Genomic DNA, 54,957 nt, shown 5'->3' on the forward strand with positions numbered 1-54,957 from the left:
TCGCTCCCACAGGGGATCGAGTTGATCAGTGGATCTTCGGCCAAACCGAGATCAAATGTGGGAGCGAGCTTGCTCGCGAAGGGGCCGGCACAGCCAATATCTCCAGAGACTGACACACCGCTTTCGCGAGCAGGCTCGCTCCCACAGGGAATCGAGTTGATCAGAGATCTTCAACCGAACCGAGATCAAATGTGGGAGCGAGCCTGCTCGCGAAGGGGCCGGCACAGCCAATATCTCCAGAGACTGACACTGCGCTTTCGCGAGCAGGCTCGCTCCCACAGGGAATCGAGTTGATTAGAGATCTTCAACCGAACCGAGATCAAATGTGGGAGCGAGCTTGCTCGCGAAGAGGTCGGCACAGCCAATATCTTCAGAGACTGAAACTCCGCTTTCGCGAGCAGGCTCGCTCCACAGGGGATTTGTGGTGGCCGTCAGCTCGCGTGGGTGTTGAGGATGCTCGCCACCTGCTGCGGCTGGCAGTTCAGGTACGGCGACGACTTCAGCCAGCGCTGATCCGGGTACCACGAAAACATGAACTGGCCATTCTTCAGGCGATCAATCACTTGCTTGGCAATCTGCGGCCGCACTGCCGGGCAGCCTTGGCTGCGGCCGATGCGCCCCTGTTTCTTGCTCCACAACGGGTTCACGTAACTGGCGGCGTGAATGACGATCGCGCGATCGCGGGCCATGTCATTGAAACCTGGCTCCAGACCGTCCATGCGCAGCGAATAACCGTGGGTGCCGCTGTAGCTTTCCTGGGTGCGGAACAGACCGAGACTGGATTGATAACTGCCTTCGACATTGGAAAACTGCGTGGCGAAGTTTTCCCCGGAGTTGGAGCCGTGAGCAACCAGATCGCGCAGCACCAACCTCTTTTTACTGAGGTCGAAAATCCACAGTCGGCGTTCGGTGGACGGTTGCGAATAGTCGATGATCGCCAGGTGGCGGGACGGTTTGGCACCGTTGTTGACCGCGCATTGCATGGCGTTCAACGCACCTTTCAGCGCCTGGGGATTGAGTTCTGGCGCGGCGTGCGCGAGGCTGGTGTAGAGAACCGGCGATGGTTTGCCGGCAGCAAAAACTGGACTGGACACCACGACAAGGGTCGCGGTGGTCAACAGAAGTCGGCGCAAAAACGTCAACATTTTATAAAGTGTCCTCACTTGTTACTTATTTGGCACTTTGGCTCCTGACTCCCAGTCAATACCCGCAAGCCCGTCGATCGAGCCTGACTGTTCAGCGCACCTGATGTAAGGTTGGCCATCATCAAGACGGCCATGGATTGGAGTAAAGCAGTTGTTCAAAAAGTACGCATGCTACTTGAGCATTTGTTTGCTCGCTGCGCCGTTTGTCGCTTGTGCCGATGAGCCGCTGCCGCCGCTGGAGACCTTGCCAACGCCCCCGGCCGAGATGCCGGTCGAACCGCAAAGTCCGTTGCAGGCGGTTTTGATCAGTCTGGCGCAGTCGTGTCCGGCCATTGCCGCCCACCTCAACGGCCCGGCGCTGGCGCAGTTGCAGGCCTTCTACCAGCAGCAGGACTGGATGCCGGTGTGGGCCAGCGAATCGGCACGTTTGCCGGCTTTGCAGGCGCAATTGCAGCTGTTGGCCGATGATGGCCTCAATCCAAAACGTTACCCGATCGCGACTGTCGCGCCGCAGGACGGCGAGTTGTGTGCCGACATCGACATCAGTCGCAACTACCTCCAGGCCCTGCAGGATTTACATTACGGTCGCCTGCTGCAATCGCACTTCGAACCGTTGTGGCACGCCGACGACGCCCCGCGTGACCGACAGGCGGAATTGTTGGCCATCGCCGTTCCGGGGCTGCACGACATTCCTGCCGCGTTCGATCTGGCCCGTCCGCGTCTGGCGCAATATCAGGACCTGCGTCAGCTTTATGCGGCGCAACGGCTCAAAGCCTTGCCGCAATGGCAATCGGTGGGCAACGGGCCGCTGCTGCGCCCGGCCATGGAAGACAAGCGCGTGCCGGAACTGGCTCAGCGGCTGTACAGCGAAGGCTATCTGACCCATGCCATCGGTACGCCGGGCAATGCTTACGACGGCGTGCTGGTCGACGCCGTGAAGAGTTTTCAGGCCAACCATTCGTTGCAGGCTGACGGCGTGGTCGGGCCGGGAACGATTGCCGAACTCAACATCAGCCCGCTGACCCGTCGCGAACAGTTGCGGGTCAACCTCGAACGCTTCCGCTGGATGGCCCAGGACCTGGAACCCGATGGCCTGCTGGTCAACGTCGCCGCTGCCGAGCTGACGCTGTATCAGGGCGGTGTAGCCGTGTGGCAAACACGCACTCAGGTGGGCCGCGCCGAGCGCCAGACGCCGTTACTCAAGTCCCGGGTGACGCGCCTGACCCTGAATCCGACCTGGACCGTGCCGCCGACCATCTGGAAAGAAGACAAGTTGCCGGAGATCCGCAAGGACCAGACCTTCCTCAGCCGCCAGAACCTGCAAGTGCTCGACGCCAACGGTCAGCCGCTGGCGGCAGCGGACATCGACTGGGACAACCCCGGCAACATTCTGCTGCGCCAGGACGCCGGGCCGCGCAATCCGTTGGGGCAAATGGTCATCCGCTTCCCCAACCCGTTCTCGGTGTACCTGCACGACACGCCGAGCAAGGCGCTGTTCGAAAAAGGCCCGCGCGCCTTCAGTTCCGGCTGCGTGCGGGTCGAACACCCGATGCAACTGCGTGATCTGCTCCTCACCCCGGCGGAAAAGGCCCGCACCGAAACCCTGCTGGCCACCGGCACCACCCACGAATTTCGTCTGTCGGCGCCGGTGCCGATCCTGATGACTTACTGGACCGCACAGGTCGACAGCAGCGGCCGTGTGCGTTATTCGCCGGACATCTACAGCCGTGACAGCGCCTTGCTCGCCGGGCTTGATCGCGCGCATTGAGCCTCAGCGGGTGTTTCTGTTCCAGAACACCCGCGCCAACCACGCATCGACACTCAATTTGCCCGCCCCGGCGAACACCAGTGGCAGCAGCGCCGCGAGGTAAATCGCCGGCAGCTTGAAGTTGCCGAAGCCTTTGTTAGTGATCGCATACCCCTGCGCCAGCTCGCTCAGTGACGACCAGTCAGCGGGCCAGTGCACGGCGGCGGTGGCGACGACGGTGACCACGATCAGCGAAATCGCCGAAATGCGCGTGCCGAACCCGAGCAGAATCGCCAGCGCACAGATCAGTTCGGCCCACATCGACAGCTCCCAGTTCAGCGTCGCCGGCAGGTGATCGAACGGGAAGGGGAATTTGTCCTGGATGTCTTCGAACCAGTTCTGCCCGTTGAATTTCTCCAGTCCGGACTCGAAGAATTCCCAGGCGACGAACAGGCGCAGCGTCAGTGGGGCGAGCCAGGTACCGGCGCGGTCGAGGTTCAGGTGCAGGTGTTTGACGGTGGTGGAAAGGGTGGTGGTCATGGTGCAGCTCCGGTGAATTGAATGAAATCGACCGGGGCATTTCAGCGTCGGGGTGTATCGGGGATGTGTCGGCGGGGTGGCAGATTGTGCTTTTGGTGTGTCTGCGGCTTCGGGGTATACAGTGCGATACAGTCAAAAGCCCCTCACCCTAACCCTCTCCCGGAGGGAGAGGGGACTGACCGTGGGATATTGAAGAGGTACGCCGACGTGAGAGTTTTCTTCTGAATCCATAATCGACTCAGTCTTTCAGGTCGATGTATAACGCCAGACACCCCGATCGGCTCCCTCTCCCTCCGGGAGAGGGCTGGGGTGAGGGTGACAAGGCTGGACGCGCCCCCAAAGCCCAGTCAGCATGACCAAAAAAATGGACCACCCCACATGCGACGACTTCCCTCACTGGCCGCCCTGCGCACTTTCGAATGCGCCGCCCGTCACGCGCATTTCGGCCGGGCAGCCGCCGAACTCTGTGTCACCGACAGCGCCGTCAGCCATCAAATCCGCCAGCTGGAAGAACAACTCGGCGTCTCGCTGTTCATCCGCGAAGGCCGACAAATCCGCCCGACCATCGCCGCCGGCCGCCTGATGCAAAGCCTGCAACAGGCCTTCGAACTGATCGGCGAGGCCTGCGATGAATTGCGCGATCCGTCCTCGCTGGCCGTGCTCAGGCTGGCCGTCACCGCCGAACTCGCGCAGAAGTGGCTGATGAGCCGCCTCACCGATTTCTACGCGCGCTATCCGCACATCACCTTGCACCTTTACGAACAACCGATCGACGCCAGTGCGCCGGGCGAAGACATCGACCTGGCGATCACCTACGGCACCGGCCCGGTGGACAGCAGCGCCTACTTCGTCCGTCCGCTGCCAGCCCTGCAGTTCTTCCCGGTATGCAGCCCCGGCCTGTTCAACCAGGGCACCTTGAAAACGCCGAAGGATCTGGCCCGCCACTGCCTGCTGCACGACGATCAGGACGGCAAGACCTGGACCGCTTGGCTGACCAGCCACGCCGGCGATCAACGCCCGCAGCGTCAGTTGTATTTCGCCCACGCTGGACTGGCGCTGGAAGCAGCGGCGCAAGGGCAGGGGGTGGCCATGGGCGACAACCTCACCGCCCAGGAGGATTTACAAAGTGGCCGGCTGGTACGGCCCTTCGCCTCCAGCATGACAGCCCTCGGCCAGTACGCACTGGTCTGCGAGCGACTGCGGCTGGAGCGTCCGGCGGTGGCGCAGATGCTCGAATGGTTCAACGATCAACTGGTCGATTGATGAGTTGAATTCAACTGTTCCGTAATAATCATCGTTGGCGAGCGCGCCGCCCGTGCCCTTAGCCTGTGGTCATTCCAATCCCATCGCGAAGACGAGGTTTGACCATGGCACGTTTGCTCGACTCCACCCCCAAACACGACGGCTTCCGTCTGCCCGGCGAATTCGAAGCCAAGTCCGGCTGCTGGCTGGGCTGGCCGGAACGCACCGACGTGTGGCGCAACGGCGCGAAACCGGCGCAGAAAGTCTGGGTGCAGATCGTCACCGCCATCTCCCACAGCGAACCGGTCACCGTGTGCGCCTCGGCCGCGCAATTCGCCACGGCGCGCCGGCAGTTGCCGCCGCAAGTGCGCGTGGTCGAGATGACCTGCAACGACACCTGGTTCCGTGACAGTGGCCCATGCTTTGTGGTCAACGACCAGAGTGGTGAAGTGCGCGGCGTCGATTTCGAATTCAACGCCTATGGCGGCCTCGACGGCGGGCTGTATTACCCGTGGGACAAGGACGACCAGATCGCCAGCAAGATTCTCGAGATCGAGCGTTTCGACCGCTACCGTGCGCCGCTGATTGCCGAGCTGGGCGGCATCCAGAGCGACGGCCAGGGCAGCATCCTCACCACCGAACAATGCCTGCTCAACCGCAATCGCAACCAACATCTGGGCAAGGACGAAGTCACCCGGCGCCTGACCGATTACCTCGGCGCCGAGCAAGTCATCTGGCTGCCACGCGGCTGCAAGTTCGACGAAACCGACGGCCATGTCGACGACCTCGCCTGTTTCGTGCGTCCAGGTGAAGTGGTGCTGCAATGGACCGACAACCGCGACGATCCGCAGTGGGAAATCTACCAAGAGGCTTACGATATCCTGCGCAGCACCCGCGACAGCCGTGGCCGCGAGCTTATCGTGCACAAGCTGCCGCAACCGGACGTGCTCGAGTGGACCGCCGAAGAAGCCGACGGCCTCGATCAGCAAGACAGCACCCACACCCGTCAGGCCGGCACGAAAATCTGCGCGTCGTACATCAACTATTACGCCGGCAACAGCTCGATCGTGGTGCCGCTGTTCGGTGATCGCAATGACAAAGTCGCGCTGGCGACGCTGGCCGAACTGTTCCCGCAGCACAAGATTGTCGGCATTGAAAACTCCCGGGAAATCCTCCTTGGTGGCGGCAACGTCGCGTGCATCACCATGCCGCAATACGCCGGCCTGAAAAAAGGAGCCTGACCATGCGCCTGCACAAACTGACTCAAGCCTTGATGCTGGTGCTCGCACCCTTGTGTGTGCAGGCCGCCGACACCGCGAAACCGGTGGTCAATCTGTATATATGGGGCGAGTACCTCGCGCCGGATACGTTGAAGAATTTCGAGGCGAAAACCGGTATTCATGTGGTCGCCGATCACTTCGATTCGCTGGAAACCGTCGAGACCAAACTGCTGACCGGGCGCAGCGGCTACGACTTGGTGCTGACCGCCGGCCAGCACCTGTCGCGGGCCATCGAGAGCGGCGCGATCCAGCCGCTGGACAAGGCCCGGGTGCCGCACTTTGCCGGGGTTGGCGAGGAGTTCCGCCAGCACATGGCGGTGTTCGATCCGGGCAATCGCTACGCGGGGATTTACGCTTGGGGCACCACTGGCGTCGGCTATCAGGAGGAGGCGATCAAGCAGCGGTTAGCCGAGGCGCCGACGGACAGTTGGGCGATGTTGTTTGATCCGGCAGTGGTGTCCAAATTCGCCGATTGCGGGGTGAGTCTGCTCAACGATCCGAACGAGCTGTTCGCTGCTGTCATGAAGTACATGGGGCTGGACATCAATCGGCAGAATCTCGATGACTTGAAACTCGCCGAGCAGCAACTGGCGAAGATCCGGCCGTACATTCGTTACTTCGACAATGACCTGAACATCAGCGACCTGGCCAACGGCAATACCTGCGTGGCGATGTCGTGGAACGGCAATGTGGCGATCGCGGCGGGGCAGGCGCAAGTGGCGCAGAAGCCGTTCAAGTTGAGTTACCGGATTCCGAAAGAGGGCACGCTGATCTGGTTCGATGCCATGGTCATACCCAAGGACGCGCCGCATCCGCAGGCCGGGTTGGCGTTGATGGATTATCTGATGACGGCGGAAGTGATTGCGCCGATCACCGACACCATTCACTACGCCAATGCGATCACGGCGGCGGATGGCTTGGTGGACGCGTCGATTCGCAATGATCCGGGGACGTATCCGTCCGAGCAGGTCAGGGCTTCGCTGTATAGCAAGAATGACAATGGCAAGGCGTTCAATCGGGCTTTGATTCGGGCGTTCAGCCGATTGAAGTCTGGGCTGTGAAAAGCTGACCCTCACCCCAGCCCTCTCCCAGAGGGAGAGGGGGCCGACCGAGGTGTCTTGCGTTAAACATCGACCTGAAAGACCGAGTCGATTATGGACATTTTGGCGCTCATGGATTCACAGACGCTATTTCAAGTCGGTGTAGATCTCCAATCTCCCCCAATCAGTCCCCTCTCCCTTTGGGCGGTCCGACGTTTCGGGAGGGCTAGGGTGAGGGCAACGGTTTCGGCACCCGCCACAAATACCAAGCCGCCACCGTCCGATACGGCCGCCACGCCAACCCAATCTCAACCATCTGCCTGCGCGTCGGCTGCACCTCCAGCCCCTTCAACCGCCGATACCCCTCACGCACGCCAAAATCATCCGCCGGCAAAACATCCATGCGCTCCAGGCTGTAGATCAGCAACATTTCCACGGTCCAGCGACCCACCCCGTGCAAACTGACCAAACGTTCGATCAACGCCTCATCGTCCATCGCCAGCGCCGTGGCGTAATCCGGCACCACGCCATCCAGCGTCGCTTGGGCGATCCCCTGAATCGTCGCAATCTTGCCCGCCGAAAACCCGCAACTGCGCATGCGCTCAAAATCCGTCGCAAGAATCTGCTCCGGCCGCGGAAACGACTGCCCGGGAAACAACCCCACCAACCGCCCGACAATCGCATCGCCAGCCTTGGCATGCAGTTGCTGATAAGCAATCGCCCGCACCAGCGACTCGTACGGATCACGCGCCGGATGCGCTTGGTGCAGGCACGGGCCGACCGCTGCGATATGGCGCTGCCAATCCGGATCGAGCGCGGCCAGAAACTCGCTGGCCGCTTGATAGGCGTCGGCCATGCTATTTCAGCAGGCCGTTGACTTCGCCATAGGTGAAAGCCTTGAGGTCATGGGTGTCGAGTTTGCCGCTGGCGAGAAAGCTTTTCACCAGCCCACCCATGGCGCCGTAGAGGAATTCGGCGATGCCGGAGCCCGCGCTCAAGCGGCGTACGCCCAGTGCTTGCAGTTCTTCCGGTGAAGGCAGGCAGGCGAAACCAAGGACATTGACCGGCAGCGTCGTGCCTTTGCAGATGGCCTCGATTTCATAGGCCGATGTGACACCTGCCGCGAACAAACCATCGGCACCGGCCGCTTGATACAGCGCCGCACGGTGCAGGGTTTCGGCGACGCGATCTTCGGCCGGGACGAGGCTTTTCAAATAGACATCGGTACGCGCATTGATGAACAGCTGCACATCGCGTTTGCCGGCGACCTGTCGCGCCACTTCGATCTTGCGCGCGAGCAACTCAGGATCGGCAGAACCGTCCTCGATATTGATCCCCACGACACCCGCCGCGATCACCGCATCCAGCACTTCCGCCACGCGCCCGAGGTCATCGGAGTAACCGGCCTCGACGTCCACGGTCAACGGAATGCTGATCACCCGGGCGATGGCTTCCACCGTCGACACCAACCGTTCAAGGGGCAGGGCGTTGCCGTCCGGGTAACCGTGGGCCCAGGCCACCGCCGCACTGCTGGTGGCCACGGCTTTACCGCCCAGGTGCTCGACCAGTCGCGCACCGGTGGCGTCGGCGACGTTCGTCAGAATCAACAGGCCTTGCTGGTGCAACTGGTGGAACTGCGTAGCGAGCGCGTTCATCAAAAATCCTTCTTGTCAGTTGATGGGGTTGGTCAGAATGCCAAAGGTTGGGTGAGCTGCACGGCGGCGTTTTCCAGCCGCAGCAGAAACGCCTTGCGCGGCTGCCCACCACCATAGCCGGTCAGCGAGCCATCCGCGCCGATCACCCGATGGCAGGGCACCACAATCGACAGCCGATTGTGCCCGTTGGCCAGACCGACCGCGCGACTGGCGCCGGGTTTGCCTAAACCGGCGGCGATGGCGCCGTAGGTGCGGGTGTGGCCGTAAGGGATTTGCAGCAGCGCCGACCAGACCTGCCGGGCGAACTCGCTGCCGGGCAAATGTAGAGGCACGGTAAAGGTATTCAATTGGCCGGCGAAATACTGCGCCAGTTGCTGCTCGATCTGTTGCAAATGCGCGTTGTGTCCGGGTGCGACCGCATAGCCATGGCGGTGTTGCAGTTCTTCGACTTCACGGGTCAGCGCCGGCCGATCAAGAAACTCCAGCAGCACCAGTCCCCGGCGTTCGGCCATGGCGATCATCTGTCCGAGCGGTGTGGTCAGCCGGGTGAACAGCAGCGGCTCGCTCTGTTCGGCGCGACCCGGAGTGATGTGAAAGGACTTCTGGAAGGCATCACGAAAGCCGCTGAGCGATTCATAACCTGAATCAAACGCGGCATCATCAATCGACGTGCCTTGCTTGATCCCGCCCAGCGCCATGCCCAAGCGGCGCGTACGCAGCCACGCATGAAAGGTCATGCCGAAATGCTGCTTGAACCAGCGTCGCAGCTTCAGCGGTTCGATGCCTTCGGCGAGCAACTGCGCATCGCTCCAGCGCACCTCCGGATCGGCTTCCACGGCTTTGAGCAAGCGCTGCACCCAGTCCGGTGCAATGGCCGCGGCGTCCAGCGGTTTGCAGCGCAGGCAGGCGCGATAGCCGGCCGACATGCATTCGTCAGCCTGGGCGAAAAACTCGACGTTCTCCGGTTTCGGCTTGCGCGCCGTACAACTGGGGCGGCAGAAGATTCCGGTGGTTTTCACGGCCGTGAAGAACACGCCTTCATAGGCAGTGTCGCGTTCGAGCATGGCGCGAACCATCTCGGCGTGGGGCGGCAGGGCAGCGGTTTGTATGTTCATGGCTGGAGAGTAAAACCAGTTTGTCGATGGCTCCACCGAAAAATCGGCAGTGAATTTTCAAATCCCCTGAACTACCGTGTAGGAGCTGCCGCAGGCTGCGATCTTGATCGTTCCCACGCTCTGCGTGGGAATGCAGCCCGGGACGCTCAGCGTCCAACAATCAAAGATTCGCAGACTTTGGCAGCTCCTACCGTTCGTTGAGGTGTGCCCGATGCATCCGTTTTCCATCCAACACATTGATCACATCGTCCTGCGCGTCGCCGACCTGCAACGCAGCATCGACTTCTACGGCCAGGTCTTCGGCGCCGAAGTGGTCAAACGCAACGAACCGCTGGGCCTGATACACCTGCGCGCCGGCACTTCGATGATCGACCTTGTCGACCTGCAAGGTGAGCTCGGCCGCAAGGGCGGCGGGGCGGCCGGCAGCGAGCGGCGTAATGTCGATCACTTCTGCCTGCGCATCGAACCGTTCGATGAAGCGGCGCTGATTGCACACCTGCACACCTTCGGCCTGAGCGTGGCAAAAGCCGAATCACGCTTCGGCGCCGAGGGCAAAGGCTTGTCGCTTTACTGTTTCGACCCGGACGGCAATCAGGTCGAACTCAAAGGCCCGTCCGCGGCTTAAGCGCGTTTCGCCATCAGCAGCACCGAAGCCGCCGCCGACAGTAGGCCCGCGCAGCAGCGATTGAAGATCCGTTTGCCACGCGGCTCGGCGAACCAGCGGCGCATGTGCAGGCCCATCCACGCGTAGGCGCTGATGGCGATCCATTCCAGCAGCAGAAACAGCACGCCCAGCACCGCGAATTGCGCCGGCACCGGCCGCGCCGGGTCGACGAACTGCGGCAGAAACGCGGTAAACAACAGGATCGCCTTTGGATTGCCCGCCGCCACCAGAAACTCCTGCCGCGCCAACGCAAAGAAGCCAACGGTCGCGCCCGTTATCTGCTGCTCGGCCTCGGGATTGGCCCGCCACAGTTGCCAGGCCAGATACAGCAGATACGCCGCGCCGACGATCTTGATCGCATGGAACAACCATTCCGAAGTCTGCAACACCACCGACAGGCCCGCGCCGGCCAGCGCAATCATCCCGGCGAACGCCAGAATCCGCCCAATACCCGCCGTGCAGGCACGGCGAAAGCCATAGCGCGTGGCGTTGCTCACCGACAGCAGATTGTTCGGTCCGGGGGCCATGTTCAGGGCGAAACAGGCCGGAAGAAACAGCGTAAGGGTGGCGAGATCCATGACGGCACTCCAGTAACGAGAACGATATTTTTATCACAGCCCCGGCGTGGCCAGACCCATACAGTCACGCAGCGCTGTCGCAGTACAGCGCCCGGCGCTGTTGGGCAACGCGGTCGAACTTTTTGCAGATGCCTTCACTCTGAATCAATCAGAGGGTGATGGTTTCGGCAGAAAAAGCTATCCACCCGGTCAGAATCAGCGATAGCCGTGTAAGATTTCGCCGACGCAGCACTCACCCCGTTTGGCCCCAGGCGGCCCCATCAAGAGCGATCTACATGCAAGCAAAGGCCCGTGAAGTTTATGTGCCACCGGTGCTGCAAGATCTGCGGGCCGGCACTGCCGAGCTGCACATCGCACTGGAAAAACGCCTTCCTTTTTTCTCCGATACCCTCGATACCCAGGCTTTTGTGCGGCTGATGCAGGCTTATCACGGCTTCTATCTGCCGCTGGAAAACGCCCTGCAGAACAGCCATTCGATACCTGCCGATTTTGATCTGACGCCGCGTCTCAAAACGCCAACCCTGCGCGCTGACCTGCGAGCCTTGGGGGTATCCGCCGAAGCGCTGCAAAACCTGCCGCACTGCCAGCAATTGCCGATCATCGACTCAAGCGCTGCCTGCCTGGGCGTGCTCTACGTGCTCGAAGGTGCGACGCTCGGCGGGCAAATCCTGCGCCGCGAAATCTCTTCACGATTAGGCCTGGAAGCCAATAACGGCGCGGCCTTCCTCGATATCTACGGCGCCGCTACGGGTCGCCGCTGGCGTGACTTCATCGAATACCTGGGCACTCGGCCGATGAGCGCCGAAGAGCGCGCCTCCGTCGTCACCGCGGCACAAACTACATTCAGCTGTTTCGAGCACTGGCTCGAAAGCCGCGAGGTACTGGCATGACTCCGCAAGACAAAGAAGCCTTTGAAGAACTGCTGGCCAACTGTGCCGACGAGCCGATTCGTTTCCCCGGTGCGATCCAGCCCCACGGTCTGCTGCTGACCCTGAGCGAGCCTGAACTGGCGATCATTCAGGTCAGCGCCAACGTCGAAACCCTGCTGGCCCGTACGCCGCTAAGTTTGATCGGTCAGCCACTCGAAAGCCTGATCGGCGACGCTGAAGCGGCACAAGTGCGCGAAGTGTTGCTGCAACCGTCGCTGTCCGACGCACCGCCGCTGCACTTCCGGCTCAACGGCACCGCGTTCGAGGGCCTGGTGCATCGCCATCAGGGCGTGCTGATTCTGGAGCTGGAAATCCACGTCGAGAACTTCCAGCCACGCAACGTCGCCGGCAACCAGACTCATCTGGGGCGCATGCTCCAGCGTCTGCAAGCGGCGACCACGTTGCAGGCGCTGTACGACATCAGCGTCAAGGAAATCCAGGCCATGACCGGTTACGACCGGGTGCTGATCTATCGTTTCGAGGAGGAGGGCCACGGTCAGGTCATCGCCGAGGCCTCCGATCCGTCGATGGAAGTGTTCAATGGCCTGTTCTTCCCGGCCTCGGATATTCCCGAACAGGCGCGCGAGCTGTATCGCACCAATTGGCTGCGGATCATCCCCAATGCCGACTACCAACCGGTGCCGCTGTTGCCGAAGTTGCGCCCGGACACCGACACGCCGCTGGACCTGAGTTTCGCCACGCTGCGCAGCGTGTCGCCGATCCACTGCCAGTACATGAAGAACATGGGCGTGCTGTCCTCGATGAGCATTTCCCTGCTCAAGGGCGACAAGCTCTGGGGCTTGATCAGTTGCGGCAATCGCCAGCCGTTGCATGTGCCACACGAGTTGCGCGCGGCATGTCAGACCATCGGCCAGGTGCTGTCGCTGCAGATCAGCGCCATGGAAGCGCTGGAGATCAGCCGTCAGCGTGAGGAAAAAGTCGAGGCGTTGGCGTTGCTCAATCAAGCGATGATCGACTCGCCGCAAAATGTCTTCGACGGTCTGGCCAATCAGCCGCAAACGCTGATGGCACTGACCAATGCCGGCGGTATCGCAATCATCGAAGACAAACAATTGCACCGCTACGGCAACTGCCCGGAGCCGGACGAAATCCGTGCCTTGCACAAGTGGTTGCAGGACAGCGGCGAGGCGGTGTTTGCCAGTCATCACCTGGCCAGCGTCTACCCGCCGGCCGCGCATTATCAGCAGGTGGCCAGCGGCGTGCTCGCCATGAGCCTGCCGAAACCGGTGGACAACGGCGTGTTCTGGTTTCGTCCGGAGGTCAAGGAGAACATCAATTGGAGCGGCGATCCGCGCAAGCCGCTGGACCTGGAAAACTCCGACGCCGGCCTGCGTTTGCGCCCGCGCACCTCGTTCGAAATCTGGAAAGTCGAGATGGCCGGGATCTCCACCAAGTGGAGCCACGGTGATCTGTTCGCCGCCAACGATCTACGGCGTTCGGCACTGGAAAATGATCTGGCGCGGCAAGTGCGCCGCGAGCAGGAAGCGGTGCGCGCCCGCGATGAGTTGGTGGCGGTGGTGTCGCACGATCTGCGCAATCCGATGACGGTGATTTCGATGCTCTGCGGCATGATGCAGAAGGCCTTCAGCTCCGACGGTCCGCACACTTCGCGGCGGATTTCCACGGCCATCGATACCATGCAACAGGCCGCCGGACGCATGAACACGCTGCTGGAGGATTTGCTCGACACCTCGAAAATCGATGCCGGGCGCTACTCCATCACCCCGCAGAAACTCGACGTCGGGCAGATGTTCGAGGAAGCGCAGGCGCTGCTCGCGCCGCTGGCGCTGGACAAGGACATCAGCATTTCCTTTGACGCCGATCCTGATTTGCGCATTCACGCTGACCCGGAGCGGCTGTTTCAGGTGCTGTCGAACCTGGTCGGCAACGCGATCAAGTTCACCCCGCGCCTGGGCACGGTGGGCGTGCTTGCCACTTCCGTCGGCGATGACATCGTTTTCACCGTGCGCGACAGTGGCGAAGGCATTCCCAAGGAACATCTGCCGCACGTGTTCGATCGTTACTGGACGGTGAAAGAGGGCAACCCGACCGGCACGGGTCTGGGTTTGTACATCACTCAAGGCATCGTCGAAGCCCACGGCGGGCGGATTTTCGCCGAGAGCGAACCGGGGCAGGGCAGCGAGTTCCGCTTCACCGTGCCGCGCCTGGACTGAACATCGATTTTATGTGGGAGCGAGCCTGCTCGCGAATGGGGTGTGATCGTTCCCACGCTCCGCGTGGGAATGCCTCAACGGACGCTCTGCGTTCGGCTCTGCAGGGGACGCGGAGCGTCCCGGGCTACATTCCCACGCAGAGCGTGGGAACGATCAGGATCACAGGGGCATTTTCTTCAATACCGGGGATTGGGTGCTCGATACCGTGAGCACCTTGTTCCTCGATTTGAAGCAGGTGTGCGATGAGTCTGATTGTTTCCATGGCGGCGTTTGCGCTGGCGGCGTCCATCACGCCGGGGCCGGTGAACATTGTCGCGTTGAGTGCCGGGGCGCAGTTCGGTTTTCGCGCCAGTCAGCGGCATGTCGCCGGGGCCACGCTGGGGTTTGTGTTGTTGCTGGTGCTGATGGGGCTGGGCCTGCACGAAGTGCTCAAGCTTTGGCCATTCATGACCCGGGTGGTGCAACTGGCCGGTGTGGTGTTTCTGCTGTTCATGGCGTGGAAACTGGCCACGGATGACGGTCAGTTGAATGCCGGAAATTCCGGGCGGGCGCCGTCGATGCTGTATGGCGCGGTGATGCAATGGCTCAACCCGAAAGCCTGGCTGGCCTGCGTCGCAGGGATGGGCGCGTTTGTCGCCGATGGCGAGGCGCGGCTGGTCTGGCAGTTTGCGGCGGTGTATCTGGTGATCTGTTATCTGTCGGTGGGCTGCTGGGTGTATGCCGGGACGTTCTTGCGTGGGTATCTGAGCAATGCGGCGGGGATGCGTTGGTTCAATCGGAGCATGGCGGGGCTGTTGGCCGTCAGCGCGATATACCTGCTGCTACCGTAAACCCTGTAGGAGTGAGCCTGCTCGCGATAGCGGTCTGTCAGTTACCATTGATGGTGGATGACACACCGCTATCGCGAGCAGGCTCACTCCTACAAAGGATCGTGGGTCGCCGAGAGATTGATTAGTTGAACGGCTGCTGAAAGGCGTCGCCCTCAATGTGCCAGACCTTCGGTTCCTCGGAAAAATAGTCCTCCAGACCCAACATGAAGACCCGATGGTCCTCACTCGCTTCAAAACCCGGCGAGTGATCCTCAAGTGATTGCCAGCGCACAATCAAATTGAACACCTCAGGCGTTTCGATCCCTTGCGCGAGCATGTGGCCGCCGTAACCCTGTGCGCGCATGAGCAGTGGCTCGACCTCGGCAAATGCCTGCCGGAAGGCTTCGGTTTTCCCTGTGTGCACGGGCAGTAAAGCGATCTCATAAATCATGGTGATCTCCTTGCGCTGAGTTCAGCGATTGGCGAGTTCTGGCGACGGTACGACAGCAATCGCGATTTTGCCTTGAACGCCGTTGTTGGGCGTCTCCAGCCGGGCATGGGCGAGGCCGATGTCGGCCAGCGAATAGACCGCGCCAACGTGTGGGCGCAACTGACCGTTTGCGATCAATGCGCTCAGCTCATCGAGCTTGCCGCGGTTCTGCCGGGTGAACACGAAGTGATAGCTGGCGTTCTTGCCCCAGGCCTGAATCAGGTTTTGTGGCCGGGCAAGGTCGACAATCGACACCACGCGGCCAAGCTGTGCGAGCGCGTCGGGACTGCGCGACAGGGTGTCGCCGCCGATGGTGTCGAACACCACATCGACGCCGCTCCCGTCGGTTTCGCGCAGGATCGCTTCGACGTAATCTTCCTTCTCATAGTCGATCAGCACATCGGCGCCCATGCGCTGGGCGAACTCGAAATTGCCTTCACGCACCGTGGTGAAGACCTTCGCGCCAATGGCTTTGGCCAACTGGATCGCAACATGGCCGACGCCGCCTGCACCGCCGTGGATCAGAATGCTTTCGCCGACTCTGAGCGCGGCTCGCACGACCAATGCTTCCCACGCGGTCCCGCCGACCAGGCTCAGGCTGGCCGCTTCGAGATGACTCAACGCGGGCGGCTTCTTGCCGACAATGCTTTGCGCCGCAACGTGGTACTCGGCATAACTCCCCGGACCGTCGAATATTTGCGGGGTGTACCAGACTTCGTCGCCCGGCACGAACGCCGTCACCCCCGGGCCGACGGCTTCGACAACGCCGGAGACGTCGTGCCCGGTAATGGCGGGGAGGGGCACCAGATCGGCATAGTCGCCACGGCGCACCTGGTAATCCAGCGGATTGATGGAGGTGGCGTGCACCCGTACCAGCACTTCGCCCGCTTGTGGCACTGGCTTGGGCACGTCACACAGTTCGAACGATTGCGCGCCGCCAAATGATGTAAGGATCATCGCTTTCATTGCATTGCCTCGTTTCGATAAAAAGGGATATCGGGAAATATCGATATCATGGGGTAAAAAATTACAGCTCGCTGCCGATGATCTCGGCCAGCGCACTGATCGCTGCTTCGTTGCGTTTGTAATAAGTCCACTGGCCGATGCGCCTGACTTCGACCAGGCCCGCGCGTTGCAGCGTCGCCAGATAGTCAGACACCGTCGACTGCGACAGCCCGACGCCTTCCTGAATACTGCTGACGCAAACGCCCACGGTGTGCACGTCACCCTCATCCTGCGGAGGAAAGTGTTTCTCGGGATCCTTCAAGCCTTTGAGGATTTCCAGGCGTGTGCGGTTCGAGAGGGCTTTGAAGATTTCGAGTAGTTCCATGCCGCGACGATATCGGAATTTACCGATATGTCAATATCTCAATTCAAAGGTCATCAGCCGATGATGCTGGCATTTGACCTTGTGGGAGCGAGCCTGCTCGCGAAAGCGCTGGCACAGTCAATATCCCCGTGACTGATACACCGCTTTCGCGAGCAGGCTCGCTCCCACAGGGGGACGTGTTGAGTTTCAGATGAAGTGTCAGCCGCGATACTGGCCGGGCGTGGCCGCCAGATGCTGCTTGAACGCCCGCTGAAAATGCGCCTGATCGGCAAACCCTGCCTCAAGCGCCACATCCGCAATCAACTGGCCGCGGCGCAAACGCTCGCGGGCAAACTGGATGCGCTGGTTGACCACAAACGCGTGGGGCGTCATGCCGTAATGCTGTTTGAAGGCGCGGATCAGGTACGACGGTGACAGCTGCGCCGCCGCGCAGATGTCGTCGAGATTCAGCACCCCGGTGCAGTGTTCGCGGATAAAGTCAGCCGCGCGTTCCAGTTTGAAATTCGGCTCGCGCAACGACGGCCCGGCAGGGTTGAGGTGCAGTTGCAGGTCGCTGAAGAATTCCACTGCCGCGCTTTGCTTGCGCAAGACATCCTGCTGCTCGTCGACCAATACCTCGTAAAGCAAGATCAGGTCGCGAAACAATCCTGCGTCCTGCAGATGCGTGTCGGAAAACCGCCGAAACTCAAGCTCGGCACTGAACCCCAACTGATGCTGCAAATCCCTCAGCCAAGGCGTCTCGACATACAGCATCACATAAGACCACGGCTGATCATCGATCGGATTGCAGGCGTGAACATCGCCGGGATTCATCAGCACCACCGTCCCCGTCGCCACTTCGAACTGCGCCTGTTCATGCACATAGGTGCTGCGCCCGGCGGTGATCGCACCAATGGAAAAGTGCGCATGCGAATGCCGGGCGTAGCAGACCTCGCGGCCATCGGCGATGGCCCGCGCTTCAATGAACGGCAGCGCCGCGTCGCGCCAGAAACGCGGGGCTTTTTCAGGGTTTTTGGCGGCAGCGTGTTTCATCGTTGTTATTCCCGGCAGGCCAGTGCGCCAGTGTATTAGCTCTGGCCGGCAAAGGCCCGTTCGAGTTCGGCAATGTCGAGTTTTTTCATTGTGAACATGGCCTGCATCGCGCGCTGCGATTTGCTGGTGTCGGCATCCAGCATCATGTGCATGAACGCCACCGGGACGATCTGCCATGACACCCCAAACTTGTCCTTGAGCCAGCCGCATTGCTGGGCTTCGACGGGACCTCCTTCGGACAGGTTGCCCCAGAAATGGTCGACTTCTTCCTGATTCTGGCAGTTGACCTGAAACGAGATCGCCTCGCTGAACGTGAACATCGGCCCACCGTTGAGCCCGGTGAAGGTCTGGCCATCGAGCTCGAAACTGACGGTCATCACCGCACCTTCCGGCTTGCCGTGAAATTCCTGGCCGACCTTGCTGTAGTGGGTCAGGCCGGTGATTTTCGAGTGATCGAAGATCGAGCAGTAGAACTTCGCGGCGGCTTCGGCCTGATCGTCGAACCACAGGCAGGGCGTGAGCTTTTGAAAGCGTTGCATGGCAGTCATCCTCGGCAGGTTAGACACGCAGGATTAACAGCGTAGTCAGTCCTTGGTCGATTGCCGGTGCCGTAGATCGACAATTGCCGAGCATTGGAAATCCTGACGATGGAGACACCGAGCCGAAGACCGGCTTTTCCTTGCGTGCCTTGATGTAGTCGTAATGACAAGGTTTCAGGTCGAATTGACTATGTCCGGCTTGTGTCAAATTGACTCGTTATTGTGCAACTAACTGATTCTGTTGAATTGAAAATCTGGCACGAGACTTGATGTACTCAACTTACCTAAAGGAACCGCTCAGGAGTACGCCACCATGCTCACTTTCTTCGAAAGCCCGCTGAACGTTCTGCACTTGTCGAGCAAAGTCCTCGTCGCCGGTCTGCTCATGCTGCTGGCCGGCATTTACGGCGCGTATCTCTACAACGGTCAGATGCCGATTGCGCTGCTGGTGGCGATGCATTCGCTGACCATCCTCGGCCCGACCCTGATCAAGATCGGCTACGTCATGCGCCTGCTGGCGCAGTACCGCATCCGTGGTCCGCGGATGATCCGGCAAACCGCATAATTCCTGTGGGATTACTTGGATATGTTGTCAACGCAAAACCCTGTAGGAGTGAGCCTGCTCGCGATGGCGTCGGCACAGTCTGCACTTGTATTGCCTGAAATGCCGCTATCGCGAGCAGGCGGAGACCTACAATGATCAGCGGTGTTCTGGAGCTCAGCGGCGCTCGGCAACCATCAGCAATGACTGCGGCAGCTGACTTTGCGGGTGTTGTGGCTCTTGCAGGTTGGCCAGTTGGAATCCGGCCATGTCCAGCGCATTAAGCCAACTCGACAGTGTGCGGAAATACCAGGGCATCGGCTGCCACTGGCCCTTGAACCCGGCGAAGGTTTCTTCGCGCCAGCCATCCTGATAATCCCCAGCCGCCACAGCCCACGGATGCAAGGTCTGAATGACCAGCGCGCCGCCGGGATCCAGCAATGTATGCATCGCCGCAAGCAGCGGAATAATGTCCTGATGCAGCAGCGAGAAGTTGGCGCAAACCAGGTCGTAGTCGCGACCGATGTCGACCGTCCCATCGACCAACGCGTCATAACTGGCGACATGTACCCGCGCCGCCCCCGCCAAACGCGCCGCTTCGACCAGCCGCGCATCGCCATCCACCCCGACGGCATCAATCCCGCGATCCGCCAGCGCCCGCAACAACCAGCCTTCGCCACACCCCAAATCCAGCACGCGCTGCGGCTGCCGGCCCATGATCGCCAGCAGAATCGCTTGATCGGTCACCTGCTGACGGCTTTCGATGGCGCCACTGCGGATCACTTCGATCCAGGCATCGGCGTTGGTGTGCCAACTCTGCAAAAGGCTGGATTCGGGGGAGGGCATGGCGGTTTCCCAATTATTGAAAAGCCACAGTATGGACGCTGATCGCAGGTGCGCCGCTAGGGCTTGTAGATCAGCGCATCCACCACAACCCCGAACGCTGACGAATGCTCGCGACGATTCGGGTAATAAAGATGATAGCCGGCGAAGGGCTGGCACCAGTCCTCCAGCACTCGCACCAGGCTGCCGTCGGCCAAATTCCCGGCGACCATGTCTTCGGGCAGAAACCCCAGACCACAGCCCGCCACGGCCGCGCGCAGGATCGGCACACTGCTGTTGAAGGTCCATTGCCCCTCGACCCGGGCCTTGAGTTCGTGCCCGTCCTTCTCGAAATCCCATTGCATCAGGCTGCCGTGAGTCGGCAGGCGCAGATTGATGCAGTTGTGCGCGGCCAGATCGCCCGGCTCCCTGGGAAATGACCGCCCCCGAAAGTACTCAGGTGACCCCACAACTGCGATGCGCAACGGCGGGCCGATCGGCACGGCGATCATGTCCTTGGCCACCTGATCGCCCAGCCGCACACCGGCGTCATAGCGCTGCGCGACAATGTCGGCGAGCGCGTAATCGACGGTGATTTCGACCTTGATGTCGGGGTAGTCCGGCAGCACCTTCAGCAGCTTCGGCCAGAGAATATTGTTCGCCGCATGCTCCGAGGCCTGGATGCGCACATTGCCGGCCGGGGTGTCGCGAAATTCGCTGACTGCCGCCAGTTCCAGTTCGATCTCGTCAAAGCGTGGCGCCATCGATTGATACAAGCGCTGACCGGCCTCAGTCGGGGAAACACTGCGGGTGGTGCGCGTCAACAGGCGTACGCCCAATCGGCTTTCCAGCGCGCGCATGGTGTGGCTCAGCGCCGACTGCGAGACGCCCAGTTGCGCGGCGGCGCGAGTGAAGCTGCCTTCGCGAGTGATGACCACGAAGGCTTGCAGGTCGTTGAGGTTGGCGCGGGACATTGATGAAAACCTCTCATGAGGAGCGCGTGATTATTCCATGTAAGCAGGTCGCGCACGGATGCGCGACCCTCAAAGCGCTCAGCACAGGGTGCGGTTTTTCTTTGAGCAATGGCCACGTCAGGTCAACTGCACTGTCATTTTTTTGCAGCCGCCAACACTTCATTCAGCGCTGCGTTGGCCCGTTCGGCAGTCTGTGCATCAACATGTTTTTTCAGCCGCTCGGTGACTTGGCGCAACTGTGCCGCGCTGAGCCCGACGCGCAGGCTCGCCGCCGTGTGCGAGCGCAGTTGCGATTCCACGCCCGGGGTTGCCGCCAGCGCCCCGACGGTGGCTAGTTCGCGACTTTGCCAGTCGAGGTTGTCGCGCTCGAAGATATCGCCGAACAGATGGGTTTGCAGAAACTGGTTGGCCACCGGGGCGAACTCGAACACCGGGCCTTTGACCGGAGCGCCGGAGATCTTCGTTTGATTCGCGGCGCCGGCGGCCAGCAGCTCATCACCGACTGGAATCGCCCGGCTCGGCTCACGCCCCGGCGCATCTTCGATGCCGCGTTGTTTGCGCGCCTGCACCACGGTCATCAGCTCGTTCAAGGCGTTGAGGCTGCGCGGGAAACCGACGTAGGCGTAAAGCTGCACGAGAATTTCCCGGGTTTCGCTGATGCTCAGGCCCGCATCGAGACCTTGATTGAGGGCTGCGTTGAGGTTGGGCATGTCGCTGGTCGCCATGAACGCGGCGATCAGTGGAATGGTTTGTTGTTTACTCGACAGTGCTGCTGCGCTGACTGGCGTGCTGGTCATGGTTTGCGATGCCTCGGCTGCTTGAGTGGTAACGCTGAATATCGCCCCGACGCTCAGGCAGAGCGCCATGAGTGCGGGGAGGGCAGTGCTGTTGCGTCGGTCAGTGGTCATCGTGATGAGCGACAAGGCAACAAATGGCGCAATTAATCGATTCATTGGATGAACTCCGGTCAGACAGTGAGTCATCCGTGCAGGGAACCGCCGTGGCAGGGCAAGTGATTGCCTAGCCCTTGAGAGGGTTATCTGATAGCCAGCCGTTCACGCGTTCCATGGTTTTGCGCTCCTGCTCGCCCTCCATTACAAAACCTTCGATCAGCCTGGCATTGGGCGCGTGCTGTTCGAGGACACTGCGGCTATTGCCCAAACCAAATCCACCGTGGGTGTTGAAGGGGATGAGGGTCTTGCCGGTCAGGTCGTGGGTGCTGAGAAAGGCACGCACGATCGGCGGGGCGGTTTCACCCCAGATCGGAAAACCCAGATAAATCGTGTCGTAGTCGCTGAGGGCATGAACCCTGTTTTGCAGCTCGGGTTCGAAGCCGCTGTCGCGCTCCTGACGCGCCTGCTCCACGGTTTGCAGATAGTCCTCGGGGTAAGCGCGGGCCGGTCGAATCTCAAAGAGATCGGCACCGAGTCCACGTTGAATCAGCCCGGCGACCACTCGGGTATTGCCCGAGCGCGAGAAGTACGCGACCAGAATCCGCGAGCCTGAGCGCGGTGTTTCACTGGCGCTTTGCGTGTCGGCGAGCGACAGCAGTGGGGCGCTGGCCAGTGCGGCGATAACGGTGCGCCGCAGCGGATCGTGATCGTGGCTCATCGGCCGACGCGCGCCTTGAGGGCTTCGGGATAACGCTCGCCTTCGATGCGGATTTGCGCCAACGCGGTGTCAATTGCCTGGAGTTCAGCAGCGTCGAGGGTGATGTCCGCGCCGCCGAGGTTTTCTTCCAGGCGATGCAGTTTGGTCGTCCCCGGAATCGGCACGATCCACGGTGCCTGCGCGAGCAGCCAGGCCAAAGCGATCTGCGCCGGGGTGGCTTGTTTCTGCGCGGCGATCTGACGGATCAACACAACGAGGCCCTGATTGGCTTGCAGCGCCGACTGGCTGAAACGCGGGACGATGCTGCGGAAGTCATCGCTGCCGTAAGTGGCCTCGGCCGACACCGTGCCGGTGAGAAAACCTTTGCCTAACGGGCTGAACGGCACGAAGCCGATGCCCAGTTCCCAAAGCGTCGGCAGGATTTCCTGCTCGGGCTCGCGCCACCACAGCGAGTATTCGCTTTGCAGCGCCGTGACTGGTTGCACTGCATGGGCACGGCGAATGGTTTGCGCACCCGCTTCCGACAGGCCGAAGTGCTTGACCTTGCCTTCGCCGATCAGATCTTTCACCGCACCGGCGACGTCCTCGATCGGCACGTCCGGGTCGACGCGGTGCTGGTAGAGCAAATCGATGTAATCGGTTTTCAGTCGGCGCAACGAACCCTCGACGGCCATCCGAATGTGCTCGGGGCGGCTGTTGAGAATCTGCTGTTTATTGTCGTCGCCGAAGGTGAAGCCAAACTTGGTGGCGATGACGACTTTGTCGCGAACCGGCGCCAGCGCTTCGCCGACCACCTGCTCGTTCAGGTAAGGGCCGTAGACCTCGGCGGTGTCGAAGAACGTCACGCCTCGGTCAACGGCTGAACGGATCAGTGCGATGGCTTGTTGGGTCTCCGTGGCCGGACCGTAGCCATGGCTCAGGCCCATGCAGCCAAGGCCGAGGGCGGATACTTCGAGTGAACTGGTGCCGAGTGTGCGTTTGTGCATGTCGATCTCCCGTTGGGCGTAGGGAGAACAGTAAGCGAGGTGACTGGTGAGGACTAGACGGGTAAAACGGGATGGCTTGATGAGTTCTGTTCATTAATCGACAGAGGGGGCAAACGCGGAAGTGAGGGGGTAACCCCTCACACAGGCTTCGACCAACAGGGTTTCTTCATCCAGCGTGGGGTCGACCAGATAGACCGGGCGAAACGGGGGCGAGCTTGGTGGGGCACCCAGTGCTTCGGGTCGCAGGTAGTAGTCGAGGGCGCGGTCGGTTGCCTCTTTGACCTTTTGCGGGTTGAGCGCGGAGTCGTGAGGGATTGGATCGGTGGGCGGTGGATTTGGCGTGATTTTGAACATAGATAAAGCTCCAATTTGAAAAAATGGGAGCCATCACCCTCGCTACCAAACGGCGGGTGGCGGCCATGCGCGGGTTGGTAGACCGGTCAAATCGGGAAACCCGGCGCTCACGGAGGAGCCCCACGCATGCCCACCATTCAAAGCCATTACCTCAAAAAAGGAGACAGCATCGACGATGTCGCAACAACGACAATTTGAAGCGGGCTACCAAACCCGATCACTGTTTTGCAGTGACAGGCAAACGATATAGCCCGGCCCATAGCCGTGTAAGCCGGCGGATTCTGGCGTACGCGTAGGTAACGGCGCAAGGTGTTGTAGGGAGGATGGCGTAACGGTTTGTGTGCTTTAAACGTGATCACTGGATGACGTTTACCAATGGGCATTGCCGAGCAATGAGATCTAAATTCAGGAGTTTTACGGACTACAATTTTGGGTGTAATGACCTACAGATCTGCAAGAATCCGCCGACTTGTCTGCCTTGAAACAAGATCCTATCGTTTGCCGGTCAAAACTTAATCACTTAAGCTGGTCAGCATGAATACACATCCTTCGGAGGCTCCGATGGCCACCACCAGAAAGACCGACAAACCTGACAAGAAGGAAGTTCGTGATGAGCTGACATTCCTTGATGTTCGGCAAGCCGCGCGTGATGGGCAGAAAGTGTTCGATAAATTTGTGATCACTGGCAGGCTACCTATTACAAAGTAGGCCTGAATGCCAGCCATCAAGATTTCTGCGCTTTTTGAACAACTCTCTAACTGGCAAAACTTCGCTGCACATTTTTATAACTACAAGGTGTGCGGTGAATTACCCGGGATTTTTGGGCGTGACGAACGACTCGATCTGACCGATATGCACCATATCCACCTTGCCAGTACTTCGTCACTGCAAGCTCGATGGGCAAAAATAAATCGTCAGTATTACCGCACTGTATTGGTTGACGATGCTGATAATGACTTTTGGCTGATCTATGCCTATGACGCGTTTCGGGATGAATATCTGTTACTGACGGTCACCGGCCCGGATGCGCATAACCGAAGCGAGTGGGGCTCATTTCTGCGCAATGTGCATTGCCGGATTGTTGAGCCTTGGACGCTGGGCAGGATTGTCTTTCCCGATTTGGACGATCTGTAATTTGCAGTCGAGCAGAGGAGGTGTGACATGAATCGATTGACTGGCGGTTGCCTGTGCGGCGATGTCCGTTTCGAAGTGACTGGTCAACCCTACCGCGTCGGCATTTGCCACTGCCTCGATTGCCGCAAACGTCACGGCACGCTCTTTCACACCTCGGCCATATTTCCCGAGGATGCGTTGAAAGTCACCGGCGAAACCCGCGACTACAACGGGCGCTTTTTCTGCCCGCGCTGCGGCTCTCCGGTGTTCGCGCGTTCCGAAGATGAAGTAGAGGTCAACGTCGGATCGCTCGATGAGCCTGATCAGTTCAAACCCACCTATGAACTCTGGACCATTCGCCGCGAGTCGTGGCTGCCGGCGCTTCCACTGGCTCACCACTACGAGCGTGATCGTGAAAGCACGGAGCGTACAGAGGAGTAGATGGGGCAGAAAACTTGTGGGACTTGGAATGGAGTGAGGATTTTTGGCATGTCGCATAGTCCCTGTGGGAGCGAGCTTGCTCGCGAAGGCGTCGTGTCAGTCGACATCAATATTGAAAGTAATGACGCTTTCGCGAGCAAGCTCGCTCCCACAGGGTGCAGTACATAAACTTACAGATCTTCACCGCGAATAAACGCCAGCAAATCCGCGTTAATCGTCTCCGCCTCCGTCGTCGGCATCCCGTGCGGGAACCCCGGATACGACTTCAGCGTGCCATTGGGCAGCAACTTGGCCGACAACGGCCCCGAATCCGCATACGGCACAATCTGGTCATCCTCGCCATGCATCACCAGCACCGGCACGGTGACCTTCTTCAAGTCCTCGGTGAAATCCGTCTGCGAAAACGCCACGATCCCGTCGTAATGCGCCTTCGCCCCACCGATCATGCCCTGACGCCACCAGTTGGCAATAATCCCTTCCGATGGCGTGGCTCCCGGTCGGTTGTAGCCATAAAACGGCCCGGTCGGAATATCCCGATAGAACTGCGCCCGGTTCGCCGCCAGTTGCGCCTGAAAATCATCAAACACCGATTTCGGCAAACCACCCGGATTGCTCTCGGTCTGCACCATCAGCGGCGGCACCGCGCTGATCAGCACACCTTTGGCGACGTTGTCCTGGCCATGCCGGGCAATGTAATGGATCACCTCACCGCCACCGGTCGAGTGGCCAACGTGCACGACATTCTTCAGACCCAGGTGATTGACCACCGCCAGCGTATCGTCGGCGTAATGGTCCATATCGTGGCCGTCCCAGACCTGGCTCGAACGCCCATGCCCACGCCGATCATGGGCAACCACCCGGAAGCCTTTGCCGAGGAAGAACAGCATCTGCGCATCCCAATCGTCCGAACTGAGCGGCCAGCCGTGGTGGAAGTGGATCACCGGCGCGTCTTTCGGACCCCAGTCCTTGTAGAAGATTTCGACGCCGTCTTTGGTGGTGACAAATCCCATGTTCGCTACTCCAGACCAATCTGATGGATCACCCGCGCAGTACGCGCGGACCGGTTTTGCTCATGATGGATTTCTGTTGCGCAGGCTCAGTGCGAGCCGTTATCAACTGTAGGATTAAAGTCGACATCTGCATGACCGGTGGTCGCAACGTCTGGCTTCATGCGCAAATTAGGCTTTGCTGAAAGGGATAAGCCGAGGCGCGCGTAAGCTTTGTAGGCCACAGCGGCGCCCCTTCAGAACACCGTGAGTCTGAGGAATTTCCCCGATGCTGACCTTGAATATCAATGGCAAGGATCAGGAGCTCGATGTCCCCGCGGACATGCCGTTGCTCTGGGTCCTGCGCGATGTCGCGCACCTGACCGGTACCAAATTCGGCTGCGGCATGGCCCAGTGCGGGGCCTGCACCGTGCACGTTGACGGGGCGCCGTTGCGCGCCTGCATCACCCCCGCAACCGCCGTGGCCCACGGCCAGAAAATCCTCACCATCGAAGGCCTGTCCACCGACGGTTCGCACCCGGTGCAGCAAGCCTGGGCCGAACTCGACGTGGTACAGTGCGGTTACTGCCAGTCGGGGCAGATCATGTCTGCCGCCGCTTTGTTGGCGAAAATCCCCAAACCCACCGACAGCGATATCGATCAGGCGCTCTCCGGCAATATCTGCCGTTGCGGCACCTATCCCCGGATTCGCGCAGCAGTTAAACGCGCATCGGAAATCGGCTGATTGTTTACGTGGGAGTCGGGTGATGAACAGTCCTGTATCGCGTCGGGGTTTTCTCAAGGGTAGTGCCGTGTTGGGCGGCGGCTTGGTGGTGGCGTTCGTCGTCCCCGGCGGCCACAAATTTGCCTATGCGGCCGAGAATGAAGGCAAGGTGTTTGCGCCGAATGCCTTCTTGCGTATTGCGGCGGACAACAGCGTCACCGTGTTGCTCGGGCATTCAGAGATGGGCCAGGGCATCTGGACCGGCCTGACCATGTTGATTGCCGAAGAGCTGGATGCCGATTGGTCGAAGATCCGCGTCGAGCATTCGCCAGCGTCGGCGGCGGATTACGGCATGCCGGGGTTTGGCGGCATGCAGATTACCGGCGGTTCAACGTCGACGTGGATGGAGTTTGATCGCTATCGCCTGGCCGGCGCGACCGCGCGGCAGATGTTGGTCGAGGCGGCAGCGAAGCGCTTTGAAGTGGCGCCATCGGCGATTCGCACCGAATCGGGCGTGGCCATCGCTGGCGATAAACGCGCCACCTACGGCGAGTTGGCGGATGCCGCCGGACAACTGCCGGTACCGGATCCGAAGTCGATCACCTTCAAGGAGGCCAAGGACTGGAAAGTCATTGGCAAACCGACCAAACGCCTCGACACGCCGGAGAAAATCACCGGCCGCGCCAAGTTCGGCATGGACGTGCAGTTTGAAGGCTTGATGACGGCGATGGTCGCGCGTCCACCGGTATTCGGTGCCAGCGTTAAATCCTTCGAAGGCGCTGAAGCGCTGGCGGTGCCGGGCGTGCACAAAGTGCTGCAAGTGCCGACGGGCGTTGCGGTGATTGCTGATCATTACTGGGCGGCGAAACTGGGCCGTGATGCCCTGAAGATCGATTGGGATCTGGGGCCGCATGCGGATCTGAGCAGCGAAAAACTGCTGGCGAGTTTCCGCAAACTGGCCGCCACGCAAGGCACTTCGGCCAGCCAGGCAGGGGATGCCAAGGGCAGTTTCGGTAAAGCGGCGAAGAAGATCGATGTCGAGTACAGCGTGCCCTATCTGGCCCACGCGCCGATGGAGCCGCTCAATTGCACGGTGAAGATCAGCGCTGAAAAATGCGAAATCTGGACCGGTACGCAGTTTCAGACGCTCGATCAAATGGTCGCCGGCAAAATCACCGGACTGAAGCCGGAGCAGGTGGAAATCCACACCGAATTCCTTGGCGGCGGTTTTGGCCGCCGGGCCAACCCAACATCAGACTTTGTTGCCGAAGCGGTGCAAGTGGCGAAAGCCGCCGCCATGCCGGTGAAGACCGTTTGGTCGCGTGAGGATGACATTCGTGGTGGGTATTACCGTTCGATGTTCCTGCATCAGGCGAAGATCGGTTTGGGCGCCGATGGTTTGCCGTCGAGTTGGCAACATGTGTTGGTCGGGCAGTCGATCATGACCGGCACGCTGATGGAGGCGACGATGGTCAAGAACGGCATCGACCCGACCTCCGTCGAGGGCGTGGCCGACAGCCCCTACGTCAAAGGCCTGGCCAATCATCAGGTCGATCTGCATTCACCGCAGACCGGCATCAATGTGCTGTGGCTGCGCTCGGTGGGCCATAGCCACACCGGTTTCGTCATGGAATCGCTGATCGATGAAATGGCTACGGCGGCGGGCAAGGATCCGGTCGAGTACCGACGAACGCTGCTCAAGGATCATCCTCGGCATTTGGGCGTACTGAATCTGGCGGTGGAAAAAGCCAACTGGAAAGCACCGTTGCCGGACGGCCATGCCCTCGGCGTGGCGGTGCACGAGTCATTCGGCAGTTACGTGGCGCAGGTCGCCGAGGTGTCACAGGACAATCTGAAGATTCGCGTGCACCGCGTGGTTTGTGCGGTGGACTGCGGGATTGCGGTGAATCCGCAAAGCATTGCCGCGCAGATGGAGTCGTGCATCACCTTCGGTCTGGGCATGGCGCTGCACAGCAAACTGACGCTCAAGGACGGCGCGGTGTTGCAGTCCAACTATCACGATTATCAGGTGCTGCGGCTCAACGAGATGCCGGTGGTCGAGGTGCACATCGTGCCCAGCAGCGACAAACCCGGCGGCATCGGCGAGGCCGGTGTGCCGCCGACCGCGCCGGCGGTGGCCAACGCGGTGTTCGCCCTGACCGGGCAACGTCTGCGCGAGTTACCGTTGCAACTGTCGGGGGTGTGAGATGAAACGACATCTAGTGTTGGGTACGGTGATTCTGCTGGGGCTGGGCGGTTATGCCTCGGACCTGTTCGCCGATGATCAGGAAGCGTTGAAAGCGTTCGGCACGGTGCAGAAAGTCTTTCAGAGTCCGCGCTGCCAGAACTGCCATATTCCCGGGGATTCGCCGCTGCAGTTCGATGCCGGCATTCCCCATGCGATGAACGTGGTGCGGGGCATGGACGGCAAGGGCGCGGCCGGTTTGCCCTGCGCCACCTGTCACGCCGAAAACAATCCACCGGCCAGTTACGGCCCGCATGCACCGCCGGGGGCGCCGCACTGGAGCCTGCCGCCGGCGGCGCACAAAATGGCTTGGATCGGCCTGCCACCGGACAAGCTCTGCGCGATGATCAAGGACCGTTCGAGCAATGGCGATCGCGACTTTGCCGCGCTGATCAAACACGTCAGCGAAGACAAACTGGTGCTGTGGGGCTGGAATCCCGGGGCAGGGCGCGCGCCGGTGCCGGTGCCGCACGATATTTTCGTCGCGCAATTCAAGCTGTGGGCCGATGCCGGCGGGCCGTGTCCGGTGGCGGGGATCTGACGGGGTGAGGCCTCGCTGATTTGCGCTACGCTCAAGTGCATTGATGACAATGGAGTGTGCGAATGCTGGTTCCAGGAAAACCTGCCAATGAAGCTGCGCGGATTCAGGTGTTGCACGGGCTCGATCTGCTTGATTCGGCGCCGGAGGAGCGTTTTGATCGGCTGACGCGCTTGGCCAAACGCCTGTTCAATGTGCCGATCGCGCTGGTGACGCTGGTCGACAAGGATCGGCAGTGGTTCAAGTCCTGCGTGGGCCTGGACGCCACTGAAACGTCTAGGGATGTGTCGTTCTGCGGCCACGCGATTCTGCAAAACGATTTGTTGCTGGTGCCCGATGCCCGCGAGGACGTGCGTTTTCACGACAATCCGCTGGTCACTGGCGCGCCGAATATTCGCTTTTACGCCGGCTACCCGCTGACCGTGCCCAATGGCAATAAAATGGGCACGCTGTGCCTGATCGACACCAAGCCCCGCGACCTCGACGAGGAAGAGCGCGCGTTGTTGCGTGATCTGGCCGAGATGGCCGAGCAAGAGCTGACCGCCGTGCAGATGGCGAGCATGGACGAGCTGACGTTGCTGTCCAATCGTCGCGGCTTCAAGCAACTGGCGCAGCACGCACTGGACGCCTGTGCGCGGCTGGAGCGGCCGGCGACCTTGCTGTTTTTCGACCTCAATGACTTCAAGCAGATCAACGATCTGTACGGCCATGCCGAGGGCGACAGTGCACTGAAGACCTTCGCCGATGTGTTGCGCATTGCCTTTCGCGAGAGCGATGTGGTCGGGCGCTTGGGCGGCGATGAGTTTGTCGCGCTGCTGACGGGGTCGAGCCACATCGAAACCAACGCGATCATGGCGCGGCTCAAGGAGATCCTTGAAGAGCGTAATGCCACGCTGCATCGCGGGTATGCGATTCGCTTCAGCGTCGGGCAGATTGAATACGACGGGAAACGCCACGAAACCGTGGATCGCCTGCTCGCCGATGCGGATGGCGCGATGTATGCGCACAAGCAGGCCCTGAAGCGCTGCTAGCGAATGCACCGCAGATCCCCTGTAGGAGTGAGCCTGCTCGCGATGGCGTCCGCACATTCAACATCTTCATTGCTTGACCTACCGCTATCGCGAGCAGGCTCACTCCTACAGGGGACAGTGTTTCGGGCAATAAAAAACCCGCCTGAAAAGGCGGGTTTTTTATTGGCTAAGCGAAGATCACTCTTCGATGTTGCCCATGGCGGTGGTGTTGAAGCCGCCGTCGACGTACATGATTTCACCGCTGATGCCCGACGCCAGGTCGGAGCACAGGAAGGCGCCGGCGTTGCCGACTTCGTCGATGGTGACGTTGCGACGCAGCGGGGTTTGCGCTTCGTTGGCGGCCAGCATCTTGCGGAAGTTCTTGATGCCGGAAGCTGCCAGGGTACGGATCGGGCCAGCCGATACGCAGTTGACGCGGGTGCCGTCCGGGCCCAAGGAGCCGGCCAGGTAACGGACGCCAGCTTCCAGCGAAGCCTTGGCCATGCCCATCACGTTGTAGTTCGGCATGGTGCGCTCGGCGCCCAGGTACGACAGGGTCAGCAGGCTGCCGTTGCGGCCTTTCATCATTTCGCGGCCGGCTTTGGCCAGGGCCACGAAGCTGTAGGCGCTGATGTCGTGCGCGATGCGGAAACCGTCACGGGTGGTGGCTTCGGTGAAGTCGCCGTCCAGTTGGTCGCCAGGGGCGAAACCAACGGAGTGGACGATGCAGTCCAGGCCGTCCCACTTCTTGCTCAGTGCTTCGAAGACCTTGGCGATTTCTTCATCGCTGGCCACGTCGCACGGGAAGCACAGCTCAGGGCTCGAACCCCAGCCTTGGGCGAATTCTTCAACACGACCTTTCAGTTTGTCGTTCTGATAAGTGAAGGCAAGCTCAGCGCCCTCGCGATGCATGGCGGCAGCGATGCCGGATGCGATGGACAGCTTGCTGGCGACACCGACGATCAGTACGCGCTTACCGGCGAGAAAACCCATGTGTTGCTCCTCTTTCAGGTTATTGCGCAGTGGCTGGTGCCAAAAAAGCGGCTTCCAGCAACTGCTGTGTATACGGATGTTGGGGGGCGGCAAAAATACTTTGCGCGTCTCCCTGTTCGACCACTTGGCCATGCTTGACCACCATCAACTGGTGGCTCAGCGCTTTGACGACAGCCAGGTCATGGCTGATAAACAAATACGTCAGGTTGTACTTGGCTTGCAGTGAACGCAACAGCTCCACCACTTGCCGCTGCACCGTCCGGTCGAGCGCCGACGTCGGCTCGTCCAGCAGGATCAGCGCCGGTTTCAGCACCAAAGCCCGGGCAATGGCGATTCGTTGCCGTTGCCCACCGGAAAATTCGTGGGGGTAGCGGTGCCGGGTTTCCGGATCCAGACCTACCTCCTTCAATGCCGCAATAATCGCCGCCTGCTGTTCCTCGGCGGTGCCCATCTTGTGAATCCGCAGGCCTTCGCCAACGATGTCGCTGACACACATGCGCGGGCTCAGGCTGCCAAACGGGTCCTGAAACACCACCTGCATCTCCCGACGCAACGGGCGAACCTCGTTCTGCGTCAGGCAGTCTAGCTGCTTGCCTTCAAAGCGGATCGTGCCTTTGCTGCCGATCAGCCGCAAAATAGCCAGACCCAGCGTGGATTTGCCGGAACCGCTTTCGCCCACAATCCCCAGGGTCTGACCCTGAGGCAGGCTGAAATTGATGCCGTCCACTGCTTTGACGTGATCCACCGTGCGCTTGAGCAGGCCTTTCTTGATCGGGAACCAGACTTTCAGGTCCTCGACCTCCAGCAGCGGCGCGCCGATTTTATTGCTCGCCGGGCCTCCGCTGGGCTCCGCGCCGAGCAATTCCCGAGTGTACGGATGCTGCGGCGAACGGAACAGCTCTGCGCACGATGCCTGTTCGACGATGCAACCGCGCTGCATGACACATACTCGATGCGCAATTCTTCGCACCAGGTTCAAATCGTGACTGATCAGTAACAGCGACATGCCCAATCGGGCCTGAAGTTCCTTGAGCAAATCGAGGATTTTCAGCTGAACGGTCACGTCCAGCGCGGTGGTCGGTTCGTCGGCAATCAGCAGTTCCGGCTCGTTGGCCAGGGCCATGGCGATCATCACGCGCTGGCGCTGGCCGCCGGACAATTCGTGGGGCAGGGCCTTGAGGCGCTTGTGCGGCTCGGGGATGCCGACCATCTCCAGCAGTTCCAGCGTGCGCTTGGTGGCGACTTTGCCGGTCAGGCCCTTGTGGATGCCGAGCACCTCGTTGATCTGCTTCTCGATCGAGTGCAGTGGATTCAGCGAAGTCATCGGCTCCTGAAAGATCATCGCGATGCGGTTACCGCGAATGTGGCGGATGGTTTTCTCACTGAGCCCCAGCAGGTTTTGCCCGGCATAGTTGATGCTGCCGGCCGGATGGCGGGCCATCGGGTAGGGCAGCAAACGCAGGATCGAGTGCGCCGTCACCGATTTGCCTGAACCGGATTCGCCGACCAGCGCCAGGGTTTCACCGCGCTTGATGTCGAAACTCACGCCTTCGACGACCCGGTGCACGCGCTCGCCGAAACCGAATTCGACGGCGAGGTCACGCACTTCGATCAGATTGTCCTGATTCATTTCACTTCCTCGGGTCGAAGGCATCGCGAGCGGACTCGCCGATAAACACCAGCAAACTCAACATCAACGCGAGCACAGCGAAGGCGCTCATGCCCAGCCACGGCGCTTGCAGGTTGGATTTGCCCTGGGCGACCAGCTCACCCAGCGACGGACTGCCGGCCGGCAAGCCAAAACCGAGGAAGTCCAGCGCGGTGAGGGTGCCGATGGCGCCGGTGAGGATGAACGGCATGAAGGTCATGGTCGAGACCATCGCATTGGGCAGGATGTGGCGGAACATGATCGCACCGTTCTGCATGCCCAGCGCCCGCGCCGCGCGCACGTATTCGAGGTTGCGGCCGCGGAGGAACTCGGCGCGCACCACGTCGACCAGGCTCATCCACGAGAACAGCAGCATGATCCCCAGCAGCCACCAGAAATTCGGCTGAACGAAACTGGCGAGAATGATCAACAGATACAGTACCGGCAGACCCGACCAGATCTCCAGAAAACGCTGCCCGGCGAGATCGACCCAGCCGCCATAGAAACCCTGCAGCGCGCCGGCAATCACGCCGATGATCGAGCTCAACACGGTCAGTGTCAGCGCAAACAGCACCGAAATGCGGAAACCGTAAATCACCCGCGCCAACACATCGCGACCCTGATCGTCAGTGCCCAGCAGGTTGTCTGCCGACGGTGGCGCCGGGGCCGGGACTTTCAGGTCGTAGTTGATGCTTTGGTAGTTGTAGGGAATCGGCGCCCACAGCACCCAGGCATCCTTGGCCTTGAGCAGTTCGCGGATGTACGGGCTCTTGTAGTTGGCTTCCAGCGGGAATTCGCCGCCGAAGGTGGTTTCCGGGTAGCGCTTGATCGCCGGGAAGTACCAGTTGTTGTCGTAATGCACCACCAATGGCTTGTCGTTGGCGATCAACTCGGCGCCGAGGCTTGCGCCGAACAGGATCAGAAACAGCCACAGCGACCACCAGCCACGCTTGTTGGCCTTGAACAGTTCGAAGCGGCGGCGGTTGAGAGGGGACAGGTTCATCTCAATGCTCCCGGCTTTCGAAGTCGATGCGCGGATCGACCAGGGTGTAAGTGAGGTCGCCGATCAGTTTCACCACCAACCCCAGCAGGGTGAAGATGAACAGGGTGCCGAACACCACCGGGTAATCGCGGTTGATCGCCGCTTCGAAACTCATCAGACCGAGGCCGTCGAGGGAGAAGATCACTTCCACCAGCAAGGAGCCGGTGAAGAAGATGCCGATGAATGCCGACGGGAACCCGGCGATCACCAACAGCATGGCGTTGCGGAACACGTGGCCGTAGAGCACGCGATGGCGGGTCAGGCCTTTGGCCTTGGCGGTGACCACGTACTGCTTGTTGATTTCGTCGAGGAAGCTGTTTTTGGTCAGCAGGGTCATGGTGGCGAAGTTACCGATCACCAGTGCGGTCACCGGCAACGCCAAGTGCCAGAAGTAGTCAAGAATCTTGCCGCCCAGACTCAGCTCATCGAAGTTGTTCGAGGTCAGGCCTCTCAGCGGGAACCAGTCGAGATAACTGCCGCCGGCAAACACCACGATCAGCAGAATCGCAAAGAGGAACGCCGGGATCGCGTAGCCGACGATGATCGCCGAACTGGTCCACACGTCGAAGTGGCTGCCGTGCCGAGTGGCTTTGGCGATCCCCAGCGGGATCGACACCAGGTACATGATCAGCGTGCTCCACAGCCCCAGCGAGATCGACACCGGCATCTTTTCTTTGATCAGGTCGATGACCTTGGCGTCGCGGAAAAAGCTGTCGCCGAAATCCAGGGTCGCGTAGTTCTTGACCATGATCCACAGGCGTTCCGGGGCCGATTTGTCGAACCCGTACATGTGCTCGATTTCCTTGATCAGCGCCGGGTCCAGCCCTTGCGCGCCGCGATAGGAGGAACCCGCCACCGACACCTCGGCACCGCCGCCGGCAATCCGGCTGGTAGCGCCTTCGAAGCCTTCGAGCTTGGCGATCATCTGTTCCACCGGGCCACCGGGCGCGGCCTGGATGATCACGAAGTTGATCAGCAAAATGCCGAACAGGGTCGGGATGATCAGCAACAGTCGCCGAAAAATATACGCCAGCATCTGATTACTCCGTGCCCGCAGGGTCGGCTTGCAGTTTGGTTTCGACTTCTATCGCCGGTTTTGCGTCCGGCTTGATCCACCAGGTATTGATGCCGATGTCATATTTCGGTGAGACCTTCGGGTGACCAATGTGATTCCAGTAAGCCACACGCCAGGTCTTGATGTGCCAGTTGGGCACCACGTAATAACCCCATTGCAGCACACGATCGAGTGCACGGGCGTGGGCCACCAGGCTTTTTCGCGAGTCAGCGTTGATCAGGTTCTCGACCAGTTGATCGACGATCGGGTCCTTCAGGCCCATGGTGTTGCGGCTGCTCGGTTTGTCAGCGGCGGCGCTCATCCAGTATTCGCGTTGTTCGTTGCCCGGCGAGTTGGACTGCGGGAAGCTGCCGACCATCATGTCGAAATCCCGTGAGCGCACGCGGTTGATGTATTGCGAAACGTCGACGCGGCGGATCACCAGATCGATGCCGAGGTCGCTGAGGTTGCGCTTGAACGGCAGCAAAACCCGCTCGAATTCGGTCTGCGCGAGGAGGAATTCGATGACCACCGGTTTGCCCGTGGCATCGACCATTTTGTCATCGACGATTTTCCAGCCGGCCTCTTGCAGCAGTTGATAGGCCTCACGCTGTTGGGTGCGGATCATGCCGCTGGCGTCGGTCTTCGGGTTGTCGAAGGCTTCGCTGAACACCTGTGCCGGCAGTTTGCTGCGGAACGGCTCAAGGATCGCCCGCTGATCGGCATCAGGCAGGCCGGTGGCGGCCATTTCCGAGTTCTCGAAGTAGCTGCGGGTGCGGAAATAGGCGCCGTTGAACAGTTGTTTGTTGGTCCATTCGAAATCGAACAGCAGGCCCAGTGCCTGACGCACGCGCACATCCTGAAACACCGGGCGGCGCAGGTTGAAGACGAAGCCCTGCATGCCGGTCGGGTTGCTGTTGGCGATCTGTTCCTTGATCAGGCGGCCTTCGGTGACGGCCGGAATGTTGTAGGCGTTGGCCCAGTTTTTTGCGGCCATCTCCAGCCAGTAATCGAATTGCCCGGCTTTCAAGGCTTCGAGGGCGACAGTGTTGTCGCGGTAGTAATCGGTGCTCATCGTGTCGAAATTGTAGAAACCGCGATTGACCGGCAGGTCCTTGCCCCAGTAATCCTTGACCCGCTCGTAACGCACCGAGCGTCCGGCCTTCACTTCGGCAACTTTGTACGGGCCGCTGCCCAGTGGAATTTCCAGGTTGCCCTTGTTGAAATCGCGATCGGCCCACCAGTGTTTCGGCAGCACCGGCAACTGGCCGAGGATCAGCGGCAACTCGCGGTTGTTGGTGTGCTTGAACTTGAACAGTACTTTCAGCGGATCTTCAGCGACGACTTCGGCGACGTCGTTGTAGTAGCCGCGAAACAGTGGCGAGCCTTCTTTGGTCAGGGTGTTGAAGCTGAACACCACGTCGTCGGCGCGCACCGGGTGGCCATCGTGGAAGCGCGCTTCGGGACGCAGGTAAAAACGCACCCAACTGTTGTCCGGGGCCTTTTCGATTTTGCCGGCGATCAGGCCGTATTCGGTGAACGGCTCGTCAAGGCTGTGCTTGGTCAGGGTGTCGTAGATCTGCCCGACGTCATCGGCCGGCACGCCTTTGCTGATAAACGGGTTGAGGCTGTCGAAGCCGCCGAATCCGGCCTGACGGAACACGCCGCCCTTGGGCGCGTCGGGGTTCACGTAATCGAACTGCTTGAAATCGGCCGGGTATTTCGGCGGCTCGTTGTACAGGGTCACGGCGTGTTGCGGGGCGGCACAGGCCAGCCCGGCGAACAGCAAGCCGCTGGCCTGGACGAGCAGGGCGCGGATCGGTTTCATTGATCTTTCTCCGAAGACTTCAGCCACCACGCGCTCAGGCCCAGGGTGTAGGGCGGCGTGGTGACAAAGGCCAACCGGTTGCGGTAGGCCAGGCGGTGATAATTGAGGTACCAGTTGGGAATGCTGTAGTGCTGCCAGAGCAGCACTCGGTCGAGCGCCTTGCCGGCGGCGACCTGTTCGTCGCGGGTGCGCGCGGCGAGCAATTGTTCGAGCAGGTGATCGACCACCGGATTGGCGATGCCCGCGTAATTCTTGCTGCCCTTGACGTTCACCTGACTGGAGTGGAAGTACTGCCACTGCTCAAGGCCCGGGCTTAGGGTCTGGTTGAGCGTCATCGAGATCATGTCGAAATCGAATTGATCGAGGCGCTGTTTGTATTGGGCGCGATCGACGGTGCGCAGGCGCGCGTCGATGCCGATGCTGTTGAGGTTCTCGATGTAGGGCTGGTACAGGCGCTCGAGGTTCGGATTGACCAGCAACAGTTCGAACCGCAGCGGTTGGCCGTCAGCGTTTTGCAGGCGTTGGCCGTTGAGCTTCCAGCCGGCTTCGGCGAGCAATGCCAGTGCCTTGCGCATGGTTTCCCGGGGGATGCCGCGACCGTCGGTTTGCGGCAGGGTGAACGGTTCGGTGAACAGCTTGGCCGGCAGTTGCTCCTTGTAAGGCTTGAGCATCAGCCATTCATGCCCGACCGGCAGGCCGCTGGTTGTGAATTCACTGTTGGGGTAGTAACTGGTGGTGCGCTTGTAGGCATCGCTGAACAGTGCGCGGTTGGTCCACTCGAAGTCGAACATCAGACCCAGCGCTTCGCGGGTCTTCACGTCGGCGAAGGTGGCGCGGCGGGTGTTCATGAACAGGCCCTGAGTCTGGGTCGGGATCTGGTGCGGGATCTGCGCCTTGATCACGTCGCCCCGGCGCACGGCGGGGAAGTTGTAGCCGTTGGCCCAGTTCTTCGCCTGATGCTCGATGTAGATGTCGAACTCGCCAGCCTTGAACGCTTCGAAGGCGACATCGCTGTCACGGTAGAACTCGACTTCCATGCGATCGAAGTTGTACTTGCCGCGATTGACCGCCAGATCCTTGCCCCAGTAATCCTTGACCCGCTCGAAGATCAGCTGCCGGCCCGGTGTCACCGAGGTGATGCGATATGGCCCGCTGCCCAGTGGCGGTTCGAAGGTGGTGGCCTTGAAGTCGCGGTCTTTCCAGTAATGCTGCGGCAGCACCGGCAATTCACCGAGGCGCAGGATCAACAGCGGATTGCCCGAGCGCTTGAGCACAAAGCGAATGCGTTGTTTGTTAAGGATGTCGACGCGCAGCACTTCCTGCAGGGCGGTGCGGTACAGCGGGTGACCGTCCTTGAGCAAGGTTCGATAGGAGAACGCCACGTCGTAGGCGGTGATTGGCGTGCCATCGTGGAAACGTGCTTCCGGGCGCAGATTGAACACCACCCAGCTGCGATCTTCGCTGTACTCCACCGATTGTGCGATCAAGCCGTAACTCGACGCGGGCTCGTCGCCGGACGGTGAATACTGGCCGGTGCCGACCATCAACGGCTCATTCAGCTCATTGATGCCGTACTGGAGGAAATTCGCTGTGGTGACCGGGCTGGTGCCCTTGAAGGTGTATGGGTTGACCGTATCGAAGGTGCCGAACGCCATCACCCGCAACGTACCGCCCTTGGGCGCTTGCGGGTTGACCCAGTCGAAGTGGGTAAATCTGGCCGGGTACTTGAGCGTGCCGAACTGCGCATAACCGTGACTTTCGGTAATCGTCGCGCTTGCGGTTGAGCTCAAGGCCAGGCTGATCAGGAGCAGGAGGAGGGCACGCTTCAAGTCAGATCCGATCCAGGCGGCTTGGGCTTTGTGGGCCGTACAGTAACAGCTTGTCTGGACAGGAAAAAGATGCGGGTTAATGCAGGGTTAATCGTTTGCGCGAAGAGCCCCTCACCCTAACCCTCTCCCGGAGGGAGAGGGGACTGAACGTGGTGTTTTGGAGGGTTGCATCGACGTGCGATGCCGAGCCGAACTCAGATTTTGAACAGCACGGAGATCGGCTCCCTTTCCCCCTCTACCCCTTGGGGGAGAGGGCTGGGGTGAGGGGGATGGATCTTCAGGGCACCACAAAATTTCATCCAAAAAAAAGCCCCTGCAAACTCAGGGGCTCTTCCATCAGTGCGGCTGATAAACCGTGAGCATCTGCCCCGGCTTCAAAGCCTTGCCCGCCCCCGGATTCCAGCGCTTGAGATGTTGCATCTCAACGTTGAATCGCTTGGCCACGACGTACAGCGTATCGCCGCGTTTGACCTTGTACTGAGTCTGCTGCGCGCTGTCGTCCTTGCCTTTGCTCTTGCTGTTGGACGCAATAATCGTGTTTACACGGCCGGACTTGCGAGCCGGCGCGCGCTTGGTGGTGTCTTGCATCACCAGGGTCTGGCCAACCTTGAGGTTCTTGCCGGTCAGCTTGTTCCAGCGTTGCAGGTCCTTGACTTCAACCTTGTTGGCCTTGGCAATGGAACCGAGGTTATCGCCACGCTTCACGCGATAGGCGCGCTTGAGCTGGGCCACTTCCGACGGATCAGCGCCTTCAAACACCGGTTTCAGCGAACGCGGGCTGATCAGCTCGTCAGGTCGCATGGTCTGCAAACTGGCAGTCAGCAATTGCGCCTTCGAGGTTGGCACCAGCAAATGCTGGGGGCCGTCGATGGTGGTGCGTTGCTTGAATGCCGGGTTGAGCTGGAACAGTTCGTCTTCGTCGATGTTGGCCACCGCCGCAACCTTCGACAGGTCCATGCGCTGGTTGATTTCGACGACCTGGAAGTACGGTTCGTTGGCGATCGGGTTGAGGTTGACGCCGTAAGCTTCCGGCGCCAGCACCACTTGCGACAGTGCCAGCAGCTTCGGCACATAGGCCTGGGTTTCCGCCGGCAGCGGCAGGTTCCAGTAGTCGGTGGGCAGGCCGAGCTTTTCGTTACGTTCGATGGCGCGGCTGACCGTGCCTTCACCGGCGTTGTACGCGGCCAGGGCCAGCAGCCAGTCGCCGTTGAACATGTCGTGCAGACGGGTCAGATAATCCATCGCTGCGGTGGTCGAGGCGGTGATGTCGCGACGGCCATCATAGAAGCGGGTCTGACGCAGGTTGAAGTAACGCCCGGTGGACGGAATGAACTGCCAAAGACCCACGGCGTCGGCCCGCGAATAGGCCATCGGGTTGTAGGCACTTTCAATCACTGGCAGCAGGGCCAGTTCCAGCGGCATGTTGCGCTCTTCGAGGCGTTCGACGATGTAATGAATATAGAGACTGCCGCGTTCGCCGGCATTCTCGAGGAAAGAGGGATTACTGGCGAACCACAGGCGCTGTTGCTCGATGCGCGGGTTTACACCGAGGCCTTCCTGCAGCTGAAAGCCCTGGCGCATGCGTTCCCAGATATCCTGGGGAACCTGTGGGCTGGGCTTTTCGGTCAGCCAGATCGGCTTCTGCTTGGCTCGCGCAGCAATGTTCGGCGTATGGGTCGCTTCAGTCTGCGGAGCATGGCTGGAACAGCCCGCCAGCGTGGCGGACACAGCCACCGCGATGGCTTGCGCCAGGCGGGTCAATGCGTCTGAATTGACGGACTTACGTATGGATGACGACATTGGCTGGAAGTAAGTTCCGGGCAAAAATGTCGGGCGATTCTAGAAAGCGCACCCACCTAGGTCAACCATTCAGAATTTTTGTACCAAGTGGCGGGGGACTTAGAACTTATCTTTCCAGGCCCGCAGAGCCGCAAATACCTCACTCGGCGCCCGGTTTTGAGCGCCTGCCCGTTCGTCCACTTTTTGTGTAACTAATGTTTCAGAGGTACGCAAAAACGGATTTGTGAGCTTTTCCAGGGCGAGGGTCGAGGGCAGGGTCATCACGCCGTTTTGTCGCTGCAGGGTGACTTTTTCCAGACGGGCGGCAATGTCCGGGTTGCTCGGCTCGACGGCAGCGGCAAATTTCAGATTGCTCAGGGTGTATTCATGGGTGCAGTAGACCAGCGTATCTTCCGGTAACGCGGCGAGGCGGCTGAGCGAGTGGTGCATTTGCTCCGGCGTGCCTTCGAACAAACGTCCGCAACCGGCAGCGAACAGCGTGTCGCCGCAGAACAGCAGGCCGTGGTGGTAATAGGCAATGTGCCCCAGGGTGTGACCGGGTACCGCATAGACGTCGAAGTCCCAGCCGAGCACGCTGACTGTGTCGTTGTCTTTGAGCGCCACATCGCGTCCCGGAATGTTTTCGCTGGCCGGGCCGTAGACTTTTGCGCCGCTCAGCGCTTTCAGGCGTTCGACGCCGCCGACATGATCATGATGGTGGTGGGTGATCAGGATGTCGCTCAACACCCAGCCCGGATGCGCTGCAAGCCACGCCTGCACCGGCGTGGCATCGCCCGGGTCGACCACGGCGCAGCGCTGGGTGCGGTGATCCTGTAACAACCAGATGTAGTTGTCGGTGAACGCGGGCAGGGCACTGATCTGTATCATTGTCGGAATTCGCCAAGCGGGAAACATTGGCGCATCTTAGTAGTTCCTGGCGCTTTGGAGAATGCGATGAGTGATAAAGCGTTCGCACAGGCTGATCCTGACTGGCTGGCCCTGATCGGTGCAGCCCGTGAATGGCTGTCCGGCCCGCTCGGGCAATTTCTGCTCGATGAAGAGCGGCGCATGCTCGAAGACGAGTTGGGCCGGTTCTTCGGCGGTTATCTGGTGCATTACGGGCCATCGGCCGAAACCCCGCCGTCAGCGCCGCAAGTTCAGCGCAACGTGCGTCTTGGTGCGCCGTTGCCGGGCGTCGAGATCGTCTGCGAAGAGCAGGCCTGGCCGCTGAGCGAGCACGCCGCCGACGTGGTAGTGATGCAGCACGGTCTGGATTTCTGCCTGTCGCCCCATGGTTTGCTGCGTGAAGCGGCGAGCAGTGTGCGCCCCGGCGGGCATTTGCTGATCATCGGCATCAACCCCTGGAGCACTTGGGGCTTGCGCCATGTTTTCGCCCATGACGCCTTGCGTCAGGCGCGCTGCATCTCACCGTCACGGGTTGCCGACTGGCTCAATCTGCTCGGCTTCGCGCTGGAGAAACGCCGCTTCGGGTGCTATCGTCCGCCGCTCGCGTCGCCCAAGTGGCAGGCCCGCCTGGCCGGCTGGGAACGCAAGGCCGGTGACTGGCAACTGTCGGGCGGCGGCTTCTATTTATTGGTCGCGCGCAAGATTGTGGTCGGGCTACGGCCGCTGCGTCAGGAACGTCGCGAGCCGATGGGCAAGCTGATTCCGCTGCCGATGGCCAAGGTCAATCGCCGTCGCATTGAACCGTAAACCTTCTTTTATTTGTGGCCGGGTGTGTCCCGGCCGCGGCCATCGTCGATCCGTGATCGGCGAGGCAGGCATTTATTCTGGATAGAGTGGCATGAGCGAAAGCGTTGAAAGCGTCGACACCGTAGAACTGTTCACCGACGGCGCCTGCAAGGGCAACCCCGGCCCGGGCGGCTGGGGCGCCTTGCTGGTGTGCAAGGGCGTTGAAAAGGAGCTGTGGGGCGGCGAAGCCAACACCACCAACAACCGCATGGAACTGCTCGGCGCGATCCGCGGCCTCGAAGCCTTGAAGCGGCCGTGCGAAGTGTTGCTGGTGACCGACTCGCAGTACGTGATGAAGGGCATCAATGAGTGGATGGCCAACTGGAAGAAGCGCGGCTGGAAAACCGCGGCGAAAGAGCCGGTGAAGAACGCTGATCTGTGGAAAGAGCTGGATGAGCAGGTCAATCGTCACACCGTCACCTGGAAATGGGTGCGCGGGCACATTGGTCATCACGGCAACGAGCGGGCGGACCAATTGGCTAACCGTGGGGTGGATGAGGTTCGCGGTTACAAGCAGAGCTGATTTCGCTTCTTAACCGTGGTGCGGCCATTCGCGAGCAAGCTCGCTCCCACACTGGATCGTGTTCACAACACAAATCCACTGTAGGAGCGAGCCTGCTCGCGAAGGGGACGCCACGGTCCACCTGAAACACCCCGCCGAGCGTGTTAACATCCGCGTTTTTTGCAAGATCGACCCGTTGAGAGCTGAACACTGATGGCCACCAGATCCGTTGTACTCGATACCGAAACCACCGGCATGCCGGTGACCGATGGTCACCGGATCATTGAAATCGGTTGTGTCGAACTGATCGGTCGGCGCCTGACCGGCCGGCATTTTCACGTGTACCTGCAACCGGATCGCGAGAGCGATGAAGGCGCCATCGGCGTTCACGGCATCACCAACGAGTTCCTGGTCGGCAAGCCGCGCTTTGCCGAAGTCGCCGATGAGTTCTTCGAATTTATCAAGGGCGCGCAGCTGATCATCCACAACGCGGCGTTCGACGTTGGCTTCATCAACAACGAATTCGCCTTGATGGGCCAGCAGGATCGCGCTGACATCACCCAGCACTGCTCGATCCTCGACACCTTGATGATGGCCCGGGAACGTCACCCAGGGCAGCGCAACAGCCTCGATGCGTTGTGCAAACGTTATGGTGTCGACAACTCCGGCCGTGAACTGCACGGCGCCTTGCTCGACTCGGAGATTCTCGCTGACGTCTACCTGACCATGACCGGCGGCCAGACCAGTCTGTCGCTGGCCGGCAATGCGTCTGACGGCAATGGCACGGGCGATGGTGCGGACAACTCGGCGACCGAGATTCGTCGTTTGCCGGCGGATCGTCAGCCAGCGCGGATCATTCGTGCGACGGAAGATGAGCTCGCTGCGCATCTGGTGCGGCTGGAAATTATTGCCAAATCGGCGGGCGGCCCGGCGATGTGGACGCAAATCGCCGAGGCCGACGCTCAGGCCTGAAAGATCAAAAGATCGCAGCCTGCGGTGCTCCTACATTGGAATGCAATCTCCTGTAGGAGCTGCCGCAGGCTGCGATCTTTTGTTTTTAAGGACATGAAGCCAACTGGCCACCCTCGCCACATTCGCTACAACCCTCTACCCTGAGTGCATTGGCCGATTCGAATCTGCCGCCTCGGGACACTGAGCCTCATGTACAAAGATTTGAAGTTTCCGGTGTTGATCGTCCATCGCGACATCAAGGCCGACACGGTCGCCGGTGACCGTATCCGTGGCATCGCCCGGGAGTTGGAGCAGGAAGGTTTCAATATCGTTTCGGCCATCGACTACACCGAAGGGCGGTTGGTCGCATCGACCCATCATGGCCTCGCGTGCATGTTGATTGCCGCCGAGGACGCCAGTACAAACTCGCACCTTTTGCAGAACATGGCCGAACTGATCGGTCTGGCGCGGGTGCGGGCTCCGGATCTGCCAATCTTTGCCTTGGGCGAACAAGTCACCCTGGAAAATGCACCGGCCGATGCCATGGCCGAACTCAATCAACTGCGCGGCATCCTCTATCTGTTCGAAGACACCGTGCCGTTCCTCGCCCGGCAAGTGGCACGGGCGGCGCGCAAATACCTCGATGGCTTGCTGCCGCCGTTTTTCAAGGCACTGGTGCAGCACACCGCCGATTCCAATTATTCCTGGCACACCCCCGGCCATGGCGGAGGTGTGGCGTATCACAAGAGTCCGGTGGGGCAGGCGTTCCATCAGTTCTTTGGTGAAAACACCCTGCGTTCAGATTTGTCAGTGTCGGTGCCGGAACTCGGTTCACTGCTCGATCACACCGGCCCACTGGCCGAAGCTGAAGCGCGTGCGGCGCGTAATTTCGGCGCCGATCACACCTTTTTCGTGATCAATGGCACCTCGACGGCCAACAAGATTGTCTGGCACTCGATGGTCGCGCGCGACGATCTGGTGCTGGTCGATCGCAACTGCCACAAGTCGGTGTTGCACGCGATCATCATGACCGGCGCCATTCCGTTGTACCTGTGCCCGGAGCGCAATGAACTGGGGATCATCGGGCCGATCCCGCTGAGTGAATTCAGCCGCGAATCGATTCAAGCGAAGATCGACGCCAGCCCGCTGACCAAGGGCCGCGCACCGAAGGTCAAGCTCGCCGTGGTCACCAACTCGACCTACGACGGCCTCTGTTACAACGCCGAGCTGATCAAGCAAAGCCTCGGCAACAGCGTCGAGGTCCTGCATTTCGACGAAGCCTGGTACGCCTACGCGGCGTTCCACGAGTTCTTCGCCGGGCGCTACGGCATGGCCACCTCGCGCAGCGAAGACAGCCCGTTGGTGTTCACCACGCATTCCACGCATAAACTGCTCGCCGCCTTCAGTCAGGCGTCGATGATTCATGTGCAGGACGGCGGCGCGCGGCAACTGGACCGTGACCGTTTCAATGAGGCGTTCATGATGCACATCTCGACCTCGCCGCAATACAGCATCATCGCTTCACTGGACGTGGCGTCGGCCATGATGGAAGGCCCGGCCGGGCGTTCGCTGTTGCAGGAAACCTTTGATGAAGCGCTGAGTTTCCGCCGCGCGCTGGCCAATCTGCGTCAGCACATTGCCGCCGATGACTGGTGGTTTTCGATCTGGCAGCCGCCGGGTGTCGAGGGTATCGACCGCGTGCGGACCGAAGACTGGTTGTTGCAACCGGATGCCGAATGGCACGGTTTTGGTGAGGTCAGCGACGATTATGTGTTGCTTGATCCGATCAAGGTCACGCTGGTAATGCCGGGGCTCAATGCCGGTGGCGCGCTGAGCGAGAAGGGCATCCCGGCGGCGGTGGTCAGCAAGTTTCTCTGGGAGCGCGGCCTGGTGGTGGAGAAGACCGGGCTGTATTCATTCCTGGTGCTGTTCTCGATGGGCATCACCAAAGGCAAATGGAGCACGCTGCTCACCGAACTGCTCGAATTCAAGCGCAGTTACGATGCCAACGTGCGCCTCGACACCTGCCTGCCGTGCGTGGCCCAGCAAGACACCGCGCGTTATCGCGGCATGGGCCTGCGCGATCTGTGTGATCAACTGCACGCCTGTTATCGCAGCAATGCCACGGCCAAACACCTGAAACGCATGTATACCGTGCTCCCGGAAATTGCCATAAAACCGGCTCATGCCTACGATCATCTGGTGCGCGGTGAAGTCGAGGCAGTGCCGATCGATGAGTTGGAGGGGCGCATCGCCGCAGTGATGCTGGTGCCGTATCCGCCGGGCATTCCGCTGATCATGCCCGGCGAACGCTTTACCGAATCGACTCGCTCGATCATTGATTACCTGAAATTTGCTCGCACGTTCGATAGCAGCTTCCCCGGTTTTGTCGCGGATGTGCATGGATTGCAGCACGAAGACGAGGGCAATGGACGGCAATACACCGTCGATTGCGTCAAGGAATGAGGACATTTCCCAGTATGCAACCGGTCATGAATCCAAAATACCCTGGGCTGTCGGTGCGGGTCGCCGATGAAGGCTTTGCGCCGTATATCTGGGGCAGCGACTTCAGCTTCGAAGTCGCCGCCTATGGCGCCGCCGTGATTGGCCAGCCGGTCGAGCAGTGGCGCGTGACGCCGATCGTGCCGTACCGCAAGTGCTACGGCATCGATCCTGAGGAGTTCAGCGCCTTCCATAACGCGGCCGATAGCGCGATTTTCATGGCCTATCTGGATGATGAGCCGGTGGGCCATCTGGTGATCAGTACCAACTGGAATGGCTTCGCGCACATTGATGAGCTGGCCGTGCACGCACCGGCGCGTCGGCATGGCGTGGCCAAGGCATTGCTGGATGTCGCGCAGTTCTGGAGTCGCAAGAAGAAATTGCCGGGGATCATGCTCGAAACCCAGAACAACAACCTTGGCGCCTGTCGTTTGTATGAGCGTTGTGGCTACGTGATTGGTGGCGTTGACCAGTTGCGCTATCGCGGCATTGATCCGAACACCGCCGAAGTGGCGCTGTTCTGGTATCGATTGTTCGATAATCCGCTGGAAAACCCGCTTAGCTCGACAGCATCGCCTCGGCTTGTTCCGTGACGATGGTGAGCAATGTCTGAATCGCCGCTGACGGCGCAGTGTGCTTGAAGGTCAGGGCGTAGAGGCTGATCGGCACCGCCGGCGACAACGGGCACACATCCAGCCCGGCAGGGCGCGCGCCCAGTGCCGTGAACGGGTCGACAATGGCCAGGCCTTCACCGGCCTCGACCATGCTGCGCATCATCTGATGGGTTTGCACCCGCGTCTGCACGCTCGGCGCCGGCCGCAGGGCCTGGAGTTTGTTTTCCAGCGCCGGGCTCAGCGGGTCCTGACCTTCGAGGCCGACCATGGTCTGCCCCGCCAGATCCTGTAGGGAGATGTATTTTTGCTTTGGTTGCAGCCAGCCGTGGGGCGCGAGCAGTTGCAGCTTGCCATGGGCCAATGGGCGGCAATCAATGTCGGGATGTTCGGGGTCGTGCAGACTTAAACCGAGATCGCTTTCACGCAATAACAGGCTGCGGACGATATCGCGGGTCGGCGCGCTGAGCAGGCTGCACGGTGCGTCGGGCAAACGTCGACGCAGGGCAGCGAGGCTTTGGGGCAGTAATTGTTGCGCCAGCGGCGGGGTGCCGATAATGCGCAAGGGTGGGGCGAGGTATTGCCTGAGGCTGCTGGCCAGCCGTTGCACCGGCTCCAGTGCTTCATAAACGTGGGCGATTTCCACCTGCAACGCCCGCGCCTCGGGCGTCGATTGCAGGCGCCCGCGCACGCTGGCGAACAGCATGAACCCCAACTGACTCTCGGCTTCGCGCAAACGCTCTTCGACCTCGGCCACCGGCAACTGCAGCCATTCGGCGGCGGTGCCCAGGTGACCGGTCTGCAAGAGCGCCTGAATCACTTCGATATGACGTAAACGCATGCGTGAAGTCCATGTTCAGCAGGTGGGGTCAGTGGCTGAATCCTACCCCAAGTCTGCGCATATGACTTCTGCTCATAACGGTCGGTTATGAAGCGACGGTTGGCTCGGGTTCACGCGTCAGGGTGATGCCTGACTGGACCAGGAGAAACTCGTTCTCGCTGACCTTGTTGACGCGATCGCCAATGGCCAGTTTGTAAATCGGCTCCGAGCCAGTGGAACCGTCTGCCGACGGGTTGGATTCCTGGAACTCATGCACGGAATAAACGCGGCCTTCCGCATCTCTTGCATGGAACTGACCGACGAGTACTGCTGCCATCTGCTTAGAACCTCTGGAGATAAAACGCTTGATTTGCGGCTTGGTAGACCGCCATCAAGGCCTGTAAGTTTTCCTACAGGAAAAAAATAATCAGCACGCGAGAATTTCCCCTTGTGTGCTGGTGGAATCGTCACCGGATCATCTATAACTACTGGCTCCTCCCACGGACCATCGAGAGTCTTCCATGAGCAATGTCTACAACGTCGCCGTAGTGGTCGGTAGCCTGCGCAAAGCATCGATCAATCGCAAGGTCGCCCAGGCACTGGCGGAGCTGGCCCCGGCCAACCTGAAGCTTGAGATTGTCGAAATTGGCGATCTGCCACTCTATAACGAAGACATCGACGGTGATTCACCGCCGGCAGCCTACAGCACTTTCCGGGAAAAAGTGGGTTCATCCGACGCGGTGCTGTTTGTCACGCCCGAGTACAACCGTTCAGTACCGGCACCGTTGAAGAATGCCATCGACGTCGGCTCGCGGCCTTATGGCAAGAGTGTCTGGAGTCGCAAGCCGGGCGCGGTAATCAGTGTGTCGCCGGGCGCGATTGGTGGTTTCGGGGCGAATCAGCATCTGCGCCAGTCGTTCGTGTTTCTCGATGTGCCATGCATGCAGCAGCCGGAAGCGTATCTGGGCGGCGCGGGTTCGGCGTTTGACGAGGCAGGCAAATTGAGCGAATCGGTGAAACCTTTTCTGCAGAGTTTTATCAATGCGTACGGACAATTCGTAGAGCAACACAAGAAGTAACTCCACCGAAATCCCTGGCACAACAGAGATCCTGTGGGAGCGAGCTTGCTCGCGAAGGGGCCGTCAGCCACACATCATGGGTGACTGACAGTCCGCCTTCGCGAGCAAGCTCGCTCCCACAGGTTTTAGTGTTTAGCTCTTCTACTTAATTTAAGGCTGTTGCGGATGCTCGCTGCGTCACTGATTTTCCTGCTGACCATTACCCTTGTCATCTGGCAACCCAAAGGCCTCGGCGTCGGCTGGAGCGCGACGCTTGGCGCCGTGCTCGCGCTGATCTTCGGCGTTGTGCACCTGAGCGATATCCCGCTGGTGTGGCAGATCATCTGGAACGCCACCGGCACCTTCGTCGCGTTGATCATCATCAGCCTGTTGCTCGACGAAGCCGGGTTTTTCAACTGGGCCGCGCTGCACGTGGCGCGCTGGGGGCGGGGCAGCGGGCGCAAGCTGTTTGCTTTTATGGTGCTGCTCGGCGCGCTGGTGTCGGCGCTGTTTGCCAACGACGGGGCGGCACTGATTCTCACGCCGATCGTGATTTCGATGCTGCTGGCGCTACGGTTTTCCCCGGCGGCGACCTTGGCCTTCGTCATGGGCGCAGGGTTTATCGCCGATACCGCGAGCCTGCCGCTGGTGGTGTCGAACCTGGTCAACATTGTCTCGGCGGACTTCTTTCACATCGGTTTTAACCGCTACGCAGCGGTGATGGTGCCGGTCAACTTCGTCAGCGTGGCGGCGACGCTGGGTATGTTGCTGTGGTTTTTTCGCCGCGACATTCCGGCGGCGTACGACCCAGAACAACTCGAACATCCAGAGACCGCGATCCACGACAAAGCCACGTTTTATGCCGGTTGGGCGGTGTTGGTGATCCTGCTGATCGGTTGCTTTGCACTGGAGCCGCTGGGTATTCCGATCAGCGCGATTTCCGCCGTGTGCGCCGCGCTGTTGCTGGGCATCGCCGCCCGTGGTCACAAGATCTCCACGCGCAAGGTGATGAAAGAAGCACCGTGGCAGATCGTGATTTTTTCGCTGGGCATGTACCTGGTGGTGTATGGCCTGCGCAATGCCGGGCTGACCGGGTATCTGGCCGGTTGGCTGGATGTCTTCGCCGGTCATGGCGTCTGGGGCGCGGCAATGGGCACCGGTGTGTTGACGGCGTTGCTGTCATCGATCATGAACAATTTGCCGACGGTGCTGATTGGTTTGCTGTCGATTGATGCCAGTCAGGCGAGCGGAGTGGTCAAGGAGGCGATGATTTACGCCAACGTGATTGGCAGTGATCTTGGGCCGAAGATCACGCCGATTGGCAGTCTGGCCACGTTGTTGTGGCTGCATGTGCTGGAGCGCAAGGGCATTCATATTGGCTGGGGGTATTACTTCAGGGTCGGGATTGTGCTGACGGTGCCGGTGTTGTTGGTGACGTTGGCGGCTTTGGCTTTGCGTTTATCCCTTTAAACCGAGTCGCCCCATTCGCGAGCAGGCTCGCTCCCACATTAGAATGCATTCCAAATGTGGGAGCGAGCTTGCTCGCGAAGGCGTCATATCAAACACCAACAAACTCAGGCCTGGCCGGGTACATTCGGCCAAAGGTCCGAGACCAGAAACAACCGCTCCGCCTCTTCCCATTCCCCCTGCGAATTCTCGGTCAGGCGCACCATCAGCTGCGCCGGGGCCAGCGGTTCGAGGTCTTCCAGCCACATCCGTAAATGCTCCAAAGTCCAGGTCTGATCCGCCGGGTAGTGCGCCGGCGCCAGCCAGGCATGGCGGGGCAGGGGTTGCCAGCGTCCCGCCGGACGTTGCGCGACGAACGCCGGCCAGTCCTTCTGATGCAACCAGCTACCACGCAAATGCTGCGGATGTGCGCCGCTCGGTGATTGAGCCTGTCCCGGCCACGGATACAGCAAATAACCACCCAGCCACAGCTGCGCACTGAACACCTCGATATCCAGCGCCGCCAGCACTTCGCGACTTTCCGCACGCGCCGAAATCGGCAACTGATGTTCAGCCAGATGAGCCAGTTTGCGGTCCAGCCGATCATGACAACCCGGCCCAAGCCACTGCGCCGCATCACGCCCATGGCCATTCTGCGGACCGAGATAAAGCTTGATCGCCAGCTCCAGGTGATGCACGCCGTCGCGGTCTCGCAGCAACATGTCCAGCTCGCCGAGGGTATGACCTTCGCGCCGGATCGGCAGGTTGGCGGCAATCAGTTCTATCCCTGGCGCATGCTGAACCGCAAATTGCCACAAGCGCTCGTAATACAAGCCCAGACGCCGCGTGCGCGCCTGCGACAACCAATGCAGCAGGCCATAACTGTCGTGGTCGAGCTGGCGCAACCAGTGTTCCAGGCGTTCCGGGTCATGCACCCAATCGCTGCCCGCCAGCGGATGACGCTGCGGCCATGGCGTGATGGCGAGCATCGGCGGGGCGAGGATCACCCACGCCAGATCGCGCACTTCCGGGTGGCGTAATTGGTGGGGCAGCTGCAGCAAGTCGGGAAATAGGATCATCTTGCGAGCATAGCCGTAAACACGAGCACACCCTTGAGGCTGAAAGGATTTTGTCTAACCGGCGCTTTCGCCCATAATCGGGTTTTTCGCGTTTTCGATTGTCCGCAGAGGTCCCATGGAGCAATTTCGTAATATCGGCATCATCGGTCGCCTGGGCAGTTCCCAGGTGCTGGATACCGTCCGCCGACTGAAACGGTTTCTGCTCGACCGGCACCTGCATGTGATCCTCGAAGACACCATCGCTGAAGTGCTGCCGGGCCACGGCCTGCAAACGTCGTCGCGCAAGATGCTCGGTGAAGTCTGCGACATGGTCATCGTCGTCGGCGGTGACGGCAGCCTGCTCGGCGCCGCGCGGGCGCTGGCCAAACACAATATTCCGGTGCTGGGGATCAACCGGGGCAGCCTCGGTTTCCTCACCGACATTCGCCCGGACGAACTGGAAGTCGAAGTTGCCAAGGTGCTCGACGGCCACTACCTGGTGGAAAACCGCTTCCTGCTGCAAGCCGAAGTGCGCCGGCATGCCGAGGCCATCGGTCAGGGCGATGCGCTCAACGATGTCGTGCTGCACCCGGGCAAATCGACGCGGATGATCGAGTTCGAGCTGTACATCGACGGCCAGTTCGTCTGCAGCCAGAAGGCCGACGGCCTGATCGTCGCGACGCCGACCGGTTCCACCGCGTACGCGCTGTCTGCCGGCGGACCGATCATGCATCCCAAGCTCGACGCCATTGTGATTGTGCCGATGTACCCCCATATGTTGTCGAGCCGGCCAATTGTGGTCGATGGCAACAGTGAGCTGAAAATCGTCGTGTCGAAAAACATGCAGATTTACCCGCAAGTCTCCTGTGACGGGCAGAACCATTTCACCTGCGCGCCGGGCGACACCATCACCGTCAGCAAAAAAGCGCAGAAACTGCGGCTGATTCATCCGCTCGACCACAACTACTATGAAGTCTGCCGCACCAAGCTCGGCTGGGGCAGCAAGCTGGGCGGTGGAGGCGACTGATGCTCGATCCCGCGCGCAGTTATGACCTGATTGGTGACGTGCACGGATGCGCCCTGACCCTCGAACACTTGCTTGACCGTCTCGGTTATCACAAGCAGGGCGGGGTCTGGCGGCATCCATCGCGCATGGCCGTGTTTGTCGGTGACATCATCGACCGTGGCCCGCGCATTCGCGAGGCGCTGCACATCGTCCACGACATGGTCGAGGCCGGTCAGGCCTTGTGCATCATGGGCAACCACGAGTTCAACGCACTGGGCTGGAGCACCCCGGCGCTACCGGGCAGCGGCAAACAGTTCGTCCGCGAACACACGCCGCGCCACGCGCGCCTTCTGCACGAGACCCTGACTCAATTCGAAGACCATCCCGGCGATTGGCACGATTTCCAGCGCTGGTTCTACGAATTGCCGTTGTTTGTCGATGCCGGGCGTTTCCGTGTCGTGCATGCCTGTTGGGATGCTGGCCTGATCGAGCCATTGCGCGCGCTGTTCCCCAATGGCTGCATTGATGAACACTTCCTGCAGGCCTCGGCGGTGCCGGACAGCTTCGCCTGTACCGTATTCGACCGCCTGCTGCGCGGCACCGACATGCGCCTGCCGGATGGTCTGACCATGACCAGCGGCGATGGCCTGGTGCGTTCGTTCTTCCGCACCAAGTTCTGGGAAGACGATCCGAAGACCTACGGCGATATCGTTTTCCAGCCGGATGCACTGCCGGAACCGGTGGCGCAGAAGCCGCTGACCTCCAGCGAAAAAAATAACCTGCTGCGTTACGGCGTTGACGAGCCATTGTTGTTCGTCGGCCACTACTGGCGCAGCGGCAAACCGGCGCCGATCCGCCCGAACCTCGCGTGTCTGGATTACAGCGCGGTGCTCTACGGCAAACTGGTCGCCTATCGTCTGGATCAGGAAACACGTCTGGATCCGCATAAATTTGTCTGGGTCGATGTCGAGCGGCCGGAGGTGCTGCAATGAGTGCGGTCGCGGTATTACGTCTGCCGTTGGCGGTGGACTTGAGCGGTTTCGTCAAACTGCTGCAACGCATGCAGGTGCCGCATCGCGTCAGCGAGGAGGCGGGCGAGCAAGTGTTGTGGGCACCGGCGGAAATCAGCGAAGACGTGCGCTCGCTGTACGAACGCTTCCCGGCGGGTGATCCCGATCAGCAAATGGACATCCCCGTCGCGCCGGCCTTGAAGCGCCCAAGCTTCACCGAGCAACTGAAATACGCCAAGGCCACCGGGTTCATCCTGTTGCTGTGCCTGATTGTCGGCGGGCTGACCTACCTCGGTGAGAACCTGCAGACCTTGCGCTGGCTGACCTTCCTCGATTTTCAGGTAGTCGGCGAATACATTCATTTCACGCCGTTGGCCGATAGCCTGGCGGCGGGGCAGTGGTGGCGTCTGGTCACGCCGATGCTGATCCACTTCGGCATCCTCCATCTGGCCATGAACGGCATGTGGTACTGGGAGCTTGGCCGGCGTATCGAGTCGCGTCAGGGCAGCATTAACCTGATTGGCCTGACGCTGTTGTTCAGCCTCGTTTCCAATTACGCGCAATTTGCCTGGAGCGGCGCGACCTTGTTTGGCGGCCTGTCCGGCGTGCTCTATGGTTTGCTCGGGCATTGCTGGATCTTCCAGCTGCTGGCACCGAACCCGGCCTATCGCCTGCCACGCGGCGTGCTGGTGATGATGCTGGTGTGGTTGCTGGTGTGCATGTCCGGGCTGATCTCGATGATCGGTTTCGGCGAAATCGCCAACGCCGCCCACGTCGGCGGGTTACTCATCGGATGCTTCACCGGTTTGTTGGGTGGTTTGTATAACCGCCGTAAACTGGCCGCCTGAAATTTTTTGTAGATAAAGAGCACGGAGACCCTGATGTCCTCTTTTAACGACATGATCAACAACATTACCCCGGACATCTACGAGAGCCTGAAGTTGGCCGTGGAAATTGGCAAATGGTCCGATGGCGGCAAACTCACCGCCGAACAGCGCGAGCTGTCATTGCAGGCGATGATCGCCTGGGAAATCCAGAACCTGCCTGAAGACCAGCGCACCGGTTACATGGGCCCGCAGGAATGTGCATCGAAGTCGATCGAAGTGCCGAACATCCTGTTCAAGTCGGATGCCATCCATTGATCGAGATTGGCCGCGGTGCAATCAGCAAAATGTCGGCGCGCCTGGACGGGCCGAATGTGCAATACGCGTTTCGTCTGGATGACGTCGAGGTGCCGGTCAACCCGTTGATCGGCACCACGGTGCGTCTGGAGTACCTGGGGGCGATCCACTGCACCCATTGTGGGCGTAAAACCAAGACCAGTTTCAGTCAGGGCTATTGCTACCCGTGCATGACCAAACTGGCGCAGTGCGACCTGTGCATCATGAGTCCG

56 protein-coding genes and 1 pseudogene (1 of these 57 only partly in view) are annotated in these 54,957 nt (G+C 60.3%); 28 read left to right on the top strand and 29 right to left on the bottom strand.

Translation table 11 applies throughout. The features are described from left to right. Positions 1-431 precede the first annotated feature (431 nt). On the bottom strand, positions 432-1,145 hold the full coding sequence (locus tag ACWR1S_RS11465) for a murein L,D-transpeptidase catalytic domain family protein (RefSeq protein WP_331691356.1): 714 nt from the start codon (positions 1,143-1,145) through the stop codon (positions 432-434). Between the two features lie 151 nt (positions 1,146-1,296). On the opposite strand from ACWR1S_RS11465, the gene ACWR1S_RS11470 reads away from it, so the two are divergent. Continuing rightward, a complete protein-coding gene (locus ACWR1S_RS11470) occupies positions 1,297-2,913 on the top strand; it encodes a L,D-transpeptidase family protein (RefSeq protein ID WP_454563554.1) in 1,617 nt (538 codons plus the stop codon). Positions 2,914-2,916: 3 nt separating this feature from the next. Here the strand turns inward: ACWR1S_RS11470 and ACWR1S_RS11475 are convergent, their stop codons facing one another. Further along, positions 2,917-3,432: an HvfX family Cu-binding RiPP maturation protein gene (locus tag ACWR1S_RS11475; protein ID WP_454563555.1), complete on the bottom strand. Its 516-nt coding sequence runs from the start codon at positions 3,430-3,432 to the stop codon at positions 2,917-2,919. 378 nt (positions 3,433-3,810) lie between these two features. Here ACWR1S_RS11475 and ACWR1S_RS11480 point away from each other — a divergent pair, with 378 nt between their 5' ends. The 3 genes from ACWR1S_RS11480 to ACWR1S_RS11490 all read left to right on the top strand — a co-directional run bounded on the left by ACWR1S_RS11480 (position 3,811) and on the right by ACWR1S_RS11490 (position 7,015). Continuing rightward, positions 3,811-4,695 (top strand): LysR substrate-binding domain-containing protein, encoded by an 885-nt coding sequence (locus ACWR1S_RS11480; protein ID WP_454563556.1) that lies wholly within the window; start codon positions 3,811-3,813, stop codon positions 4,693-4,695. A gap of 104 nt (positions 4,696-4,799) precedes the next feature. Next, positions 4,800-5,915, top strand: a complete 1,116-nt coding sequence (aguA, locus tag ACWR1S_RS11485) for an agmatine deiminase (RefSeq protein WP_454563557.1) — start codon at positions 4,800-4,802, stop codon at positions 5,913-5,915. A gap of 2 nt (positions 5,916-5,917) precedes the next feature. Continuing rightward, on the top strand, positions 5,918-7,015 hold the full coding sequence (locus ACWR1S_RS11490) for an extracellular solute-binding protein (RefSeq protein WP_454563558.1): 1,098 nt from the start codon (positions 5,918-5,920) through the stop codon (positions 7,013-7,015). A gap of 205 nt (positions 7,016-7,220) precedes the next feature. Here the strand turns inward: ACWR1S_RS11490 and ACWR1S_RS11495 are convergent, their stop codons facing one another. From ACWR1S_RS11495 to ACWR1S_RS11505, 3 genes are read right to left on the bottom strand one after another with little or no spacing between them, the layout of a single operon-like run. Continuing rightward, positions 7,221-7,850: a DNA-3-methyladenine glycosylase family protein gene (locus ACWR1S_RS11495; RefSeq protein WP_454563559.1), complete on the bottom strand. Its 630-nt coding sequence runs from the start codon at positions 7,848-7,850 to the stop codon at positions 7,221-7,223. 1 nt (position 7,851) lies between these two features. Next, positions 7,852-8,649 carry an isocitrate lyase/PEP mutase family protein gene (locus ACWR1S_RS11500; RefSeq protein WP_454563560.1) on the bottom strand — a complete coding sequence of 266 codons (798 nt, stop codon included), beginning with the start codon at positions 8,647-8,649 and terminating at the stop codon, positions 7,852-7,854. A 32-nt stretch (positions 8,650-8,681) separates the two neighbouring features. Continuing rightward, positions 8,682-9,764 (bottom strand): bifunctional transcriptional activator/DNA repair enzyme AdaA, encoded by a 1,083-nt coding sequence (locus ACWR1S_RS11505; protein WP_454563561.1) that lies wholly within the window; start codon positions 9,762-9,764, stop codon positions 8,682-8,684. A 211-nt stretch (positions 9,765-9,975) separates the two neighbouring features. Between ACWR1S_RS11505 and ACWR1S_RS11510 the strand changes: the two genes are divergently transcribed. Next, positions 9,976-10,389 (top strand): VOC family protein, encoded by a 414-nt coding sequence (locus ACWR1S_RS11510; RefSeq protein ID WP_454563562.1) that lies wholly within the window; start codon positions 9,976-9,978, stop codon positions 10,387-10,389. Here the strand turns inward: ACWR1S_RS11510 and ACWR1S_RS11515 are convergent. Beyond that, entirely contained in the window at positions 10,386-11,006 is a 621-nt protein-coding gene (locus ACWR1S_RS11515) for a LysE family translocator (protein ID WP_454563563.1), read from the bottom strand. The two genes, ACWR1S_RS11510 and ACWR1S_RS11515, sit on opposite strands and share 4 nt — an antisense overlap. 275 nt (positions 11,007-11,281) lie before the next feature. Between ACWR1S_RS11515 and ACWR1S_RS11520 the strand changes: the two genes are divergently transcribed. From ACWR1S_RS11520 to ACWR1S_RS11530, 3 genes are all read left to right on the top strand, one after another. Continuing rightward, positions 11,282-11,896 (top strand): biliverdin-producing heme oxygenase, encoded by a 615-nt coding sequence (locus ACWR1S_RS11520; RefSeq protein ID WP_454563564.1) that lies wholly within the window; start codon positions 11,282-11,284, stop codon positions 11,894-11,896. Next, positions 11,893-14,130, top strand: coding sequence for an ATP-binding protein (locus ACWR1S_RS11525; protein ID WP_454563565.1), 2,238 nt, complete (start codon positions 11,893-11,895; stop codon positions 14,128-14,130). The genes ACWR1S_RS11520 and ACWR1S_RS11525 overlap by 4 nt, the downstream gene beginning before the upstream one ends. A gap of 242 nt (positions 14,131-14,372) precedes the next feature. Beyond that, a complete protein-coding gene (locus ACWR1S_RS11530) occupies positions 14,373-14,960 on the top strand; it encodes a LysE family translocator (protein WP_454563566.1) in 588 nt (195 codons plus the stop codon). Positions 14,961-15,081: 121 nt separating this feature from the next. Here ACWR1S_RS11530 and ACWR1S_RS11535 read toward each other — a convergent pair whose 3' ends face one another. The 5 genes from ACWR1S_RS11535 to ACWR1S_RS11555 all read right to left on the bottom strand — a co-directional run bounded on the left by ACWR1S_RS11535 (position 15,082) and on the right by ACWR1S_RS11555 (position 18,330). After that, entirely contained in the window at positions 15,082-15,390 is a 309-nt protein-coding gene (locus ACWR1S_RS11535) for an antibiotic biosynthesis monooxygenase family protein (protein WP_454563567.1), read from the bottom strand. Positions 15,391-15,411: 21 nt separating this feature from the next. Further along, complete coding sequence (locus ACWR1S_RS11540; protein WP_422609770.1) at positions 15,412-16,395, bottom strand: zinc-dependent alcohol dehydrogenase family protein; 984 nt, start codon at positions 16,393-16,395, stop codon at positions 15,412-15,414. 61 nt (positions 16,396-16,456) lie between these two features. After that, a complete protein-coding gene (locus ACWR1S_RS11545) occupies positions 16,457-16,759 on the bottom strand; it encodes an ArsR/SmtB family transcription factor (protein WP_077572353.1) in 303 nt (100 codons plus the stop codon). A 198-nt stretch (positions 16,760-16,957) separates the two neighbouring features. After that, the gene (locus ACWR1S_RS11550; RefSeq protein WP_454563568.1) at positions 16,958-17,791 is read right to left on the bottom strand and encodes an AraC family transcriptional regulator; all 834 of its coding nucleotides are present in this window, start codon (positions 17,789-17,791) and stop codon (positions 16,958-16,960) included. Positions 17,792-17,826: 35 nt separating this feature from the next. Beyond that, the gene (locus tag ACWR1S_RS11555; protein ID WP_454563569.1) at positions 17,827-18,330 is read right to left on the bottom strand and encodes a VOC family protein; all 504 of its coding nucleotides are present in this window, start codon (positions 18,328-18,330) and stop codon (positions 17,827-17,829) included. Positions 18,331-18,643: 313 nt separating this feature from the next. On the opposite strand from ACWR1S_RS11555, the gene ACWR1S_RS11560 reads away from it, so the two are divergent. After that, positions 18,644-18,895 (top strand): transmembrane sensor/regulator PpyR, encoded by a 252-nt coding sequence (locus ACWR1S_RS11560; RefSeq protein WP_454563570.1) that lies wholly within the window; start codon positions 18,644-18,646, stop codon positions 18,893-18,895. A 153-nt stretch (positions 18,896-19,048) separates the two neighbouring features. Here the strand turns inward: ACWR1S_RS11560 and ACWR1S_RS11565 are convergent, their stop codons facing one another. From ACWR1S_RS11565 to ACWR1S_RS11590, 6 genes and pseudogenes are all read right to left on the bottom strand, one after another. After that, entirely contained in the window at positions 19,049-19,717 is a 669-nt protein-coding gene (locus ACWR1S_RS11565) for a class I SAM-dependent methyltransferase (RefSeq protein ID WP_454563571.1), read from the bottom strand. A gap of 56 nt (positions 19,718-19,773) precedes the next feature. Then, positions 19,774-20,667 (bottom strand): LysR family transcriptional regulator, encoded by an 894-nt coding sequence (locus ACWR1S_RS11570; protein WP_454563572.1) that lies wholly within the window; start codon positions 20,665-20,667, stop codon positions 19,774-19,776. A gap of 134 nt (positions 20,668-20,801) precedes the next feature. After that, a complete protein-coding gene (locus tag ACWR1S_RS11575) occupies positions 20,802-21,575 on the bottom strand; it encodes a carboxymuconolactone decarboxylase family protein (protein WP_454563606.1) in 774 nt (257 codons plus the stop codon). Positions 21,576-21,687: 112 nt separating this feature from the next. Continuing rightward, a complete protein-coding gene (locus ACWR1S_RS11580; protein ID WP_454563573.1) occupies positions 21,688-22,278 on the bottom strand; it encodes a flavodoxin in 591 nt (196 codons plus the stop codon). Beyond that, on the bottom strand, positions 22,275-23,264 hold the full coding sequence (locus ACWR1S_RS11585; RefSeq protein WP_454563574.1) for an aldo/keto reductase: 990 nt from the start codon (positions 23,262-23,264) through the stop codon (positions 22,275-22,277). The genes ACWR1S_RS11580 and ACWR1S_RS11585 overlap by 4 nt, the downstream gene beginning before the upstream one ends. Before the next feature lie 141 nt (positions 23,265-23,405). Then, positions 23,406-23,618 (bottom strand): annotated as a pseudogene (locus ACWR1S_RS11590) (DUF6124 family protein); the annotation flags it as partial. A gap of 561 nt (positions 23,619-24,179) precedes the next feature. On the opposite strand from ACWR1S_RS11590, the gene ACWR1S_RS11595 reads away from it, so the two are divergent. The 3 genes from ACWR1S_RS11595 to ACWR1S_RS11605 are packed head-to-tail and all read left to right on the top strand — an operon-like array spanning position 24,180 to position 25,172. Then, positions 24,180-24,326: a hypothetical protein gene (locus ACWR1S_RS11595; protein ID WP_162835975.1), complete on the top strand. Its 147-nt coding sequence runs from the start codon at positions 24,180-24,182 to the stop codon at positions 24,324-24,326. Between the two features lie 6 nt (positions 24,327-24,332). After that, the gene (locus ACWR1S_RS11600; protein WP_454563575.1) at positions 24,333-24,752 is read left to right on the top strand and encodes a type II toxin-antitoxin system YafO family toxin; all 420 of its coding nucleotides are present in this window, start codon (positions 24,333-24,335) and stop codon (positions 24,750-24,752) included. 27 nt (positions 24,753-24,779) lie between these two features. After that, complete coding sequence (locus ACWR1S_RS11605; RefSeq protein WP_454563576.1) at positions 24,780-25,172, top strand: GFA family protein; 393 nt, start codon at positions 24,780-24,782, stop codon at positions 25,170-25,172. A 170-nt stretch (positions 25,173-25,342) separates the two neighbouring features. On the opposite strand, the gene ACWR1S_RS11610 is transcribed toward ACWR1S_RS11605, so the two are convergent. Beyond that, positions 25,343-26,182 carry an alpha/beta fold hydrolase gene (locus tag ACWR1S_RS11610; protein WP_122605534.1) on the bottom strand — a complete coding sequence of 280 codons (840 nt, stop codon included), beginning with the start codon at positions 26,180-26,182 and terminating at the stop codon, positions 25,343-25,345. Between the two features lie 265 nt (positions 26,183-26,447). Between ACWR1S_RS11610 and ACWR1S_RS11615 the strand changes: the two genes are divergently transcribed. The 4 genes from ACWR1S_RS11615 (at position 26,448) to ACWR1S_RS11630 (ending at position 30,696) form a co-directional block, all read left to right on the top strand. Beyond that, positions 26,448-26,903, top strand: a complete 456-nt coding sequence (locus ACWR1S_RS11615) for a (2Fe-2S)-binding protein (RefSeq protein ID WP_003224136.1) — start codon at positions 26,448-26,450, stop codon at positions 26,901-26,903. 22 nt (positions 26,904-26,925) lie between these two features. Then, a complete protein-coding gene (locus ACWR1S_RS11620) occupies positions 26,926-29,088 on the top strand; it encodes a molybdopterin cofactor-binding domain-containing protein (RefSeq protein WP_454563577.1) in 2,163 nt (720 codons plus the stop codon). Position 29,089: 1 nt separating this feature from the next. Next, positions 29,090-29,668, top strand: a complete 579-nt coding sequence (locus ACWR1S_RS11625; protein WP_122599556.1) for a hypothetical protein — start codon at positions 29,090-29,092, stop codon at positions 29,666-29,668. 62 nt (positions 29,669-29,730) lie between these two features. After that, a complete protein-coding gene (locus tag ACWR1S_RS11630) occupies positions 29,731-30,696 on the top strand; it encodes a sensor domain-containing diguanylate cyclase (protein WP_454563578.1) in 966 nt (321 codons plus the stop codon). Positions 30,697-30,873: 177 nt separating this feature from the next. Here ACWR1S_RS11630 and fabI read toward each other — a convergent pair whose 3' ends face one another. The 8 genes from fabI to gloB all read right to left on the bottom strand — a co-directional run bounded on the left by fabI (position 30,874) and on the right by gloB (position 41,736). Next, positions 30,874-31,668, bottom strand: coding sequence for an enoyl-ACP reductase FabI (fabI, locus tag ACWR1S_RS11635; RefSeq protein ID WP_007910591.1), 795 nt, complete (start codon positions 31,666-31,668; stop codon positions 30,874-30,876). Between the two features lie 19 nt (positions 31,669-31,687). Then, the gene (locus tag ACWR1S_RS11640; protein ID WP_454563579.1) at positions 31,688-33,298 is read right to left on the bottom strand and encodes an ABC transporter ATP-binding protein; all 1,611 of its coding nucleotides are present in this window, start codon (positions 33,296-33,298) and stop codon (positions 31,688-31,690) included. A 1-nt stretch (position 33,299) separates the two neighbouring features. Further along, a complete protein-coding gene (locus ACWR1S_RS11645) occupies positions 33,300-34,319 on the bottom strand; it encodes an ABC transporter permease (RefSeq protein ID WP_454563580.1) in 1,020 nt (339 codons plus the stop codon). 1 nt (position 34,320) lies between these two features. Next, entirely contained in the window at positions 34,321-35,394 is a 1,074-nt protein-coding gene (locus ACWR1S_RS11650; protein WP_454563581.1) for a microcin C ABC transporter permease YejB, read from the bottom strand. A gap of 4 nt (positions 35,395-35,398) precedes the next feature. Then, entirely contained in the window at positions 35,399-37,240 is a 1,842-nt protein-coding gene (locus ACWR1S_RS11655) for an extracellular solute-binding protein (protein WP_454563582.1), read from the bottom strand. Next, on the bottom strand, positions 37,237-39,069 hold the full coding sequence (locus ACWR1S_RS11660; RefSeq protein WP_454563583.1) for an extracellular solute-binding protein: 1,833 nt from the start codon (positions 39,067-39,069) through the stop codon (positions 37,237-37,239). The genes ACWR1S_RS11655 and ACWR1S_RS11660 overlap by 4 nt, the downstream gene beginning before the upstream one ends. Positions 39,070-39,405: 336 nt before the next feature. Continuing rightward, positions 39,406-40,869 carry a transglycosylase SLT domain-containing protein gene (locus ACWR1S_RS11665; RefSeq protein ID WP_454563584.1) on the bottom strand — a complete coding sequence of 488 codons (1,464 nt, stop codon included), beginning with the start codon at positions 40,867-40,869 and terminating at the stop codon, positions 39,406-39,408. Between the two features lie 99 nt (positions 40,870-40,968). Further along, complete coding sequence (gene gloB / locus ACWR1S_RS11670; RefSeq protein ID WP_454563585.1) at positions 40,969-41,736, bottom strand: hydroxyacylglutathione hydrolase; 768 nt, start codon at positions 41,734-41,736, stop codon at positions 40,969-40,971. A gap of 66 nt (positions 41,737-41,802) precedes the next feature. Between gloB and ACWR1S_RS11675 the strand changes: the two genes are divergently transcribed. The 5 genes from ACWR1S_RS11675 to ACWR1S_RS11695 all read left to right on the top strand — a co-directional run bounded on the left by ACWR1S_RS11675 (position 41,803) and on the right by ACWR1S_RS11695 (position 47,148). After that, on the top strand, positions 41,803-42,561 hold the full coding sequence (locus ACWR1S_RS11675) for a class I SAM-dependent methyltransferase (protein ID WP_093430718.1): 759 nt from the start codon (positions 41,803-41,805) through the stop codon (positions 42,559-42,561). Between the two features lie 91 nt (positions 42,562-42,652). After that, positions 42,653-43,123 carry a ribonuclease HI gene (gene rnhA, locus ACWR1S_RS11680; RefSeq protein WP_064118581.1) on the top strand — a complete coding sequence of 157 codons (471 nt, stop codon included), beginning with the start codon at positions 42,653-42,655 and terminating at the stop codon, positions 43,121-43,123. Positions 43,124-43,315: 192 nt separating this feature from the next. Then, positions 43,316-44,074, top strand: coding sequence for a DNA polymerase III subunit epsilon (gene dnaQ, locus ACWR1S_RS11685; protein WP_122599561.1), 759 nt, complete (start codon positions 43,316-43,318; stop codon positions 44,072-44,074). Positions 44,075-44,263: 189 nt separating this feature from the next. Continuing rightward, positions 44,264-46,519 carry an Orn/Lys/Arg family decarboxylase gene (locus ACWR1S_RS11690; RefSeq protein ID WP_454563586.1) on the top strand — a complete coding sequence of 752 codons (2,256 nt, stop codon included), beginning with the start codon at positions 44,264-44,266 and terminating at the stop codon, positions 46,517-46,519. Positions 46,520-46,533: 14 nt separating this feature from the next. Continuing rightward, complete coding sequence (locus ACWR1S_RS11695) at positions 46,534-47,148, top strand: GNAT family N-acetyltransferase (protein ID WP_454563587.1); 615 nt, start codon at positions 46,534-46,536, stop codon at positions 47,146-47,148. On the opposite strand, the gene ACWR1S_RS11700 is transcribed toward ACWR1S_RS11695, so the two are convergent. Beyond that, the gene (locus ACWR1S_RS11700; protein ID WP_454563588.1) at positions 47,114-48,007 is read right to left on the bottom strand and encodes a LysR substrate-binding domain-containing protein; all 894 of its coding nucleotides are present in this window, start codon (positions 48,005-48,007) and stop codon (positions 47,114-47,116) included. The genes ACWR1S_RS11695 and ACWR1S_RS11700 overlap by 35 nt on opposite strands. A gap of 85 nt (positions 48,008-48,092) precedes the next feature. After that, the gene (locus tag ACWR1S_RS11705; RefSeq protein ID WP_007910567.1) at positions 48,093-48,323 is read right to left on the bottom strand and encodes a hypothetical protein; all 231 of its coding nucleotides are present in this window, start codon (positions 48,321-48,323) and stop codon (positions 48,093-48,095) included. Between the two features lie 184 nt (positions 48,324-48,507). On the opposite strand from ACWR1S_RS11705, the gene ACWR1S_RS11710 reads away from it, so the two are divergent. Beyond that, positions 48,508-49,065, top strand: a complete 558-nt coding sequence (locus tag ACWR1S_RS11710; RefSeq protein ID WP_454563589.1) for an NADPH-dependent FMN reductase — start codon at positions 48,508-48,510, stop codon at positions 49,063-49,065. A 165-nt stretch (positions 49,066-49,230) separates the two neighbouring features. Continuing rightward, a complete protein-coding gene (locus ACWR1S_RS11715) occupies positions 49,231-50,514 on the top strand; it encodes an arsenic transporter (RefSeq protein WP_016987132.1) in 1,284 nt (427 codons plus the stop codon). Between the two features lie 104 nt (positions 50,515-50,618). Here the strand turns inward: ACWR1S_RS11715 and ACWR1S_RS11720 are convergent, their stop codons facing one another. After that, the gene (locus ACWR1S_RS11720; protein ID WP_454563590.1) at positions 50,619-51,569 is read right to left on the bottom strand and encodes a DUF1853 family protein; all 951 of its coding nucleotides are present in this window, start codon (positions 51,567-51,569) and stop codon (positions 50,619-50,621) included. A gap of 115 nt (positions 51,570-51,684) precedes the next feature. Here ACWR1S_RS11720 and ACWR1S_RS11725 point away from each other — a divergent pair, with 115 nt between their 5' ends. The 5 genes in view from ACWR1S_RS11725 to ACWR1S_RS11745 are tightly spaced (at most 33 nt apart) and all read left to right on the top strand, a layout consistent with a single transcriptional unit that may run on beyond the window. After that, positions 51,685-52,575 carry an NAD(+) kinase gene (locus tag ACWR1S_RS11725; protein WP_003224174.1) on the top strand — a complete coding sequence of 297 codons (891 nt, stop codon included), beginning with the start codon at positions 51,685-51,687 and terminating at the stop codon, positions 52,573-52,575. Continuing rightward, the gene (locus tag ACWR1S_RS11730) at positions 52,575-53,546 is read left to right on the top strand and encodes a metallophosphoesterase (RefSeq protein ID WP_150650489.1); all 972 of its coding nucleotides are present in this window, start codon (positions 52,575-52,577) and stop codon (positions 53,544-53,546) included. The genes ACWR1S_RS11725 and ACWR1S_RS11730 overlap by 1 nt, the downstream gene beginning before the upstream one ends. Then, a complete protein-coding gene (locus tag ACWR1S_RS11735; RefSeq protein ID WP_454563591.1) occupies positions 53,543-54,412 on the top strand; it encodes a rhomboid family intramembrane serine protease in 870 nt (289 codons plus the stop codon). The genes ACWR1S_RS11730 and ACWR1S_RS11735 overlap by 4 nt, the downstream gene beginning before the upstream one ends. Positions 54,413-54,445: 33 nt before the next feature. Then, the gene (locus ACWR1S_RS11740; RefSeq protein ID WP_007919229.1) at positions 54,446-54,706 is read left to right on the top strand and encodes a YeaC family protein; all 261 of its coding nucleotides are present in this window, start codon (positions 54,446-54,448) and stop codon (positions 54,704-54,706) included. Then, a protein-coding gene (locus ACWR1S_RS11745; protein ID WP_454563592.1) for a DUF2797 domain-containing protein crosses the window boundary here: on the top strand, positions 54,703-54,957 show its 5' end (the start). Its footprint extends 576 nt past the window's final position; only the first 255 of its 831 coding nucleotides appear in the window; its start codon is at positions 54,703-54,705; its stop codon lies off the right edge, out of view. The genes ACWR1S_RS11740 and ACWR1S_RS11745 overlap by 4 nt, the downstream gene beginning before the upstream one ends.

The sequence above is a fragment of the Pseudomonas sp. AIG genome, from assembly GCF_977020205.1.

What these genes read in the sequence shown, in the direction of transcription:
- ACWR1S_RS11465 (WP_331691356.1), bottom strand. Translation starts at nt 1,145, where the DNA reads ATGTTGACGTTTTTGCGCCGACTTCTGTTGACCACCGCGACCCTTGTC.
- ACWR1S_RS11475 (WP_454563555.1), bottom strand. Translation starts at nt 3,432, where the DNA reads ATGACCACCACCCTTTCCACCACCGTCAAACACCTGCACCTGAACCTC.
- ACWR1S_RS11480 (WP_454563556.1), top strand. Translation starts at nt 3,811, where the DNA reads ATGCGACGACTTCCCTCACTGGCCGCCCTGCGCACTTTCGAATGCGCC.
- aguA (WP_454563557.1), top strand. Translation starts at nt 4,800, where the DNA reads ATGGCACGTTTGCTCGACTCCACCCCCAAACACGACGGCTTCCGTCTG.
- ACWR1S_RS11490 (WP_454563558.1), top strand. Translation starts at nt 5,918, where the DNA reads ATGCGCCTGCACAAACTGACTCAAGCCTTGATGCTGGTGCTCGCACCC.
- ACWR1S_RS11495 (WP_454563559.1), bottom strand. Translation starts at nt 7,850, where the DNA reads ATGGCCGACGCCTATCAAGCGGCCAGCGAGTTTCTGGCCGCGCTCGAT.
- ACWR1S_RS11500 (WP_454563560.1), bottom strand. Translation starts at nt 8,649, where the DNA reads ATGAACGCGCTCGCTACGCAGTTCCACCAGTTGCACCAGCAAGGCCTG.
- ACWR1S_RS11505 (WP_454563561.1), bottom strand. Translation starts at nt 9,764, where the DNA reads ATGAACATACAAACCGCTGCCCTGCCGCCCCACGCCGAGATGGTTCGC.
- ACWR1S_RS11510 (WP_454563562.1), top strand. Translation starts at nt 9,976, where the DNA reads ATGCATCCGTTTTCCATCCAACACATTGATCACATCGTCCTGCGCGTC.
- ACWR1S_RS11515 (WP_454563563.1), bottom strand. Translation starts at nt 11,006, where the DNA reads ATGGATCTCGCCACCCTTACGCTGTTTCTTCCGGCCTGTTTCGCCCTG.
- ACWR1S_RS11520 (WP_454563564.1), top strand. Translation starts at nt 11,282, where the DNA reads ATGCAAGCAAAGGCCCGTGAAGTTTATGTGCCACCGGTGCTGCAAGAT.
- ACWR1S_RS11525 (WP_454563565.1), top strand. Translation starts at nt 11,893, where the DNA reads ATGACTCCGCAAGACAAAGAAGCCTTTGAAGAACTGCTGGCCAACTGT.
- ACWR1S_RS11530 (WP_454563566.1), top strand. Translation starts at nt 14,373, where the DNA reads ATGAGTCTGATTGTTTCCATGGCGGCGTTTGCGCTGGCGGCGTCCATC.
- ACWR1S_RS11535 (WP_454563567.1), bottom strand. Translation starts at nt 15,390, where the DNA reads ATGATTTATGAGATCGCTTTACTGCCCGTGCACACAGGGAAAACCGAA.
- ACWR1S_RS11540 (WP_422609770.1), bottom strand. Translation starts at nt 16,395, where the DNA reads ATGAAAGCGATGATCCTTACATCATTTGGCGGCGCGCAATCGTTCGAA.
- ACWR1S_RS11545 (WP_077572353.1), bottom strand. Translation starts at nt 16,759, where the DNA reads ATGGAACTACTCGAAATCTTCAAAGCCCTCTCGAACCGCACACGCCTG.
- ACWR1S_RS11550 (WP_454563568.1), bottom strand. Translation starts at nt 17,791, where the DNA reads ATGAAACACGCTGCCGCCAAAAACCCTGAAAAAGCCCCGCGTTTCTGG.
- ACWR1S_RS11555 (WP_454563569.1), bottom strand. Translation starts at nt 18,330, where the DNA reads ATGCAACGCTTTCAAAAGCTCACGCCCTGCCTGTGGTTCGACGATCAG.
- ACWR1S_RS11560 (WP_454563570.1), top strand. Translation starts at nt 18,644, where the DNA reads ATGCTCACTTTCTTCGAAAGCCCGCTGAACGTTCTGCACTTGTCGAGC.
- ACWR1S_RS11565 (WP_454563571.1), bottom strand. Translation starts at nt 19,717, where the DNA reads ATGCCCTCCCCCGAATCCAGCCTTTTGCAGAGTTGGCACACCAACGCC.
- ACWR1S_RS11570 (WP_454563572.1), bottom strand. Translation starts at nt 20,667, where the DNA reads ATGTCCCGCGCCAACCTCAACGACCTGCAAGCCTTCGTGGTCATCACT.
- ACWR1S_RS11575 (WP_454563606.1), bottom strand. Translation starts at nt 21,575, where the DNA reads ATGACCACTGACCGACGCAACAGCACTGCCCTCCCCGCACTCATGGCG.
- ACWR1S_RS11580 (WP_454563573.1), bottom strand. Translation starts at nt 22,278, where the DNA reads ATGAGCCACGATCACGATCCGCTGCGGCGCACCGTTATCGCCGCACTG.
- ACWR1S_RS11585 (WP_454563574.1), bottom strand. Translation starts at nt 23,264, where the DNA reads ATGCACAAACGCACACTCGGCACCAGTTCACTCGAAGTATCCGCCCTC.
- ACWR1S_RS11595 (WP_162835975.1), top strand. Translation starts at nt 24,180, where the DNA reads ATGGCCACCACCAGAAAGACCGACAAACCTGACAAGAAGGAAGTTCGT.
- ACWR1S_RS11600 (WP_454563575.1), top strand. Translation starts at nt 24,333, where the DNA reads ATGCCAGCCATCAAGATTTCTGCGCTTTTTGAACAACTCTCTAACTGG.
- ACWR1S_RS11605 (WP_454563576.1), top strand. Translation starts at nt 24,780, where the DNA reads ATGAATCGATTGACTGGCGGTTGCCTGTGCGGCGATGTCCGTTTCGAA.
- ACWR1S_RS11610 (WP_122605534.1), bottom strand. Translation starts at nt 26,182, where the DNA reads ATGGGATTTGTCACCACCAAAGACGGCGTCGAAATCTTCTACAAGGAC.
- ACWR1S_RS11615 (WP_003224136.1), top strand. Translation starts at nt 26,448, where the DNA reads ATGCTGACCTTGAATATCAATGGCAAGGATCAGGAGCTCGATGTCCCC.
- ACWR1S_RS11620 (WP_454563577.1), top strand. Translation starts at nt 26,926, where the DNA reads ATGAACAGTCCTGTATCGCGTCGGGGTTTTCTCAAGGGTAGTGCCGTG.
- ACWR1S_RS11625 (WP_122599556.1), top strand. Translation starts at nt 29,090, where the DNA reads ATGAAACGACATCTAGTGTTGGGTACGGTGATTCTGCTGGGGCTGGGC.
- ACWR1S_RS11630 (WP_454563578.1), top strand. Translation starts at nt 29,731, where the DNA reads ATGCTGGTTCCAGGAAAACCTGCCAATGAAGCTGCGCGGATTCAGGTG.
- fabI (WP_007910591.1), bottom strand. Translation starts at nt 31,668, where the DNA reads ATGGGTTTTCTCGCCGGTAAGCGCGTACTGATCGTCGGTGTCGCCAGC.
- ACWR1S_RS11640 (WP_454563579.1), bottom strand. Translation starts at nt 33,298, where the DNA reads ATGAATCAGGACAATCTGATCGAAGTGCGTGACCTCGCCGTCGAATTC.
- ACWR1S_RS11645 (WP_454563580.1), bottom strand. Translation starts at nt 34,319, where the DNA reads ATGAACCTGTCCCCTCTCAACCGCCGCCGCTTCGAACTGTTCAAGGCC.
- ACWR1S_RS11650 (WP_454563581.1), bottom strand. Translation starts at nt 35,394, where the DNA reads ATGCTGGCGTATATTTTTCGGCGACTGTTGCTGATCATCCCGACCCTG.
- ACWR1S_RS11655 (WP_454563582.1), bottom strand. Translation starts at nt 37,240, where the DNA reads ATGAAACCGATCCGCGCCCTGCTCGTCCAGGCCAGCGGCTTGCTGTTC.
- ACWR1S_RS11665 (WP_454563584.1), bottom strand. Translation starts at nt 40,869, where the DNA reads ATGTCGTCATCCATACGTAAGTCCGTCAATTCAGACGCATTGACCCGC.
- gloB (WP_454563585.1), bottom strand. Translation starts at nt 41,736, where the DNA reads ATGATACAGATCAGTGCCCTGCCCGCGTTCACCGACAACTACATCTGG.
- ACWR1S_RS11675 (WP_093430718.1), top strand. Translation starts at nt 41,803, where the DNA reads ATGAGTGATAAAGCGTTCGCACAGGCTGATCCTGACTGGCTGGCCCTG.
- rnhA (WP_064118581.1), top strand. Translation starts at nt 42,653, where the DNA reads ATGAGCGAAAGCGTTGAAAGCGTCGACACCGTAGAACTGTTCACCGAC.
- dnaQ (WP_122599561.1), top strand. Translation starts at nt 43,316, where the DNA reads ATGGCCACCAGATCCGTTGTACTCGATACCGAAACCACCGGCATGCCG.
- ACWR1S_RS11690 (WP_454563586.1), top strand. Translation starts at nt 44,264, where the DNA reads ATGTACAAAGATTTGAAGTTTCCGGTGTTGATCGTCCATCGCGACATC.
- ACWR1S_RS11695 (WP_454563587.1), top strand. Translation starts at nt 46,534, where the DNA reads ATGCAACCGGTCATGAATCCAAAATACCCTGGGCTGTCGGTGCGGGTC.
- ACWR1S_RS11700 (WP_454563588.1), bottom strand. Translation starts at nt 48,007, where the DNA reads ATGCGTTTACGTCATATCGAAGTGATTCAGGCGCTCTTGCAGACCGGT.
- ACWR1S_RS11705 (WP_007910567.1), bottom strand. Translation starts at nt 48,323, where the DNA reads ATGGCAGCAGTACTCGTCGGTCAGTTCCATGCAAGAGATGCGGAAGGC.
- ACWR1S_RS11710 (WP_454563589.1), top strand. Translation starts at nt 48,508, where the DNA reads ATGAGCAATGTCTACAACGTCGCCGTAGTGGTCGGTAGCCTGCGCAAA.
- ACWR1S_RS11715 (WP_016987132.1), top strand. Translation starts at nt 49,231, where the DNA reads ATGCTCGCTGCGTCACTGATTTTCCTGCTGACCATTACCCTTGTCATC.
- ACWR1S_RS11720 (WP_454563590.1), bottom strand. Translation starts at nt 51,569, where the DNA reads ATGATCCTATTTCCCGACTTGCTGCAGCTGCCCCACCAATTACGCCAC.
- ACWR1S_RS11725 (WP_003224174.1), top strand. Translation starts at nt 51,685, where the DNA reads ATGGAGCAATTTCGTAATATCGGCATCATCGGTCGCCTGGGCAGTTCC.
- ACWR1S_RS11730 (WP_150650489.1), top strand. Translation starts at nt 52,575, where the DNA reads ATGCTCGATCCCGCGCGCAGTTATGACCTGATTGGTGACGTGCACGGA.
- ACWR1S_RS11735 (WP_454563591.1), top strand. Translation starts at nt 53,543, where the DNA reads ATGAGTGCGGTCGCGGTATTACGTCTGCCGTTGGCGGTGGACTTGAGC.
- ACWR1S_RS11740 (WP_007919229.1), top strand. Translation starts at nt 54,446, where the DNA reads ATGTCCTCTTTTAACGACATGATCAACAACATTACCCCGGACATCTAC.